Source organism: Nocardia blacklockiae, from assembly GCF_015477355.1.
Lineage (GTDB): Bacteria > Actinomycetota > Actinomycetes > Mycobacteriales > Mycobacteriaceae > Nocardia > Nocardia blacklockiae.
Genome location: NZ_JADLRJ010000003.1, coordinates 514,976 through 572,014, shown reverse-complemented (window position 1 = coordinate 572,014; position 57,039 = coordinate 514,976). Strand labels below are relative to the sequence as shown.

Sequence of the window (57,039 nt, the reverse complement as noted above, 5' to 3'; positions counted from 1 at the left end):
ACACGGCGGCGACCGCGCCGCGCGCACCCGCCACCGCGACCATTTCCGCGCCCTCGCCCTGCGGGGACAGCACGCCTACTGGACCGGCGACGACCTCGACTGGTTCCGGGAACTGCTCCGCGAGCACGCCAATCTCCGTGCGGCACTGCGGTTCTCGCTGGACGAAGCGCCCCGGCTGGCGCTGGAGACGGCGACGGCGCTGCGCCCGTTCTGGGAGCACTACCGGTTCCTCTCGGAGGGCTTCCGCTGGCTCACCGACGCCCTGGCGCGCGATCGCGCGCCGAGCCGGGAACGGATCCCGGCGCTGTCGTCGGCGGCCTCGCTGGCCGCGCTGCTGTCGGATCGCGCGGCCGCCACCCGCCTATGGGATGAATGTTGCGCCGCCGCAGGCGATCCCGTGCCCGCCGACCTGCGGGGCGAGATCCGGCTGGCACACGCCCTGATCGCGTTCACCGACGCCGACACCGCGACCGCGCTGACCTCGGCCGAACAGGCCGCCGCGCTGGCCCGCGACGCCGGGCAGCCATCGGTCGAAATGGACAGTCTGGCCTTCGCTTTCGTCTGCGCGACGCTGCTGGAGGACGAGCGCTCCACGGCGCTCGCGCGGCGCCTGCGAGCGGCGACCGAACGGCACGGACCGCACCTGCTGGGCGGACTCGCGCTGTGGGCCACCGGAATCGACCACTGGCGCCACGGCGACCAGGACGCGGCGACCACGCACCTGAGACAGGCGGTCGAGCGCTTCGCCCGCCTGGACCGGTGCGTCTGGCTGGCCTCGGCGTTCGACGGGCTGGCCTGGACCGCCGCCGCCCGCGCGGAGATGGAGCGGGCCGCGACGCTGCTGGGCGCGGCGGAGACGCGGCAGCGCAGCGCGGTGCGGCTGGCGGACACCCTCGTCGGCGCGGTCGGCGAGAAGACGAGCGCGCGGGTGCGAGAGTCGCTGGGCGAGAAGCGCTTCCGCGCCGCATTCGACCGAGGCGCCGCACTGCCGCTCGCGGCCGCGGTCGACTACGCGCTGGACCGGACGCCCGCGCCGCCGCCCACCGCACCGGCGCGCCGGGCGGTCCCCGACCCCGCGGCCGCCGACGTGCTGACCCGGCGGGAGAAGGATGTGGCCCGGCTGGTCGCCGACGGGCACAGCAACAAGAGCATCGCCGCCGAGCTGGTGATCTCGGTGCGCACGGCGGAGACGCACGTCGAACACATTCTCACCAAGCTCGGCTTCACCTCGCGCACCCAGATCGTGGGCTGGGCGCGCGATCACGGCGTGTAGGTGTCAGGCGCCGGTCACGCCGTCGATGCGTTCGCGCAGCAGGTCGGCGTGCCCGTTGTGGCGGGCGTACTCCTCGATGAGGTGCAGGTACACCCAGCGCAGGCTGGTCACCTCGCCCGAGCGCGGGTGCACGAAGGTGTGCTCGAGCGGGATGCCCGCGACCGCCTCGTCCACCGATGCCAGCTCGGCGCGGAAGCGTTCGAGGTCCGCGGCGGCGTCGGCGATGTCGACGTCGTCGAACTCGCCGTCGACGTTGTCGGCGGTGGAGTAGTGGTAGGCGAGGTCCTGACCGGCCGCGCGGATCCGGAACCACGACCGCTCCACGTCCGTCATGTGCCGGACCAGGCCGAGCAGCGACAGCGTCGACGGTTCGGCGCTGCGCAGCCGCAGCTGCGCGGCGGACAGGCCGGCGCACTTCGCCAGCAGCGTGTACCGGTGGTGATCCAGCCAGGATTGCAGCAGCGCCCGTTCGTCACCGGCGGTGCGCAGGCGGGGACGGTCAATCGGCGGCGCGGTCCACGACATGGGGCGACGCTAGCGCAGGCCGCGCGTCGACGCGCGCTGTTTTCCGGCGCGACAGGCCGCCGCGATCGCCGCCGTCCGCGCGAATCGCGACCACGCGGGGCGGGTCGCGTGTCAAAATCCCGATGGTGCACGAACTATGGCGGCTCGACCAAGGACGGACCCGCTCCATCAGCCCGGAGAACCCCACGGGCGCTCCGGGAGCGGGCGGGCGCGCGGCGGCCGGTACGGGGGCGCACGCGGCCGGTGATCTGGGCATCGGCTGGAAGGTGTCCCCGTCGATCCACCTGGCCCCGGGCACCACGGCCACCCTCGCCGACGTGACCGGGCCGGGTGTCATCCGGCACCTCTGGCTCACCACCGACCGCGACGTGCTCTCGGACCTGCGGCTGCGGATGTACTGGGACGGCGACGCCGAGCCCGCGATCGACGTGCCGCTGGGCGCGTTCTTCTGCAATGCCTGGGACGAGCTGGCGCTGGTGAATTCGGAGATGGTGGTGGTCGCGGCGGCCGGCGGGCTGAACAGCTTCTGGCCCATGCCCTTTCGCGCCCGCGCCCGCGTCACCCTGCACAACGCCGGCGACCGCCGGGTTCCGGTGTACTACCAGATCACCTATCTGGAGCAGGAGGTGCCGCGCTCGGCGGGCTACCTGCACGCGCGCTGGGTGCGCCGCAGTCCCCTCGGACACCCCGCGGTGCACACCATTCTCGAGGACGTGCCGGGGCCGGGCCGCTACGTCGGCACCTATCTGGCGATCGTGCCGAACTCGCCCGGCTGGTGGGGCGAGGGCGAGCTGAAGTTCTACCTAGACGGTGACACCGAGTTCCCGACGATCTGCGGCACCGGCACCGAGGACTACTTCGGCGGCGCCTGGAACTTCGACCTCGACGACTCCTACCGCACCTATTCCACCCCGTACCTGGGTTTCGTGCAGGCGCTGCCCGACGACCAGATCTACCAGCCGGGCCAGCGTTTCGGCATGTACCGCTGGCACGTGCGCGACCCGATCTGCTTCGATCGCAGCCTGCGCGTCACCGTCCAGGCGCTGGGCTGGCGCGACGACGACCGCTACCTGCCCCTCGACGGCGCCGACATCGCGACCACCGCGCTGTGGTACCAGCATCGATCGGTGACCGGCCGGCGGCATTCGGTACCGTCGCGGTGAACCGGCCGATATCGAAGGAGCGGTACTGATGTTGGTAGCCGGAGTCGACAGTTCGACCCAATCGTGCAAGGTCGTGGTCTGCGACGCGGACAGCGGGAAAATCCTGCGGCACAGCAAGGTTCCGCATCCCGACGGCACCGAGGTGCCCGCCGAGGCGTGGTGGCGGGCGCTGCGGGCGGCCCGCGACGGGTTGCTCGACGGGGTGTCGGCGATCTCGGTGGCGGGTCAGCAGCACGGCCTGGTCGCGCTCGACGCGGCGGGAGTTCCGGTGCGCAAGGCGCTGCTGTGGAACGACACCCGCTCCGCCGCGGCCGCGCGCGAGCTGACCGAGGAGTTCGGCGGGCCGCAGGCCTGGGCCGACGCGGTCGGCAGCGTGCCCCTGGCCGCGCACACGGTCGCCAAGCTGCGTTGGCTGGCCGATCACGAGCCGCAGCACGCCGATCGGGTGGCGCGCGTGCTGCTTCCGCACGACTACCTCACCTGGCGGCTGCGCGGCGGCACCCCCGATCTCGCGCCGACCACCGATCGCGGCGACGCCTCCGGCACCGGGTACTGGTCCCCGGCGACCGGCGCGTACCGGGAAGACATCGTCGCGCTGGCATTCCGCGGCCGGGTCCCCGAACTACCCCGAGTCCTGGACCCCGCGGCGACGGCCGGGCACACCGGTGACGGACTGCTGGTGGCGGCAGGCACCGGCGACAATGCCGCGGCCGCGCTGGGCCTGGGCATCGGCGACGGCGACGTGGTGGTCTCGCTGGGCACCAGCGGCACGGTCTTCACCCGCGCCGCGCGTCCCAGCGCCGACGCCGCGGGGGCGATCAACGGATTCGCCGACGCCACAGGCGCTTTCCTGCCGCTGGTGTGCACGCTGAACGCGGCGCGGGTGCTGGACCGGACGGCGGCACTGCTCGGTGTCGGCCTGCGCGAGCTGGAAACCCTCGGCAGGCAGTCTGTTCCGGGATCCGAGGGGCTGACGCTGCTGCCGTACCTCACCGGCGAACGCACCCCGAACCTCCCCGACGCCGCGGGCAGCCTGCACGGTCTGACCGTGTCCAACATGTCGCCGGAGCATGTGGCGCGCGCCGGGATCGAGGGGATGCTGTGCAATCTCGCCGACGCGCTCGACCGGTTGCGCGCCGACGGCATCGCGCCGCGCCGGGTGCTGCTCATTGGTGGAGCCGCGGCGAACCGCCTGGTCGCCGAGATCGCCGCGGAGATCTTCGAGGTCACCGTGGCCGTCCCCGAACCGCAGGAGTACGTCGCGCTCGGCGCCGCACGCCAGGCGGCCTGGGCACTCACCGGCACGACCGCGCCGCCGGACTGGGCCGCACCGCCCGCGCAGGAGTTCTCCGCTCCCGGCGAGGGTCGCGGCCGCGAGATCCGCGCGCGCTACGACGGCGTCCGCCGACTCGTCCACGGCCTGTGACGCGAAACCCGCTCGCGGTCAAGGCAACCCGGTGACGTAGGACGACATCGCCGTCGCCGAATACTTGGTCCGCGACCGCTTCCCCACCGCGCGTGCGGCCTGGCTGGGCGGCAGCACCGCCACCGGAACCGCAACGGCCACTTCGGATCTCGACATCACCGTCCTGCTCGCGGGACCACCGGCACCCTACCGGGAGTCCCTGCTGCACGACGGGCGGCCGGTCGAGCTGTTCGTGCAGACCGAGGCCTCGATGGCACACTTTCGCAGGGTCGAGGACAGTAGGCGGCGGCCCAGCACGCTACGGCTGGTCGGCCATTCGGTCGTCCTGGTCGACCGTGACGGCAGCGGGGCACGGCTGCGCGAGGATTCGCTGCGGCTGCTCGCCGCGGGCCCGAAGGCCTTGAGCGACAGTGAATTACGCGCTGGCCGCTACGTGCTGACCGACCTCCTCGACGACTTGGCGGGCGCCACCGACCCGGACGAACAGCTGGTGGTCGCCGCCGAACTGTGGCAGCGAAGCGCCGACCTGCTCCTCACCGGCCACCGCCGCTGGTCCGCCGGCGGCAAGCGCCTGCGCCGCGAACTCGCGGCCTTCGACCGCGACACCGGCAGCGACCACGCCCGGACACTGAGCGACGCCCTCCGTGCGGCGGCCACCGGCTCCCCCGCCCCCATGCTCACCGCGGTGACCGATGTGCTGAACCTGTTCGGTGGCCGCCTCTTCGACGGCTACCGCCTGGCCGGGCCGGGCTAGTTCTCAGCCGGTCACGACCTCGTGGCGGCCCGCGCGGTAGGTGCGGCGGTATTCGCTCGGGGCGATGCCCACCTCGCGGGCGAAGTGGACGCGGAGGTTGGCGGCGCTGCCCAGGCCGCAGCGTTCGGCGACGATGTCGATGGGAAGGTCGGTGGCCTCCAGCAGTTCTCGTGCGCGCAGGACGCGCTGGGTGAGGAGCCAGCGGAGCGGGGTGGCGCCGAGTTCGGCGTGGAAGCGGCGGCCCAGGGTGCGTTCGCTGGTCCCTGCCCGGCGTGCGAGATCGCCTACGGTGAGCGGTGTTTCGAGGTTTTCCAGAGCCCATTGCAGCGTCGCGGCCAGGCCGGGGTCGGCGGCCGACACCGGGACCGGGGACCGCAGATACTGCGCTTGGCCGCCGGAGCGGTGCGGCGGGACCACCATGCCCCGGGCCGCCGCGTTGGCCGTCTGCGAACCCAGATCCTGGCGAATCAGGTGCAGGCACAGGTCCATTCCCGCCATCGTGCCTGCGCTGGTGAGGATGCGGCCGTCATCGATGTACAGCACCGCCGGGTCCACCTCCAGGTGCGGGTAGCGATCCAGCAGGGCGCGCACGTGCTTCCAGTGCGTGGTGCTGCGCCGCCCGTCCAGCAGACCCGCGGCGGCGAGCACGAACGCCCCCGAGCACAGCGCCGCCACCCGGGCACCGGCCTCGTACGCGGTCCGCACGGCCTCGACCAGTTCGGCCGGCGGGTCGGCCCGCACGTCGGGGGTGGCGGGCACGATGACCGTGTCGGCGGCGATCAGGTCGTCGTAGTCGTAGTCGGTCAGCGTGACGAACGGGTCGCGCAGCGTCGCGTGCCGGGTGCCGCGCGGGCCGCACAGTCGCAGGTCGTACCAGCGTTCCGGGTCGACGCCGAGCGGCGGCTCGGCGAACACCTGGTAGGGAATGGCCACTTCGAACACGGGCTGCCCCGGGGCGACGGCCACCGCGATCGTGCCCGGACGTGCGTCGGTCATGTCGGAAATCTAGCGCATATTGGCAATTCCGCCACTCGCGGGCCGCCTTCCGTGACCGGATAGTGGCAGCCATGACCAGTTCCGTCAGCCTTCGGCCGCCGTCCGCTCCGGTCACCGCCTCCGCACGCCGCTGGCGCGTGCTGGCCGTGGCGGGCATCGCGCAGTTCCTCGCGATCCTCGACCTGTTCGCGCTCACCGTCGCCTTCCCGACGCTGCGGGACACGTTCGGCGACGCCTCGACCGGCACCGTGTCGTGGGTGCTCAACGCGTACACGATCGTGATGGCGGCGCTGCTGGTGCCCGCGGGGCGGCTCGCCGACGACACCAGCCGCAAGCGCGGATTCCTCACCGGCATAGCGCTTTTCGGTCTGGCCTCGATCGCCTGCGGACTGGCGCCGACCCTCGGGGTGCTGATCGCCGCGCGGGTCGTGCAGGCCGCCGCCGCGGCACTGCTGGTGCCGACCGGGCTGGGTCTGGTGCTGCCGGTCTTCGACGAGCGCGAGCACGCGACCGTGATGGGCATCTGGACCGCGATCGCCGCCGCCGGCGGTGCCGGCGGGCCGGTCATCGGCGGACTGCTGCTGCAAGCGGGCTGGCGGTGGATCTTCTTCCTCAACGTCCCGTTCACGCTGGTCGCCTTCGTACTCGGGCTGCGGGTGCTCCCGGAGATCCGCCGGCGCGCCGGGCGACGCCTGGATCTGCTGGGGGCGGCGCTGATCCTCGGTGCCACGGCCGCGCTGACCACGGCATTCGTCCAGGCCGCCGATTGGGGTTACACCTCCGCCGCCACACTGGGCAGTCTGGCCGCCGCGCTCGTGCTGGCGGCGTTGTTCGCGCGGCACGTGCGCCGCCATCCCGATCCGGTGGTGAGCCCGGAGGTGTTGCGGCACCGGATGTTCCGGGCCGCCACGCTCGGAGTGTTCTGCTACTACCTGGGTTTCGCGGCGCTGCTGCTCGCGGGCACGTTGTTTCTCACCGCGCAGTGGCACTATTCGGAACTGCGCGCCAGCTTCGGCATCGCGCCGATTCCGCTCAGCTGCCTGCTCGCCTCGCCACTGTCGGGCCGCCTCGTGGCGCTCGTCGGTGCCCGCGCCTCGGCCGCACTCGGCGGTGCCGCCCTGGCCGCGGGCGGGCTCTGGTGGACCGTCCTGGCCGGGATGTCCACCTCGTACGCTGCGGTGTTCCTGCCCGGCGCGATCCTCGCCGGGCTCAGCACCACACTGTTGCAGCCGCCGCTCTTCGGCGCGTCGGCGCTATTGCCTCCAGACCAACTGTCGCTGGGCTCCGGCACGCTGATGATGGCCCGCCAGACCAGTTCCGCACTGGGAGTGGCGATTCTGACCGCCATCCTGACCCGGACCGCAGCACCCGGTCTCGCCGACTTCCGCGCCGGATGGATCTACACGGCCGTAGCGGGCACGCTGGCAGCCTTCGCCGGACTCGCCTTCCGCCCCGAGAAGCGTTGCGAGGCAGTCAGAATTGAGCGTCGCGACAGCATTGCGAGACCACGCTCAGCCACCGTCACGACACGTTGCGAGGCACAGTGATCTTCCGTCACGAGAAGCATTGCGAGGCACAGTGATCTACCGTCATGACAGCATCACGAGGCACAGTGATCTACCGTCATGACAGCATCACGAGGCACAGTGATCTACCGTCACGAGAAGCATCGCGACGCACAGTGATCTACCGCCACGAGAAGCATTGCGAGATGCGCGGATCGACGGCCACGAGGAGCACTGCGCGACCGGGTTGGTGTGCGCCGTGCCGAGAAGCGGTGCAGGGCTGCGGGATTCAGCGTGTCTGGAGGCCCGGCCAGCCGTAGCGGGCGGGGCCGGACGCGAGGCCCGCGGCGCGCGGCGGGGTTGCGGGGCCCTGGGGTGTGACGCCCTGCGGCTGCTGCGCGGCCCGCTCGCGGCGCACCTCGTCCATGTCCATCCACTGGATGGACTGCACGACGTCCTCAAGTTCCGCGGAGGTCTGGAAGCCGGGCTTGGTGTAGACCAGCAGTCCCTCCCGGAAGCCCATCAGGGTGGGGAGGCTGGCGATCTGCGCGGCCGCCGTGAGCGCCTGCTCGGCCTCGGTGTCGACGGTGGCGTGCAGGATCTCCGGGTGCAGATTCGACGACTCCTCGTAGATCGGCGCGAACCGCGAGCACCAGCCACACCAGCCGGCCCAGAAGTCCACCAGCACGATGCCCCCGCGGGCGATGGTCTGGTCGAAGTTCTGCTGCGTCAAGGCGTGCGTAGGCATGCGGTCCTCCCGGTGACGCTCGGATTCGCCGACAGGCCCGGATTCTTCCACGAACGCCGGGCGTACGTCATCCACGGGCCGGGCGGCGTCAGTCCTGGAAGCGCAGGCGCGCGAGGTAGACCCCGCCCTGCTCCCAGCCCGCGTGCGTGACCCACAGCGACTCGCCGTCGTCGACGATCTCGGCCGCGTGCGCCGCCAGGTGGCCGACCTTGTCGCGGTGCCGGAAGTGCAGCGGGTCGTCGCTGCGGAACACGTCGGTGCCGACGTAGCGCGGGCGCGGCCCCACGAAGAGGTACCAGGAACCGTTGTGCCGCAACACGAACGGCGATTCGGTCGGCCCGGCCCCGGTGCCCGTGCTGGGGTCGGTGTAGGCGATGCCCCGCCCACTCCAGTGCACCAGGTCGGTGCTGGTGCGGTAGGCGACCACGTGGTGGCCGCCGCCGGGCGCGCTGGTCGCGCAGTAGTACACGACCCACCGCTCGCCGATGCGCAGCACCATCGGGTCGCGGGCGTCGTAGCCGTCGCGGAACAGCGGGCCGTGCGGGTGGCGGGTCCAGTGCCGCAGGTCGGTGGAGGTGGCGAGGTTCATCGCGGTGGCGGTGCGGTCGGTGCCGCCGCCGTCGTAGAACATGAGGTAGCGGTCCTCGGCCCGCACCACGTACGGCGCCCACAGGTGGGTTTCGCCGTAGTCCGGGTCGACGGTCAGGGCGGGCGGGAGCTCGGTCCACGGCCCCGCCAGCCGGTCGGCCGTGGCGTGCGCGAATTCGATCTCGCGCCACGGGTCGGCCGGTTCGGTGCCGGTGATGCCGAACAGATGCCAGCGGCCGTCCCCGTCGCGTATCACCGTGTGGTCGTTGATATATCGAGGCCGCGTCGCTTCCGCGCTCGGCTCGAAGATTCTCCGGAACGGCCCCGCACTCACCCGCATGCCCGTACACGGTGCCGCCCCGCCGCTCCCCGCACACGGCGACACGCCGTCACCACCGCGGCACGTGCGAGCGGCCCGAGATCGGGTAGCCGTCCGATATGAGACCTCGCCTGGGCCGGCACCCGAAGCGGACGCCGTTCTACGGAACGGTGCTGATGCTGACCGCCATGATCAGCGGGCTGTGGGTGCAGGACATCCCCTGGCTGGCGCTCCGGGTGGTCGTCTACATCGCGCTGTTCCTGATCGCCGCGGCCGGATTCCTCATGACCTTCCGCGATTACTCGTAGTCCCGAGCGCCGTCGCGACCACCCTGTTCCCGTACGAAGTCTCGCGAGCGCCCAAGTCTTACGTTCGAAAGCCGAGCGCCCAAGGCTTGCGTTCGAAAGCCGAGCGCCCAAGGCTTGCGTTCGAAAGCCGAGCTCCCAAGGCTTGCGTTCGAAAGCTCTGCGCGCCTGCATCCTCCCGTCCGAAACCATCGCACGCCCATGTCCCGCCGCCGTCCGAAGGCTTGCACGCCGCGTCGTTGCGTTCGGAAACCTTGCATACCCATAGTTTTCGAGGCTTCAGTAAGCTAATCCTGGTTCTAAATATTGAACCCGCTGGTTTTCCTGGCTAGCCTGTCGGCATGCTGGGATTCGCGCTTCCACAGTTCGGCCGGGCGGCGTACGACGACGTGGGCTACTTCGCGTCGACGGCGGAACGGTTGGGCGCGGACAGTCTGTGGGTCGGCGACCGACTGCTCGCCCCGGTGCACCCGACGGCGGGTTACGCCGGCTCGGACACCATTCCGCCGGAGTTCCGCACCTGCCTGGACCCGTTCGTCGCGCTCACCGTGGCCGCGACGGCCACCGGTACGACCCTGCTGGGCAGCAATGTGCTGGTCGCGCCGTGGTACCCGCCGGTCCAGCTGGCCAGGCAGCTGACCGGCATCGACGTGATCAGCGGCGGGCGGCTGCTGCCTGGCTTCGGGATCGGGTGGTCGCCGGACGAGTTCCGGGCGGCGGGCGCACCGTTCGCGGGCCGCGGCGCGCAACTCGACGAACTACTGGACGTCCTCGACGCGCTGTGGACCACCAACCCCGTGGAACACCGGGGCGAGCGGTGGTCCGTTCCCCCGTCGTGGATCGACCTGAAACCGGCGCAGCAACCCCGGCCGCCAATCTATTTGGGCGCCTTCACCTCTCGGGGCCTGCGCCGGGTCGGGCGGCGCGCCGACGGCTGGATGGCGGTGGTACAGGTGCCGCGAGGGCGGCACGATGTCGAGTCGCTCGCACGGCAGCGCTCGCTCATCGATGAGGCGGCGCGCGACGCGGGCCGGGATCCCGCCGACATCCACACGCATGTCCGGGTGAATGTCGCGGCGGGCAGCCGGGTCGAGCAGGTCGCCGACACGCTGGGGTTCCTGGCCGATCGCGGCTACCCCGACGCGTTCGTGGACCTGATGTTCGCCGTGTCGGGAATCGAGGAGCGGCTGGAGTGGGTGGAGCGGCTGCTGGCGCGGTGATCCGGTCCGGTGCGCCGCGCATGACGGCAGGTCGAAGGTAATTTTCGAGCGATCGCCGGTGCCGCGGGAAGCGGTGCGGGACGATGGCGGTGTGCTGCGGGAAGCGCCGCGGTGTCTTGTGATCGTGTCCGTGATCTACATCCGCTACCCAGGAGGACGAAGATTCATGGCGACAATCCGGAATTACCGACGTCCCGCCCTCGTCACCACGTCGCTCGCGGCGCTGGCCGCGGCCGCGGTGGCGACCGCCGCGCCCGCCCTGGCCGCCAACACCATCGAGATCACCGGTGTCGGCCCGGCCAATATCGGGGTGAACTACACGTGCGAGGCGTCGGCGGGCGTGACAGCCATCAAGGCCATGGCGGGTGACCCGAACGCCGACCGCCCCTCGGCGACCGGCACCGAAACCGCCGTCACCTGCGACGGCGCCCAGCAGACCGCGGTCGTCGTACTGACCGGTACCGACGGCTCCCAGGCCCCGCTGTCCGCCGGACAGCAGGTCCAGGTCCGCGTCGCCTTGGTCGACGCCAACGACATAGTCGTCAACGGGCAAGCGAACGTATTCGAGCTGCGGTAGCCCGCGGCCTTTCCGCCCGCCGACGCGCAGCGACGTTTCGCGCCCACCAACGCGCAGCGGCTCTTCCTGTCGCTGACGCGCCGCGGCGCTTTGCGCCCGCTAACCCGCTGCGGCTTTCCGCGCCCGCCGACGTGCGCGGCTTCCCTGCCCGCCGACGCGTGCGGCTTCCCTGCCTGCCGACGCGTGCGGCTTCCCTGCCTGCCGACGCGTTGCGGCCGAGAAATGCTCGGCCGCAACGCTTTGCGGATGGTCTAGCTGCGGGAGGCGGCGTCGAACTCCGGGAGCCAATGGACCGGGGTGGTCTCGCGGAAGTGGATCAGGACGTCGAAGGCGTCGCGGAGGGACGTCACTCGGATTCGGGCCTTGGCGTCCTGCGCGGGGTCGTAGACGCCGCTGATCACGCGGGCCTGGGCGGGTGCCTGCCGCCAGCGCTCGACCGCCGGGGGCGCCTCCCCGCGCAGGTCGATGTAGAAGGCCGGCAGGTCGACGGCGGACAAGGTCGCGTCGAGGAGGTCTGCCGCCGGGTCGGGCGCGGTGGCGACGCCGAGGTCACCGTGATGGAAGCCGATCGCGACCGACAGGTAGCGCGGACCGAAGTGCGCGCGCAGGTGACTGCCCCCGCCGACGAACCGTTCGGCCTCCGCGCCACCCATATCGATCGGCAGCCCGGCGGTGTGAGCTATGCCGTCCCAGTACACGATTCGCGCACCACTAGCCGCGTGCCGATCGATGATCGTCCGCGCCGCCCGATGCTCGTCCCGCCCGAACCCCCCGAGCCCGGCCACGCTGTGCTCATGGAAGTCCACGATCCGCCGCGCCCGCTCCAGAGCATCCTCGCGAGCGGTGGGCTCGGCGGTCGGGTGGGGTAGGGACTCGAGGAGGGACAGGGCGGCGCGGGCGTGTTCGGCGAACGGGCGGCCGGGGTGGATGCCCTGGTGGCGTTGGACGTGTTCGTCCACCTGGTGGGCGGTGCGGATGACCGACAGGTGGGCGTTCAGTTCGTCGAACGCGGCGGGGGCGGTGCGGCGGACGTGGTCGAGGACCGTGTCGTAGTCGGCGAGTTCCGCGGCGACCGGCTCGACGCCGAACACGCGGACCGGATCGTCGGGGTGGTCTCGGTTGAACGCGCGGATCCATTCGAGCGTCGCCACGGTCTCCGCCGTCCGCAACGGCCGCCACGCCTGGGCCAGCGCGGCTCGGACGTCCCCCGTACCAGTACGGACATAAGCGTCGATGCGCTCCCCCGAGGGCACCGAATCCTGGATAGCGAGTCCCCGAAAACCGTACTCGCGCACCAGGATCCGGAAGAGGCGGTCCCGCACACCGTAGGTCTGGGCGGAGAACCGGGTCGACTCGCCGAGTCCCACCACGGTCGCCGTGGCGAGTTCCGCGGCCAGCGCGTCCAGGTCCGCGCCGGTGTAACCGGCGTCGGTGTCCGCGACCGGCCGCGCGGCCGCCCGCAGCCAATCACCCACTGCCGCATCGGTAATCGTGGTGGTCATGCGTGCCTCCCAAGCTCTCGGTGTACCCCCACCCTCACGCCTCAACAAAGGTTGAGGTCAATCCACCGGAGAGTGAGCCGGGTCACCAGGGCCACTAGAGGCATCGGGGTTACCTTGCACGCCGCTCGTAGTGCGCGCGTGCACGCTCGTGAGCCGTGCGGAGCAGGTTCCGGAGCGGCTCGCGGGTCTTCGCGCCCGGGTTCACGACGGCCAGCCAGCCCGCGCTGCTGTAGACGGGATGCGCGAACACGGTGTCGGCGACACTGGGATCGGTCTCGTGGTCTCGAGTCTCGCGCGGGGTGTGGCCGGTCCACTCGATGAATGCCGCTCTACCCGCGTTGACGTTGACGCGGAAGGTGTCCGGCCGATCGAGACGCGATCCGTCGTCGCCGGGATAGTCCTTGGTCACGATGGTGGCGAAAGGCTGGGTGGCGGCCGGGGCCGCGCCGTCCGGGGCGTACCAGAAGAACGCGTCGCCCCAGGCGATCTCGGGGGTGCCGTCGCCGGGGCCGGGCCGCTGCGTCAGCACGCCGCCGAGCGATTCGATGTACTCGATGATCTCGTCGATACTCACGATTCCAGCGTTACATTGAAGTGCTTGTGGAGACTTACAGCGGAATGACGAGGTGAGACGGGTGGAAAGCCGCAACTCGGGGTCGCTGCGAACCGGCGACGTCGCGCGCCGGTCCGGCTATTCGGTGCAGCAGGTGCGCAACCTCGAACAGCGCGGCATCCTGCCGCCGGCGACCCGCACCGCGAGCGGTTACCGCGTCTACGACGACGCCCACGTACGGTCCGCGCTCGCCTACCGCGCCCTGGCCGCGGGCACCGGACCGGTCGAGGCCGGGGAGATCCTGCGCGCGGCCCGCGAACGGCCGCTCACCCGCATGCTCGCCCGGCTGGACGCCGCACACGCCCGGCTGGACCGCGAACGCCGCGACCTCGACCTGGCCACCGCCGCCGTCGACGCCATCACCACCGAGCCCCTCGCCGACCCCCTCCCCTCGGACGCGATGACCGTTTCCGAACTGGCGGACGCGCTCGGCCTCCGCCCCTCGACACTGCGACACTGGGAGGCGGCGGGACTGCTCACCCCCGCCCGGCACACCACCCGCGCCAGGCGCTACACCCCCGCCGATGTCCGCGATGCCCGCATCGTGCACCAACTCCGCCTCGCGGGCTACCGCATCCCCACCCTGCGCACCCTGCTGCCACACCTGCGAGACATGCGGCGCGGCAACGACATTCGCACCGCCCTGGCCGCCCGCGACGCGGACATCGAAGCCCGATCGCGGGCACTGCTCGAGGGCGCCGCCGCACTCGCCGCACTCGTGGCGCGAGAGCGTTGACGGCTCAGCGGCGCAGCACGGTCTCGCGATCCATGCGCGACAGCTTCTCCGGATTACGCACCGCGTAGAGGCCGGTGATGAGGCCGTCGTCGATGCGGACCGCCACCACCGTGTCGATCTCGCCGTCGAGCCGCAGGATCAGCGCCGGGTAGCCGTTGACCTGTGCCGGATGCAGTGCCGTCGTGTCGCGGATCCGCGCCAGGACGGCCGCCACCGTGTCGGCGCCGACCACGGGATGCAGTGCGGCCTGGCGGATTCCGCCACCGTCGCCCAGGAAGACGACGTCCGGCGCCAGCATGTCGAGCAGGCTCTGCAGATCACCCGTCGTGATCGCGCGCTGGAACGCCGCGAGGACCGCGCGGGTCTCGTCCGGGGAGACCGGCCCGCGCGGGCGGCGCGCGGCGACGTGGCCGCGCGCCCGGTGCGCTATCTGCCGCACCGCAGCCGGGGTCTTGTCGACGGCCGCCGCGATCTCGTCGTAGTCCAGATCGAACACCTCGCGCAGCACGAACACCGCGCGCTCGGTCGGCGCGAGCGTCTCCAGCACCAGCATCATCGCCATCGAGACGCTGTCGGCCAGCTCCACGTCCTCGGCCACGTCGGGCGCGGTGAGCAGCGGCTCGGGCAGCCACGGACCGACATAGGACTCCTTGCGGCGGCCGAGCGTGCGCAGCCGGCCGAGCGCCTGGCGGGTGACGATCCGGACCAGATAGGCCCGCCGGTCCCGCACCGTGCCGAGGTCGACGCCGACCCACCGCAGCCACGCCTCCTGCAGTACGTCCTCCGCGTCGGCCGCCGAGCCGAGCATCTCGTAGGCCACGGTGAACAGCAGGTTGCGGTGGGCGACGAAGGTTTCGGTAGCGGTGTCCGCGCGGTCGGCGCGTGCGGTTCCGTCGCGGTCCCCGGTGGCGGTCTCCGTCGTGCCGTCCATGGGCGACTCCTGTTCTCGCTCGACTGTGTCGCCCATCAGACGCCGGTCACCGTCGTTCTGTGACAGACCGGCCGCGAATCAGTGCGCCGGGGGCAGCATCGGCACGGGATCGAACACCGTGACGAGCACGATGACATCGCCGTAGGGCGCCGCGCCGCGAGCCAGGCGATGGGCGAAGCGAGCCAACGGAACTCGCCAGCGGTATTTCGCGTCCAGCTCCGACTGCACGAACGGCAGCAGCGTGCCGCCGGTCACCACCTGCGCCCGGCCCTGCGACTGATGGGATCCGAGCGCGGGACTGCCCCGCCAGTCGCCGGGTTGCACGACGACCCGACCGTCGGCGGCCAGCTGCTCGGCCTCGGGTGAATACGACGAGATGCGGAACGCGAGCTGATTCTGCCCGACCGGAACCACCAACCGCGGCACCGTCACCAGCTGCTGCGGACCGGCGACGCGCGTCACCAGTACCGTTTTCGCCTGCTGCCACAGGTTCGCCGCGGCCGAATCGCCGGGGCGGCCGCCGATCGGCCGCGCGACGGGTTCGGGCTGCGCCACCTGCGGGGTGTTCGGAACGTCGATCAAGGTCCCTGTCATCTCATTCGATCCTTTCCGGGTGCCGAAATCCCCCGTCGGCACGGTGGCCAACGGTATTACAGACCGTCCAGTCGGCTCGAGTGCGGTGCGCGACGCCCGCGAAGAAGGCCACGCCCGACACTTGCCCGAGCGTCCTTGGCGGGCCACCTCCGATGTTCCCCGTACCGCGCCGACCCGGCAACGACGCTGATCAGCGGCCGTTTTCGCGACGCCTCCCTCCCCTTAGGCCACAGGCCCGATCGACGAGCCGCCCTCATTCTGCCCGGCAGCACCGACAGAAAACCGGCGCGCGGCGAGGTCGTCAGCCGTTCGTCGACTCGGTCGACCGAGGGGCGGGGAGCGAGTTGTCCGACGGTTTGCCGAAGTCGATGCCGGCGGCGTCGTCGGGTGCGCCGCGCCGGGTGGCGAGCACATGTAGCACCGCGCCGAGCCCGGCACCGAACAGGGCGCAGGAGACCACGCCCACGAGGAAGGTCGGCACCCCCATCGCCGCCGCCGCGGGCGTCGCGAAACCGAGGACCAGCGCGAAAACCGGCACTGCGACGGCGAATCCGACGAAGAGGGCTAGTCGTCTCTTACTCATGAGGTAGGTATCCCCTCGCAGGACAAGAAGAATCGGCACGACCCGATTGCGGCCCGAGTGAGCGTCTCCCCCCGACCGGAAACGTCGTGCAAGACATCTTGACGCGACAAACGGACACAACGCCAGTGCCGCGAGCAACTTTTCGGCAGATTAGGGACTAAAGTCCCACAATTTCCCCGTCTCTCACCCCCGGCCGCGCCGAACCGCCTGCGGCGCGGGCGTTTCCGCCGCGCGGGCGCAGCGGCGGGCCAGGTCGGCGAACGCGGCCCGCAGGTCGGGCGGGCCCACCACCTCGATATCGGCGTCGAAGCGGCCGACCGACGCGGCGAGGGCAGGCCAGGACCAGGAGCCGAGCAGCAGGCGGCAGCGGCCGGAATCCAGTTCCTCGACGAGACCGTCCGAGACGTACGGGGCGATGTCGGCGGCCGGTCGACGCAGGATCACCTCGCCGCGGCACGGCCAGTCGCCCGTTCCGTCGGAGCCGCGGAATCTGCCGGTCACGAAGGCGGCCAGGTCACCGCCCGGCAGCGTGCGCGGGGTGAAGCGCGGTCCCGTCGGGATGCGCGGGGTGATGCGGTCGGCACGGAAGACGCGCCAGTCCTCGCGGTCGAGATCCCAGCCGACGAGGTACCAGCGCCCGGCCCGGGTCAGCAGGTGGTGCGGCTCCACCCGACGCGGGGGTGCGACGGAATCGCCGGTCGCCGAGCCGGTTTCGTAGTCGAAGCGCAGCACCTCGCAGGCGTGGACGGCCGCACCGAGCGCCGACAGCACCGCGTGGTCGACGGGTTCGCCCGGCCGTTCGACGGCGGTCACCCGCAGCGCGTCGACGCGGTGGCGCAACCGCGCGGGCATGACCTGCCGCACCGTGGTCAGCGCCCGCGCGGCGGCCTCGGCGAGGTCCGCGCCGGTGGCGGCGGCGGTTTGCAGCGCGAAAGCCAGTGCCACGGCCTGCTCGTCGTCGAACAGCAGCGGTGGCAGGTCCGCGCCCGCGCCGAGGCGGTAGCCGCCGTCCGGTCCCTTGCCGGACGCGATGGGATAGCCGAGTTCGCGCAGCCGGTCGACGTCGCGGCGAACGGTGCGCACGCTGACGTCGAGGCGTTCGGCCAGCAGTGCGCCCGGCCAGTCGCGCCGGGACTGGAGCAGGGAGAGCAGCGACAGCAGTCGGGCGGAGGTCTTCGGCACGAATTCATTCTGCGCCGGGAAGAGGACACATCCTGTCCTCTTCCCTTGCGACCGTGGTTTCAGCGGCGCGGCAGCGCCGCACACCGGAAATCGAGAGGAGCCTTCGATGGCTGTCGACGCTGTGACCCACCTGAACTTCCGAGGCGAGGCCCGCGCGGCTCTGGCCTTCTACCAGTCCGTCCTCGGCGGGGACACGGTCGTGGTCACCTACGGGGACGCGCAGCACGTGCCGGACGGTACCGACGCGGACCACGTGATGTGGGGTCAGGTGGTGGCGGGCAACGGCTTTCGCGTGATGGCCTACGACGTCCCGGCGGGACAACCGTGGAGCCGGGGCGAGAACTCCTTCTTCCTCTCGCTGCGCGGCGACGCGACCGCCGAGATCAGCGAGTACTGGGCAGGATTGAGCGCGGGCGCGACCGTGCGCCAGCCGCTGGCGCCGTCGGCGTGGGCACCGCTGTACGGCATGCTGACCGACAAGTTCGGGGTCACCTGGGTACTGGACGTGGCGGCGTCCTGAGCGGTCACGGGGCGGTCCCCGGGCACGCCGGAACCCTGGCAACGGCGCGACCGGGCCGCCCTCCGTTAGCATGCACGCCTGTGAGCGACGGACGACGTGTGGGTTTGCTGTATCCCACCCCGGATTCCGGAGAGGACGACTTTCTCGACCTCGCCGGGCGGCTCCGGCCCCCGCTCGACGTCGACGTGGTCTACATCCCGTGGCCCGACGACGTGGACGATCTCGCCGCGCTGACCCTCGAGCAGGTCGCGGACGCGCTGCGCCGGCTGGGTTCGGCCGCGCATCTGGAGCGCGTGCTGCCCGACGCGCTCGCCGGCCGTCAGGTCGACGTGCTGGCCTTCGCGGTGACCAGCGCCAGTTTCCTGGACGGCGCGGCGGGCGTGACCGAACAACTGCGCACCATCCGTCGCGTCACGGGACTACCGGCCACCAGCACGACGGACGCGTATCAGCGCGCGATCCGCCACTTGTCCTTGCGCACAGTCGCTTTGGCATCGGTGTACGACCCCGAGCTGTCGAACCATTTCGTCGAGCGGGTGCGGGAGTCCGGCGCCGAGATCGTGCGCCGGGTCGACGCCTCCGCGGGCTCCGATCGCGCGCTGGCGGCCTGGCCCGCGGAACGCATCGTGGACCTGGTCCGCCGCTCCGCACACCCCGACGCACAGGCCGTCCTGCTCCCCGAGACGGCCCTGCACGCCGCCGGCCTGACCGAGGAACTCGAACGCGTCGCCGGCTGCCCGGTGCTCACGGCCACCCAGGTCACCCTGTGGGCCGCCGCGCGACTACTCGACGTACCCGCCACTTCCCCGGCAGCGGGCCCGCTGTTCGCCGCGGAGTCGTAGCAGCCGGAAGATCCGTTCGGCGGCCTCGGTGTCGCGCCACCTGCGGCGCTCGAACGCCTATGCGTTGCCGATGATTCGGCAGTACCTATTCGGTGAAACTGACCACGGACTTCGTCGGTCTCCCGGAGATATCGGGACTCGCGTGAGTTCACCGAAGCAAGTGTTCACACCTCAGGAGGTTGCAGTGTCCGCATCGGTGCTCGACATGTCGATGTCGCTCGACGGGTACATCGCCGACCCCGATGATTTCCTCGGCGGCGAGGACGGCGAGCGGCTGCACCGATGGGCCGGTTCGGGCGGTGAGTCGGCGGTAGCCCGAGCATTCGAGGACGAGTGGAACGCCGCGGGCGCGGTGCTGTCGGGGCGGCGGACGGCCGAGCTCATGGATCACTGGGGCGGCTCCCATAACGGCCTGCCGATCTTCGTGCCCAGTCACCGCCCGCCGAGCCCGGCCGCGCGGTGGGGGTATCCGTTGGTGACGTACGTGAACGACGGGATCGAGAGCGCGATGGCGCAGGCGAAGGCCGCCGCCGGCGAGCGCGACGTCCAGGTTCGCGGCGCGTACACGGCGCAGCGCGCGATCGAGGCCGGCGTCCTGGACGAGGTGCAGATCCACCTGATCCCGGTGCTCCTCGGTCGCGGCCGCCGGATGTTCGACGTGCTACCGGCAGAGACCGAGTTGGAGATCGTGCGGGTGATCGACACACCGCAGGCAACCCACATCCGCTACCGCGTCCGGCGCTGAGGCGGTCGGCGCACTGCTCGGGCTGTTCACGAGCGGCACCGCGACGCGCGTGGCTGTCGGTGAGAAAATCGTTGCGGCACAAGCGCTTCCCGCGCGAGGCTCGGCGTCGACTACCGGTGCCCGGGGCCGCGCGCCCGGGCACCGGCGGGAACCGTCAGTTGTAGACGGCGCCGAACGACGGGACCGAGATGGTGCCGAGCTGGTACTGGAAGCCGTCGGGGTTGGCGTCGCTCACCGGCACCGGCCAGCGGTGCCACAGCGTCCCGTAGACGGCGGCCACGATCATGCCGGGACCGGGATCCAGGACACCGGTGCGGATCGTGGTGTCGACCGGAATGTCCTGGTGTTCGACGAGGGTGTTGGTGCCGCTGCGACCGTTGGACAGGTTGAGCCACACCACATCCAGGCGCGCGCCGCTCTGGTTGGGGGCGATGGTGCCGGGTCCGCCGAAGAACCCGAACCGGAAACCGTCCAGCCCGAGCGCGATTCCCGAGCCGTACACGCCGGGGCCGGCGCCGCGGCCGATGTCGGACTGCGCCGGGATCTGGAACGGCTGCGCGGGCAGCGCCGCCTCGAAGGTCGCGGGCAGGTGCGCGGCCAGGCGGTCCACGGCCTGTTCGGCGGCCGGGTTGCCGGCCGCGGCCGCGTGCAGGCGCTGCACGGCGTCGGTCCACTCCGGCGCCGGGTCGGCGGCGGCGGGCCCGGCCGCGAGCCCGGCGGTCGTCAGCACGGCCGCGACCGTGACGACCAAGCGGTGGGTGAAGCGGGGTCTACGCATAATCGGATCTCCTCGGATTGTGCTTTACCGCATGGGAATACCGGGTACGACGCCGGCACCTCCCGGCCCCGATGTACCCGATTCACGCATGAAATCACCTTTCCGCCCGGAAGGAACGGAAGCTCGCCGGGTCCGGCGGCGATTTCGGCACGGGAAGCGTGGTCGGTTCGCGATGTTTTCGTTACCCTCTGGGCGGAAGAAGTTATGCGCCGTTCTGGTACGGCGGCGCAGAGGAGGTGGCACGTCGGTGAGATCGATGCCGATGCGGCCGGGCGAGCACGGACTCGGGGACGGACGGATCAACTGTGGCTAGTGGGCCGAATCTGCCCAAAAAACGTTCGAGACCAGCAATTTTGGGGCGCCGCGGGGTACGCGGCAGGGTCAGCGTCAGGGTCCGCCTACTGGCCATCGTGCTCATCTCGAGCACGACGCTGCTGGTGATCGGCGTGGGCGCCGCGTCCTATCTCGTGAAATCCGGGCGGGAGGCGAAGGAATGGGCCGACCTGGCCTCGAGCACCACGACGCCCGCGATCCTGATGGTGCAGGCCTTCGAGGAGGAGCGCCGACTATCGGTGCTGCACCTGGCCGGTGACGCCGAGGCCGAACGCGAAATGCCCGCCGCGCGAAAGAAGTCGGACGAGGCACTGGCCGCGGTCATCGCCAAGGGCGACGCGGCCCGCAAGCTGAACCCCGACGGCTCGGCGTCCGACATCGAGGGCTACAACAAGCTTTTCGCGCTGGTGCCGCAGCTGCGCAACGGCGTGGACGCCCGCCTGGCCCCGCCGGAGCAGGTGTTCGCGACGTTCACCAGCATCATCGAGACCATCGTCGGGGCCTCGCTGCTGGCCGCCCGGGTGGCGCCCGACGCCGACGTCGCCATCGAACTCGCCTACGGCGTGGAACCGCTGCGGGCCGCCGAGGCGCTGTCCAAGGCCGACACACTGGGCGCGCTGGCGCTCATCGTGGGCGAACTGTCCCCGGCGCAGCTCACCGAATTCGACCGCTACGTCGGCGAATTCCGCGGCGCGGTCACCTATTCGGGCGGCGTGCTGAAGGGCGCGCGGCTGGCCCAGCTGAAGTCGATCACCGACAGCCCCGCCTGGCAGCAGGTCACCGCCATGCAGGACGCCATCATGCAGCGCGGCCCGGTCTCGGCCGAGGACTCCACGCGCGCCCGGCCCGGCACGCGCGCCCCCGAACTGCCGATCGGCGTCGCGGACTGGCAGAACGCGTCCGGTCAGGTCAATTCGGCGCTGCTGCGGTTGTGGGAGGACCAGAGCCGCGACGCCCACGTCATCGCCCGCGAACAGGGTGACGACACGGCCGCCCGGTCGTTGGCCGGCGGCGCGGCGGTGCTGCTGATCGCCGTGCTGGCCTTCGTGGCGGCCCTGGTGCTGGCCAACCGGTTCATCGGCCGCATGCGCCGATTGCGCAGCGACACACTGTCTCTCGCCGACGAGCAGCTGCCCGACATCATGCGGCGGCTGGAGGCGGGCGAGGCGGTCGACACCACCGCGGAGGTGCCGCGGCTGGACTTCGGCACCGACGAACTGGGCCAGGTGGCCGAGGCGTTCAACCGGGCCCACGTCGCCGCGGTGTCCGCCGCGGTCGCCGAGGCGACCACCCGCGCGGGCGTCAACACCGTGTTCCTCAACATCGCCCACCGCAGCCAGGTCGCGGTGCACCGCCAACTGGCCCTGCTCGACCAGGCCGAACGCCGCGAGGAGAACCCCGACCAGCTCGAGCTGCTGTTCCAGCTCGACCACCTGGCCACCCGCGCGCGGCGCAACGCCGAGAACCTGATCATCCTCGGCGGCGAGCAGCCGGGCCGCCGCTGGCGCAAGCCGGTGCCGCTGCTCGAGATGATCCGCAGCGCGGTCGGAGAAAGCCTGGACTACACCAGGATTCAGACCGGGCGGGTCCCCGAGGTGCATATCGCCGGCAAGGCCGTGGCCGACCTCATCCACCTGATGGCCGAGCTGATGGACAACGCCACCGCCTTCTCGCCACCGCAGGCGCGGGTCGAGGTCACCGCGACGACCGTCGGGCGCGGCGTGGCCGTGGAGATCGTCGACCAGGGCCTGGGCATGTCCGCCGAGGAGATCGCCGAGCGCAACCGGATGCTCGCCGAGCCGCCCGACTTCAGTGTCGCGGCACTGACCGGCGACACCCGCCTGGGCCTGTTCGTGGTCGCCAAACTCGCTACGCGCCACGGGATCTCGATCCGCCTGGGCGAATCGGTCTACGGCGGCATCCGGGCGGTCGTGCTGATCCCCACCGCGCTCACCGAATCCGCCGGACCCGATGCCGTCGAGGCCGCCGAGCCGGCCACGGGCGAGTACGCCGCGCTCGCGGGCACCCGGTATTCCACGGCGGAACCCGCCACGGCGAACGGCGGCGGAGCGGAGAGCGCGGCGGCCACGCAGTCGTCGTGGTTCGAGCCGGCCGGGCGCACGGGCGTGGCCGTCGCGCCACCGGAGCAGCCCCGCGCCGCCATGACCGGGCCTCCGCCCACGCGTCCCGCCCAGCCGACCACGCGATCCCAGCCGCCCGCGCCGACCCGGCCGCCGCTGCCGCGCCGCCGCCGCCAGGCCACCGCGGTCGAGGACGAGCAGGCGATGCCCGTGGTCGAGCCGCCGCGGCAGCGCACCGCCACCGAGGCGCGAAACCTGATGTCCGCCATCGAGGGCGGCACCCGCCGGGGACGTCACACGCGCCCCGACACCGACACCACCGAACAATCCCGAGGAGACGGCAACGATGACCACTTCCCAGCGCACTGACCTCGGCTGGCTGCTCGACGAGTTGATCGACGGCCTGGTCGGCGCCCGATCGGTGGTGCTGCTGTCCACCGACGGCCTGCTGCTGGGCCATTCGGCCCAGCTCGACCGGGCCGACGCGGAACGGTTCTGCGCGATGGCGTCGGCCTTCCACAGCCTGGCCCGCACCGCCGGCGGCCACTTCGACGCCGGCGGGGTCTGCCAGACCGTGGTGGAACTCGACCGCGCCGTGCTGTTCATCACCGCGGCCGGCGAGAACGCCTGCCTGGCGCTGCTGGCGTCGGAGACCGCCGACATGGGCATGGTGGCCTACGAGATGAATCAGACCGTGCAGCGGGTGGGCGCCCACCTCGCCGTCGACACCCGCCGACAGCCGAATTTCCCGAGACAGCAATGAATTACCCGCGCGAATCCTGGTACGAGGAGGACGCCGGCCCCCTCGTTCGTCTCTATGCCGTCACGCGCGGCCGGGGCCGCGCGGCACGACCGGAACTGAGCGCGACGACCTTGGTGATCGACGGGGCGGTCGGGCTCCCGGTGCGGCGCACCGAACCCGAGTACACCGCCATCGTGCGGCTGTGCCGGGTGCAGCAGTCCGTGGCCGAGGTGTCGGCGCAGCTGGGCCTGCCGCTGACCCTCACCAAGGTGCTGATCGGCGACCTGATCGACGACGGCCGGCTGATCCACCGGTCGCCGGACACCACGACGGACGCGAGCAGGGACGTCGACCTGCTCCGAGCGGTCCTGAGTCGCCTGGAGACGCTCTGACCGCTCGGAGCCCGTCGTCAGATCAGTTGGGCGGCCAGGCGTTTCGCGTTCATGTACGCGATCGCCTCGATCGACACCATCGGGTTCACCCCGGAGGCGGTCGGGAAGCAGGAACCGTCGGCGACGACGATGTTCCCGACATCCCAGGTGGCACCGTCAGGGTTGGTGGCCGAGGTGTCCGCCGAGCCGCCCATGCGCGCGGAGCCCATGATGTGCAGCGCGCCCATCGAGCACTGCCCGGGGCCGTATCCGGCGGCCCGGCAGGCGGCCGCGAACTCCGCGTGCGACCCGCGTTTGCCCGGCTCGTAGGAGACCCCGGCCTGGTGGCCCGAGAAGATGCGCCGCGCCCCGGCGGCCTCGAGGATCTTCGCCGAGCCCTCCAGCCCGGTGTGTAGGTGACCGGCGTCGTGCTCGGAGAGCCGGTACTTCACCACCGCCTCGCCGTCGCCGTCCACCGAGACGGTGCCGTGGTCGCGGTCGCGGGTGATCACGCCGACGGCGTTGGAGTGCGCGAAATCGAGCATGGTGGAACGGAATTCGGCCGATCCACGCCAGCTCATGAAGCCGGTCGCGAGGGCGGGATTGATCGGTCCGGTCTCGTAGATGACGCCGTAGCCGCGGCCGTCGAGGTCGGCGTGCTCGCGGCAGATCCGCGCCTGCATGCCGCCCTCCCACGGGCGGATCTCCTCGTCGAACACGCCGAAGACCACCGCGGCGGGGTGCAGCCGCAGATAACGGCCGATGTTCTTGTTGCGCAACCCCGATCGGCGCAGCAGCGCCGGGGTATGGATCGCGCCCGCGGCCACCACCACCGCCCGGGCCCGCACCCGGAACTCGACACCGTCGGAGGTGCGGGCCGAAACACCCTCGGCCTTACCGTTTTTCACCGTGATGCTGCGCACGTCGGCGTCGATCACCAGGCGGGCGCCGCGGGCGGCGGCGTCGGACAGCCAGGTCTTGGTCACCGACTGCTTGGCGCCGAGCCGACATCCGTAACCGCAGCGGCCGCACTCGACTCCGGCGTCGCAGGCGTCGGTCACGTTGCGCGGCAAGGTATCCACCGCCCAGCCCAGCGCCTGCGCGCCGCGCTCGAGGACGGCGTCGCGCGCCGAGAGCGGAGATCGGCGGTCGTTGACGCCGAGGCGGCGCTGCACGGTCTCCAGGGCACGGGTGAACTCCGCCTCGGCGAACTGCGGCACCCCGAGTTCGGCCCATTCGGCACGGACGCTGTCGGGAGTCGGCAGCGAGGTGCTCCAGTTCACGACGGTCCCGCCGCCGAGGCACGTGCCCGCGACCAATGTCATCTGGCCCTCGGCCGAGGCGGAGGGGCCGGGCGCGTAGAGATGTCGCAGCGCGTCGAGTTCGCCGCGGCCGAAATCCCGGTCGTCGTAGTAGTTTCCGCGTTCCAGCACCACGACGTCGAGGCCGGCCTCGGCGAGCACGGCGGCCGCGGTGCCGCCGCCGGCGCCCGACCCGACCACCACGACGTCACAGGTCAGCGTGTCGGGTTCGGTGATCCGCTGCGGCGTCAGCGCGGGCGCGGGGGCATTCTGCACCGCGCCGGGGGGCGCCGCGTAGCCGATCTCCTTCCACAGCGGGTTGACTCCCGTGGGGCCCGGGGTGGCGTTGTAGGCCAGCAGCGAGGCCTGCTTGAGCGCCTGGAAGACCGCGCGCACCGCGGGCAGGCGGGAATCGCCGAGCCGCAGCAGGGCCCGCTCCCGCTCCGCCTGCGACAGCGTGGAGAAGCGGCGCAGGCCGCTGCCGGTGAACGCGCCGACCAGTCGCGAGTCCCAGAGATCGAGCAGTGTGGCCAGTTGCCGCTGCTCCGCCTCGCGCGGATTGCGGCTCAGCAACTGGAAGACGGTGTCCACCGCACCGAGTTCCGAGGCCGACGGCAGCGTCAAGCCGTCGCCGGGAACGAACGTATCGCAAATCATGCCGAGCGCCGCACGCTGCTTGGCAGTAGGTTCCATCGAGCTCCACCCTTCGTACTGCCTGGATTTCTACCACGGAGGGAGAACCTTCGCTCACAAAGATGGGAAGTACCGGGCGGTATCTGTTAATCACAGTACGAATGTCGAATCACATATCCGGGTGGCATGCTGAGCCGCATGGCCGATATTCGCCTGGACGTCTCCGACGCCGTAGCAACCATCACCCTGAACCGTCCCGACCACCTCAACGCCTTCACCTTCGCGATGCGCGACGAGCTGATCGAGGCCTTCGACGCCTGCGACCGCGACGACCGGGTCCGGGCCGTGGTCGTCACGGGAGCCGGGCGCGCGTTCTGCGCGGGCGCGGATCTGTCGGCGGGCGCGCGGACCTTCGACGCGACGGGGCAGGACGGGGACGAACCGTTCCGCGACAGCGGCGGCGAGGTCACCCTGCGCATGTTCGACTGCCACAAGCCGGTCATCGCCGCGATCAACGGGCCGGCCGTCGGTGTCGGCATCACCCTGACGCTCGCCGCGGATTTCCGCCTGGCCGCCGAGCACACCCGCATCGGTTTCGTCTTCAACCGGCGCGGGATCGTGCCCGAATCCTGCTCGAGCTGGTTCCTGCCGCGCCTGGTGCCGTTGCAGACCGCGCTGGACTGGGTGTACTCGGGCCGGCTCGTCGAGGTGCGCGAGGCGTACGAGGCGGGCCTGTTCCACTCCCTGCACCCCGCCGAGACACTGCTCGACGAGGCCTACGCGCTGGCCGCCCGCCTCACCGAGCACTCCGCGCCGGTCTCCGTGGCGCTGGCGCGAAAGATGCTGTGGCGCAACCTCGGCGCCGAACACCCCATGATCGCGCACCGCGTCGAATCCCGCGCGCTGCGGCAGCGCGGCGCGAGCGCCGACGCCCGCGAGGGCGTCACCGCGTTCCTCGAGAAACGCCCCGCCCACTTCCCCGACAGCGTCGCCCACGACGTCCCGGAAATCTTCGCCGACGACCTCACACCCCCGCCGTTCTCACCCTAGCGGCTACCGCGTCACGCATCTCGGCTACGAATTACGCTGTGCGGCAACCATTTCCGCCGTCTCCCCACCGCTCTCGCGAATTATTCGGGTGCACGGCACCGCGGTCGCGACCTACCGTGGAGTGCTCACCACCTGGAGAGGATCGAGACGATGTTTCCCGTCGAGCTGCGCGGTACCCGGGCGCGGACGCTGATGTGGGCCCACGAGCACGAGGTCGAGCAGGCCGCGCTGCGGCAGCTGCGCAATATCGCGGAGCTGGAGTGGGTGCACGGCGTGCGCGTGATGCCGGACGTGCACCTCGGCAAGGGCGCCACCGTCGGGTCGGTCATCGCCATGCGCGAGGCGGTCGCCCCGGCGGCGGTCGGGGTCGACATCGGCTGTGGCATGGAGGCGGTGCGGACCTCGTTGACCGCCGCCGAGCTGCCCGACTCGCTGCGCGCGCTGCGGTCGCGGATCGAGGCCGCGGTGCCGGTCGGGTTCGCCGCGCACGACGATCCGGTGAACGTCACGCGCTTGCAGGGCGAGATCACCGGCCGCCGAGCCACGACCGCCACGCTGCGCGCGGGCTGGGACCGGTTCTGGGCCGCGTTCGCCGATCTGGATTCGGGCGTGCATTCGCGAGAGTCCAAGGCGCACAAGCAGATGGGCACGCTGGGCGGGGGCAACCACTTCGTGGAAGTCTGCCTGGACACCGACGACCACGTGTGGATCCTGCTGCATTCCGGCAGCCGCAACATCGGCAAGGAACTGGCCGAGCGGCACATGGCGGCGGCCCGCAAGCTGCCGCACAACCAGGATCTGCCCGACCGCGATCTGGCCGTATTCCTCTCCGGCACACCGGAGATGGAGGCCTACCGGCGCGACCTGACCTGGGCGCAGGAGTACGCGGCCCGCAATCGCGCGGTCATGCTGGCGCTGGTGTGCAAGGCGGTGCGCGACGAATTCGCCGGGCTCCCGGTGACTTTCGAGGAGCCGATCTCCTGCCATCACAACTACGTGGCGGAGGAGATCATCGACGGTGTGCCGATGCTGGTCACCCGCAAGGGCGCCGTCCGTGCCGGTGCGGGCGAGCTGGCGCTGATCCCCGGTTCCATGGGCACGCGCTCGTACGTGGTGCGCGGCAAGGGAAATGCGGATTCGTTCTGCTCCGCCTCGCACGGCGCGGGCCGCCGGATGAGCCGCAACGCGGCCAAGCGGCAGTTCACGGTGGCGGACCTGGCGGCCCAGACGCAGGGCGTCGAGTCCCGCAAGGACGCCGGGGTGATCGACGAGATCCCCGCCGCCTACAAGGACATCGACGAGGTCATCGCCGCCCAGCAGGACCTGGTGGAGGTGGTGGCCACGCTGCGGCAGGTGCTGTGCGTCAAGGGCTGACGCGGCGCTCAGCGTTTGCGCAGGGCGCCGACTATGCCCGCGCCCAGGAGGAGGAAACCGGAGATGAGGGCGAAACCGTAAGTGACCCAGGCGTGTAGGGCGACCTGTAGCGAGGGATCGATGAAGGTCAGGTCGGCGATCAGGCCGAAGGTCTCGTCGGGGAACAGCAGGTGCAGGATGCCGGGCAGGATGCCCCACACCAGCGCGGCGACGGTGGTGCCGAGCGGGGAGAAGGCCGCGAGCACGACCACGAGCAGCAACAGCAGTGAGCCGCCGATGATCTCGAGCGCCGCCGTCCACCGGTCGATGACGGCGCCGACGATCACCCAGTAGCGGATGTCCGCGCCGCCCTTGGCGGCGAGGGCGATGCCGATCGGGGTCACCACGAGGCCGAACAGCACACCGCCCACGGTGCGGCCGGCGAGGCCGCGGTCCTGGAACTGCGACCCGGGCGGGGCCCAGCCCGCCGGTGACTCGAACTTGTTCGGCATCGCCCCGTCCTCCCTGCAATCCGCGGCGCGCCGCGTGATCTCACCGTCTCCGCCGAGTCCATTGTCCTGCCCTGGTAGGAAATTTGCCCGGCCACGGACGGAAATCGTTCGCGGCGTGGACTTTCCTCGGTCGCCGCTGGCTAGCATCGGGTATGCGCTCCACCGCGATCCACTCCGACCCGCCGGCGCTCCCGGGTGTGCGCCGCTCCTTCGTCACCGCCCGCGCCGTGCGGTTCCACGTCACCGAGGCGGGCCCGGCCGACGGGCGGCCGGTGGTCGTGCTGCACGGGTGGCCGCAACATCACTACACCTATCGGCATCTGCTCGCCGATCCGCCGCCGGGGCTGCGCATCATCGCGCCGGACCTGCCGGGGTACGGCTGGTCGGGGCCGCCGCCGCACCGCTGGGCCAAGGAGGACGTCGCCCGGGATGTGCTCGCGCTCCTGGACGAACTCGGCGTCGCGCGGGCGCTGCTGGTCGGGCACGACTGGGGCGGCTACGTCGGATTCCTCATGGTGCTGGCCGATCCGGACCGGTTCGACGGGTACCTGCCGCTGAACATCGCCCACCCGTGGCAGACGGCGCGCACGATGGCGCCGCACTTCTGGCGGTTCCTGCTCTATCAGCCGCTGGTGGCCGGGCCCGGGGTGCCCTTGCAGCGGCACACCCGGTTCCTCGAGCGGGTCTTCCGGCTCGGCGTCACCCGCACCGGCGAATTCACGCCCGAGGTGGTCCGCACCTACACCGACCGCTTCCGCGACCCGGTCACCGCGCGCGCCGCGACCGACACCTACCGCACCTTCCTGCTGCGCGAGATCCCGGCCAACCGCCGCCCCGAACGCCGCCGGGCCACCGTGCCGATCCGCGCCCTGTTCGGCACCGACGACGGCGCCATCCACCCCGCGCTGGCCGCCGCGGAGACCGCGCGCGCCGACGACTACACGGTCGAATACGTCTCGGGCTGCGGGCATTTCATTCCGGAGGAGCGACCGGAACTGGTCCGCGCCCGGCTGCTCGAGCTGGCGTCGGACACCGCGGGCGGTGACCGGTCCGGACGGGAATCCGGGACCGGCGGGCGCTGACCGGTCCGCGTTCTCCGACGGTGACCACGCGCGCGCCTGCGACGGATCGGGGTGCGCGAACACGCAAAGGGTGCGGGAACGGACGCGTCGTGGCTCGGTGTCGGTCGCGTGCGGCACGATGGACCGCGTGACGACGACCGACCTGCGGGATTCCGCCGAGACGCTGCTGCGCGAGCTGGCCGGGCCGCGCGCGCGGCTGCGGGAGGATCAGTGGACGGCGATCGAGGCTCTGGTGGTCCAGCGCCGCCGCGCGCTGGTGGTGCAGCGCACCGGCTGGGGCAAGTCGGCGGTGTATTTCATCGCCGCCAAGCTGCTGCGCCGCGACGGGCGCGGCCCCACGGTGATCGTGTCGCCGCTGCTGGCGTTGATGCGCAACCAGGTGGCGGCGGCCCGGCGCGCGGGCGTCGTCGCGGCGACCATCAACTCGGGCAACGTCACCGAGTGGGACGAGATCCACGCCCAGGTGGCGGCGGGCGAGGTCGACGTGCTGCTGGTCAGCCCGGAGCGCTTGAACAATCCCGACTTCCGCGACGCGGTGCTGCCGAAGCTGGCCGCCGACGCGGGCCTGGTGGTCATCGACGAGGCGCACTGCGTCTCCGACTGGGGGCACGACTTCCGGCCCGACTATCGCCGCATCCGCACCCTGATCGCCGACCTCGGCAGCGACGTGCCGGTGCTGGCCACCACCGCGACCGCCAACGACCGAGTGGTCACCGACGTGTCCACCCAGATCGGCACCGACACGCTGGTGCTGCGCGGCACACTGGACCGCGAGTCGCTGCACCTGTCGGTGGTGCGCATCGACGACGCGGTGCAGCGCACCGCCTGGCTGGGCACGCGCCTGCACGAGCTGCCCGGCTCCGGCATCATCTACACGCTGACGGTCGCCGCCGCGCACGACCTCGCCGATCTGCTCGCCGCCCAGGGCCATCGGGTCGCGACCTACACCGGCCGCACCGAACCGGCCGAACGCGAGACGCTCGAACAGGCCTTGCTGGACAACGAGGTCAAGGCGTTGATCGCGACGTCCGCGCTCGGCATGGGATTCGACAAGCCGGATCTCGGTTTCGTCGTGCACCTCGGCGCGCCCTCCTCCCCCATCGCCTACTACCAGCAGGTGGGCCGCGCGGGCCGCGGCACCGAGCGCGCCGAGGTGGTGCTGCTGCCGGGCCCGGAGGACCGCCGGATCTGGAGTTACTTCACGTCCGTGGCCTTTCCCCGCGAGCATGTGGTGCACGCCGTGCTGGAGGTGCTGGACCGCGAGCGCGCGCAGTCGACGGCCGCGCTGGAGCCGCTGGTGGAACTCAACCGCTCGCGGCTGGAGATGGTGCTGAAGGTGCTCGATGTGGACGGCGCGGTCCGCCGGGTGCGTGGCGGCTGGCTGGCCACCGGCGTCCCCTGGGTCTACGACGCCGAACGCTACGAGCGCCTGGCGGTGGCGCGCGAGGCCGAGCAGCAGGCCATGATCGACTACCAGACCACCACCGAGTGCCGGATGAACTTCCTGCGCCGCCAACTCGACGATCCGGCCCTCGGCGCGGCGGGCTGCGGCCGCTGCGACAACTGCACGGGAGTGCACGCCGACATAACCGTCGGCACGGCGGAGCTGACGGCCACCCGCGCCCGCCTGGACCGTCCCGGCATCGACCTGGCGCCGCGCAAGCAGTGGCCGACGGGGATGGCGAAGCTGGGAATTCCGTTGTCCGGCAAGATCTCCGAGGGCGCGGAGACCGGCCGGGTGCTCGGCCGGCTCAGCGATCTCGCGTGGGGCAAACGCCTGCGCGCGCTGCTCGACGGCCCGGACGAGCCCGTGCCCGGCCACATCGTGGACGCCTGCATCACGGTGCTGCGGGAGTGGGACTGGGCGGAGCGGCCCACCGCCGTCATGGCCCTGGAGTCGCCCACCCATCCCCGGCTGACCGCCGACCTGGCCGCGCGGCTCGCCGAGATCGGTCGGCTGCGCGATCTCGGCACGCTGCGCACCCGGCCCGACCGTCCGCCGGTCTCGGCCGCCAACTCCGCGCATCGCGTCGCCGCCCTGTTCGATTCGTGGGAGCCGCCCGATTTGTCCGCCGCCGACGGGCCGATCCTGCTGGTCGACGCCCTCACCGAGACGGGCTGGACCTTCACGCTGGCCGCTCGCACCCTGCGCTTGGCGGGCGCTCCGGCCGTCCTCCCGTTCGCGTTGGCGACACCCGCCTGATCCGCGCTGCCCGCGCGGGTGATCACCGGCTATCGTCGGACGGGTGGCCGGCAAGTCTGGCTCGCCGGCGGTCGAACTGACCGTCGGGGAGCATACGGTGCGGGTGTCGAATCCGGATCGGGTGTATTTCCCCGAGTCCGGGGCGACCAAGCTCGACCTGGTGCAGTACTACCTGAGCGTGGGCGACGGGATCGTGAACGCGCTGCGGGACCGGCCGTGCATGCTGCACCGGTTCCCGAAGGGGTTGGCGGGCGACAAGGTTCACCAGAAGCGGGTGCCCGCGGGCGCGCCGGACTGGGTGCCGACCGTGCGGGTCTACTTCCCTCGCTACGGCCGCACCGCCGACGAACTGTGCGTGCGTGAACTCGCGGACGTCATCTGGGCGGTGCAGATGTCGACGGTGGAGTTCCATCCCTGGAATTCGCGGCGCTTCGACACCGAGAAGCCCGACGAGTGGCGCATCGATCTGGACCCGATGCCCGACTGCCCGTTCTCGCGAGTGCAGCGGGTGGCGGGCGTGGTGCGCGAGGTGCTGGACGAGTTGGGCGCGGTCGGCTGGCCGAAGACCTCCGGCGGCAAGGGGTTGCACGTGTACGTGCGGATCGCGCCCGAGCACGGCTTCCAGGAGGTGCGCCGCGCCGCCCTCGCCTTCGCCCGCGAGGTCGAGCGCCGCGCCCCCGACGACGTGACCACCACGTGGTGGCGCCGCGACCGCGATCCGAAGATGCTGTTCGTCGACTACAACCAGAACGCCCGCGACCACACCATCGCCGCCGCGTACTCGGTCCGCGGCGTCCCCGCCGCCACCGTCTCCACCCCGGTCCGCTGGGACGAGATTCCCGACCTGGATCCGCGCGACTTCACCCTCGGCACGGTCCCCGACCGCTACGCGAAACTCGGCGACCTGCACGCCGGCATCGACGAGTCCCCCTTCGACCTGAATCACCTCTTGGAATGGGCCGACCGCGACAAGATCGAGGTCGATCTGGACGAAGACTCCCAATCCTGACTTCTCGAACCACTACGTGAGGAGGGCGTGCGCATGTCCACGGCCGCTGTTCCGATTGCCCTCGGGCCGAAGCCGACCGATCTCTTGGAGCGGGCGGTGGTCGCGGGCGGGGCGGTGGTGGCCCCGCTGGCGGAGGCGCGCGGGCTGGTGTGGGACGGGGGTCCGGCCGGGTTCCCGGAGCGATTGCCCGACGGGATCGAGTGGGTGCAGCTGTTCTCGGCCGGGGTCGAGGAGTGGTTCGACGCCGATGTCTTCCGGCGGCATCCGGACGTCGTGTTCACCTCGGCCGCCGGGGCATTCGCGCGCAGCGTCGCCGAGCACGCGCTGATGCTGCTGCTGGCGGGCGTGCGTCACCTGCCCGAGCACGTGCGCGCCCGCAGCTGGCGGCAGACCGAGTTCTTCCCGCGCATCGGGACCCTGCGCGGTGCCACGGTGACGATCGTCGGCGCGGGCGGGATCGGGCGCGAGCTGATCACGCTGCTGCACCCGTTCGGCGCGCGCGTAATCGCCGTGAATCGTTCCGGCACACCCGTTTCGGCCCCGGGCGTGGTGGAAACCGTTGCCGCGCATCGGTTGCCCGAAGTGTGGCCGCGCACCGATCACGTGGTCGTCGCCGCCCCGGCCACCCCGCAGACCCACCATCTGGTCGGCAAAGCCGAACTGGCACAGTTGAAACCGACCTCCTGGGTGATCAATATCGCCCGCGGCAGCCTCATCGACACCGACGCCGTCGTCCAGGCGCTGCGCGACGGCGCCCTCGGCGGCGTGGGCCTCGACGTCACCGACCCCGAACCACTGCCCGACGGCCACCCGCTCTGGGAGCTGCCGAACGCGATCATCACCCCGCACGATTCGAATCCCCCGCACCTGCGCACCGTCGCGTTCGCCGAGCGCGTCCGCGACAATGTCGGCCGTTTCGTCACCGGCCACGACCTGATCGCCCGCGTCGACGTAGTCGCCGGATACTGAATCATTCGACCGGCGGAGAACCAGCACACCACAGGCGATTTCGCCCTTGGAACCGCTGTCCCGGCCGACTCACACCGCGCCCGAGGCATGCAGCGCCTTGACCGTCGGCGACGCGACGGTGGTTCCCGGGTCCGGGTGGGTGCCCAGGACGCGGTCCGCGGTGCCGGAGGTGGTGACGGTGAACCAGTAATGCTCGTTCTTGAAGTGGTGCAGCCGGTGGTTGCGGCGGACGGCCTTGAACAGGCGGGTGCGCGGCTGGTAGTCGGTGTGGATCAGGTAGTGGGTCCACTCGTAGTTCACCCCGAGCGCACCGACCGCCACCAGGAACGTGAGCCCCAGACCGATCCGCGGAAAGGCCAGTACCGCAACGAGAACCAATGTGGGCAGCAGCCAGAGGAAGGTCTGCCACGGGATGAACACCAGCGGCACGTCACGCGGATCGGCATGGTGCTCACGGTGTTTGCGGGCCAGCAGGGAGTCGACGGTGATCGGCCCCAGCCGGCGCGGCCGCCAGTGCAGCACACAGACGTGAATCACCCACTCCACGAAGGGAAATACGGCGAGCGTCACGACCGGCACCAGCGCGTCGGTCGGCTGCCAGTCCCCGACCGCGACCCGCGCCGCCAGCGCCCCGGCCAGCATGGCAGCGATGATCCACGGCGACGGCCTGCGCGCGAACACCCGGAAGGCGCTGCCCAGCGTGACCTGCGGACGACGGTTCGGCTCACGGACCTCCGCGGCCGCGCGGCCGCGGCGCTCCCGCAACCGGTCGACGACGCTCATCTTTCCTCCTCGAGTCGACGCAGCAGCACGTCGAATTCCGTTGCGGCCGAGGACAGCAGCGCGTACGCGGCGGCCTCGGCGGCGGCCCGGTCACCGGCGGTGATCGCCTCGGTCAGCGCGCGATAGCTGTCGATGCCGTTCACCTCGGCCGCCATCACCATTGCCAGCGCCGGGAGCGCGGGCTCGTAGACCGCCCGCAGGTTGTTGAACAGCAACCGGAACACGATCGACTCGGCCCCGTCGACCACCAGGTCCCAGAAATCCAGCGCGACCAGCTGACGGCCTACCGGATCCTGCTCCGCGGCAAGGGCTTCCAGCCGCTCGCCCAGGGCGGCGGCGAGCGTGTGACCGGTGCGCTCGGCCGCGAGCCCGGCGACCTCCCGGCCCATCGCCCGCCGCGCCTCCAGAATGCTGCGGATGACCGCGTGGTCGAGTTGCCCCTTGCGCAGGATCAGCCGCGGCAGCATGTCGACACCGGCGGACCGACGGAAGTCGCGGATCGTCGTCGCGCCGCCCTGCCGGACCTCCACCAAACCGGTGTGCGCGAGCCGCTGCAACGCCTCCCGCACGGTCGGCCGCGAGACGCCGAGCACCTCGGCCAGCTGCCGCTCGGCGGGCAGGGTCGCGCCCGGCGCCAGCTCACCGTCCAGCACCTCGTCGACGAGCTGGTCGAACACGGTGTCGGGGACGGTGCGCCGATCTATGCGCTGCAAGGCCATGTACCCGACGGTAGAACCGAACCGGTAAGAGGTCAAGTGGTCAGACCAGCTTGGCCACCGCCCGCTGATAGCGCTCGATCAAGCCGCGGATCGCCGCCGCCAACTCCGGCGAATCCGTCACCTCGAAGTCGGCGTCGAGCATTCCGAGGTAGAGCGCGAGCAACTCGGGGCTGTCCGAACCCGGCTCGAACACACAGCGCTCGGCATCGAGCGGAGTGATGTCGGCCGGGATAGGCAGTCGTTCGCGCACACGGTCCGCGGGCGCGTGCACGACCACCCGCGCCCGGAATCGCCAAGTAGCCTCTCCCACCCCGCGTTCCACGCGCGCCGTGATCTCGTCGTCGGGCGGCAGCGGGCGCGGGGTGAACCGCGGACCGGCCGGGGTGCGTGGTCGGAGGCGATCGACCCGGAAGGTGCGCCAATCGGATCGTTCCAGGTCCCAGGCCATCAGATACCACCGCTGCCGGTGATTCACCAGGCGATACGGCTCCACCAGCCGCCGGGTCTCCGCACCCGGATGGCTCCGGTAGTCGAAGCGCAATTGCTCGTGATCGCGGCACGCGGCGGCGATCACCGTCAGCGTGGCGGCGTCGACCCGCGGACCGCGGAACGGCACGGGCAGGGTGTGCTGAAAGGCATCGGCCCGACGCCGCAACCGGGGCGGCAACAGCTGTTGCAGCTTGAGCAGCGCGCGCACCGAACTCTCCGCCACGCCCGCCACGGAACCGCCTGCCGCGGTGCGCAATCCGAGTACGACCGCGATCGCTTCCTCGTCGTCGAGCAGCAGCGGCGGCAGCGCGCCGCCGACACCGAGCCGGTACCCGCCGTCCACCCCCGGGCGCGCCTCGACCGGATAACCCAGCTCGCGCAGCCGTTCGACATCCTTGCGCACCGTGCGGGTGGTGACCTGCAACCGCTGCGCCAGCTCCGCGCCGGGCCAGTCCCGGCGCGACTGCAGCAAGGACAGTAGACGAAGCAGGCGGGCCGACGTTTCCAACATTTCTCGATGCTATCCGCTATCGAGGAACGAACCGTTCCGCAATGGCCGCTAGCTTCGTCCCTGTGACCACGACGAGGTTCGTGGTGGAATGCCTTCGCAGAACGGAGTTACCTGATGAACACCGATATCAGCCCCTTCCGGATCGACATCCCGCAGTCCGATCTCGACTACCTGCACGACCGCCTCACCCACGCCCGCTGGGCCGCGGCCCTGCCCGGCGCCGGCTGGGAGCGCGGCATCCCGCCGGCCGACCTGCGCGAGCTCGCGGAGTACTGGCGCACCGAATTCGACTGGCGCGCACAGGAAGCCGAGCTCAACGCGGCACCGCAGTTCACCACCGAGATCGACGGTCAGCGCATCCACTTCCTGCACGTGCGCTCCGAGCACGCCGACGCGCGGCCGCTGCTGCTCACTCACGGGTTCCCGAGTTCGGTCGCGGAGTTCACGAAACTCGTTCGGCTGCTGGTGGATCCGGCCGAGGGCCCGGCCTTCCACGTGGTGGCGCCGTCCCTGCCCGGCTACGCGCTGTCGACCCCGCTGAGCGGCCCCGGGTGGACGATGACCCGCACCGCCCGCGCCTGGGTGGAGCTGATGCGACGGCTTGGTTACGACCGCTACGGCGTGCACGGCGGCGACGTCGGCGCGGGCGTGTCGGGCAGCGTCGCCGGGCTCGACGGCGAGCACGTGCTGGGCGTCCACGTGGTGACCGACCCGATGACCGCCGCGAACACGGCCACCTTCCTGCCCGGAATGGCCGACCGCCTGGATGCGAACGACCCGGTCGACAAGCTGATCCTGAGCCGGATGGACGCCTTCCGCCGGGACGGCTCGGGCTACCTCGCGATCCAGAACAGCCGGCCGCAGATCATCGGTTACGGCCTCGTCGACTCCCCGCTGCTCCAATTGGCCTGGATCGCCGAGAAGTTCACGGAGTGGACCGACCTGCCCATCGACCGGGACCAGCTGCTGACCACGGTGAGCCTGTACTGGTTCACCGGTTCCGGGGTCGGCGCCGCGCACACCCTGTACGAGCAGGCGCACTCGTCGGACTGGGGCGCGCCGCCCACGGTGCCGCAGGGCTTCGCGGTCTTCGGCGCGGACGAGACGGTGCGCCGCCTGGTGCCGGTGCCCGCGGACGCGCACTGGACGGAATTCGAACGGGGACTGCACTTCCCGGCCATGGAAGCGCCGGAAGAGCTGGCCGGTGATCTGCGCGCCTTCTTCGGTCCTCTGAAGTAGGCGGTCCCCCGAAACAGGCCCGGTCACCGCCTCTCGAAAAGGGCAGCCGCACAGACGAACCCGACGGCGGCGAGCGCCAGGCACCACGCCACCGCCGCCACCGGGCTCGTGCCCGCGCCGGTACCGGCGAGCAGACCGCGGATCGTCGCGACGATCGGCGTCGCCGGTTGATGCTCCGCGAAGCCGCGCAGCCACGACGGCATGGTGGCGGTCGGCACGAAGGCGCTACTGACGTACGGGACGAACATGATGGCATAGGTGAAACCCCCTGCCGCCTCGGGGTTTCGGGCCAGCAGACCGAGCGCGATCGCGATCCAGGCGACGGCGTGCACGAACAACACGATCACGCCGACGACCGCCAGCCACGCGAAAAACCCGGCGCCGGACCGGAATCCGAGCGCGGCGGCCACCGCGAACACCACGGCGATCACGCCCAGATTGCGCAGCACCCCCTCCCCCACGTGCCCCGCCAGCAGCGCCTGCCGGAACGCGGGCAGCGTCCGGAACCGATCGATCGCGCCGCCCTGCACGTCCCGCGCCACCGCCGTCGCCGTGATCGAGGCCCCGAAACCCGTGCACAGCAAGATGATTCCCGGCACGACGTACACCACGTACGGCATATCGACCTGAATGGCCCCGCCGAACACGTAGACGAACAACAACATGATCAGAATCGGCAACAACACCGAGATGGCCAGGGTGTCCCGGCTGCGCACCGTCCGCCGCAGACAGCGCCGCACCATCACCGCCGAATCCCCCACCACACTCGTCACCCGCAACTCCCGCGTCACCCGCCTACCGGCACCACCGCGCCGCGAGGCCGCCGCGACCTCACCGCGCCGCCGCTTCCACGATGTCGGCCGTGCGGGTCGTCGCGTCGGAATGCGATTGCAGCCGTACCGCGAACTCCTTCGCGCGCTCGGTGACCTCGGGGCGCAGGATGCGGCGCAGGCCGTCGGTGAGGCGTTCGCGGTCCAGCCGCCGGAAGCTCACGTGCGTGCCGACGCCGAGGCGCTCGACCTGCGCGCCCCACAGGGGCTGGTCGAACGACACCGAACACACCATGGTCGGCAGGCCGGCGCGCAGGGTCTCGAAGGTGGTGCCGATGCCGCCGTGGTGCACGGCGGCGGCGCACAGCGGGAACACCAGGTCGTGGGCGAGCGGGCCGACCACCCTGATGTGCGAACCGGTTTCGGCGTTCGCTGCGTCGAGATCGCTCCAGCCCGCGCTGACCAGTCCGCGCAGCCCGAGCCGCGCGCACACCTCGGTCACGGTCGCCAGCACCGCGTGGGTGTCGCGGATCGGCATGCTGCCGAAGCCGAAGTACACCGGCGGCGCGTCCTGCCGCAGCCACGACACCACGTCGGTGTGGTCGGCGGCCAGTTCGCCGACCGCCTCGCGCGCGGCCCGCTCCAGCGGCAGGAAGCCGACGAACGGCCGCCGCGCGCCCCACTGTTCGGGCAGGCCCGGCACCAGGGCGGGGTCGTAGATCTGGACCTCGGGCACGCCGTCGCGGTCGAGTTCGGCGGCGGTGCTCGCGATGCTGCGCGGCAGTCCCAGCTCGCGCCGCAGCCGGTTCAGGTAGCGCATGAACACGACGCGGCGCAGGTTCTCCGCCAGCGCCCAGGTGGCGCGGTTGACCACGGCCGGCGGCCGCCAGCCCGGCGGCAGCGCGCCGGGGAACGGATAGGCCGTGTTGGCGCGGGACGGAAAGCCGTGCAGCGACACCATCGGCACCCGCGCGGCCTCGGCGACCGCGTGCGCGCGATCCTCGGTGAGCAGGGTCGACACGATCACGTCGGCGTCGGCGCACACCTCGACGACCTCGCGGTTCATCCGGTCGGCATAGTCGGCCATCTGCTTGCCGACCAGCTGCATGAGCCGGAAGCTGCTGCCCGCGGCGAGCGCCCGCTGCCCCTCCTCGGAGGAGTACAGCTGTTGCACGTCGGGGCCGCAGCTCTGCGCGGAAAGGCCCGCGCGCGTGGCGAAGTCGACGAGATTGGGCGGGGCGCCCAGCCGCACCTCGTGCCCCCGCCGCTGGAGCTCCAGGCCCAGCGCGACGGCCGGCTGCACGTCACCGCGCGTGCCCGTCAACGGAATCGCCACCCTCATACCCGTCTCCTTCCCGGTCCGCGCCCGATTCGCCGGGCGCGTCCGCCTTGCCTCGCTGCCGAAAAACGTCCTGCCCAACCGCCGGCGCCACCCGTAGGGTGAGGGCGTGCACATCGCGATGTTCACCGATTTTCACCCCGCCACGGTCGGCGGAATCCAGACTTCGGTGAATTCCCAACGCCGCGCCCTCCAGCGCCTCGGGCACCGCGTCACGCTGTTCACCACCCCCGGGCCGGAACTCACCGACACCGGCGTGCGATTCACCGCCGCCCGGCCCGACGGCGACGCGGAGGTGCGGGTGCTGTCGGGCCTCGCGGGCGTGCGCGTGAACGGTTACCCGATGGTCATACCGTCCGAGATCAACAATCGGTTCATCGATGCCGTCTTCGCCGCGGGCGATCCGGTGGACGTGGTGCACGTGCACACCACCTACGGCGTCGGAATCCTGGGGGTGCGGGCGGCGCGTCGCCACGGCCTGCCGCTGGTGCAGTCGGTGCACAGCCGCGACGACGCGTTCCTCGAGCACACCTCGCCCGTGCCGTACCTGAGCGCGGTCGCCCTGCGCGGCTTGCACGCGTTGTTCCTGCGCGACCCGGGGCGGCTGCCGCGCAACGCGGAGTCCCGAGCGGCCCGGCACGCCTGGAGCGCGCTCATCGGCCACGCCCGGGCCGCGGACGCGGTCGTGGTCCCCAGCCACCACTTCGCCGAGCGGGTCCGCGCCCACGGCCTGAACCGGCCGATCCACGTGGTATCCAACGGTGTCGACGACGAACTCCTCGAAAACCTGCTCGGACCAGAGAGTTCCGACAGCGACCGCGTCCGGGCCAGGGATTCCGAAGCGAATGGAGCTCCGGCTCAGGATGTTCCGCCTCTGCGCGTCCTCTGGTGTGGTCGTCTCTCGGCCGAGAAACGGCCTGTCGCGGCCGTCGAGGCCGTCGTCCGAGCACCCGGCTGCACACTCGACATCTACGGCGGCGGAGACGAATACGAGAAGGTCCGGGCCGCCGCGGCGGCGACGGACCGCATCAGGTTGCACGGCGAGGTCTCCCAGGCCGACTGCCTCGCCGCCATGCGCGACCACGACGTGCTGCTGTTCCCGTCGAGCGGCTTCGACACCCAGGGCATGGCCCTGCTCGAGGCGATCGCGGTCGGATTGCCCGTGGTGTACTGCGATCACGATCTGACGGAGACGATTCCGGACGGCGGCGGCGTCCGCACCCGCGACGCCTCCCCCGCCGCGATCGCCGAGACCCTGCGGGAGCTGGCCGCCGACCGTCCCCGGCTGGCCGCCCTGCGCGAGAAGATCGCCACCGGAGCCGACGCCGTGCGCCAGTCGCGCCAGACCGGACACCTCCTCGCCGTGTACGACGCCGTCACCGACCCGTCCGTCAGGGCGACGCCCGTAGCGAAAGGCGTTGCGCCGCTGAACGTCCCCACCGCACCCGGCGCGCTTCCCCTGCTCGGCCACAGCCTGCACGCGCTGCGTGACGCGCTCGGCTTCGTCACCTCGCTGTCCGGGCGCGGCCCCGTGGTGCGCATCCGGCTCGGTCCGCGGCCGGCCTACGTACTCACCACGCCCGAGCTGATCCGCCAGGTCGCCTTCGGCGAGGCCGGGGAGTTCCACCGCGAGGAACTGCGCGACGCGGTCCGCGACATCATCCACGAGGCCTCCAACGTGCTCAGCGGCAAGCCGCACGAGTTGCGCCGCCGGCTTGTTGCCCCGGCGCTGCGCCAGCGCCGCCTGCTCGAATACGCCCGGGTGGCAACGGATATCGCCGAGGACTGGGCGCGCAGCCACCGTCCGGGTCCGGTGGATCTGATGGACGAGGCCCACCGCCTGGTGCTGGACACCGTGTCGGCCACCCTGTTCACCGCGGACTTCGGCGCCGACGCCAAAGACGAGATCCGCGAACACATTCCGTGGCTGCTCGGCCAGGTGATCCAGCGCGCCGCCCTACCCGCGCCGGTGCGCCGGATGCGACTGATCGCCGACCGCCGCTTCCGCACCCGCGCCGCCCGGCTGCGGGCGGAGATCGGCGCGGTCGTCACCGAGTACCGCCGCCGCGACCACGATTTCCACGACGTGCTGTCGGCGCTCGTGCGGCACGTCGACCCGGAGACCGGCGTGCGGCTGTCCGACGAGCAGATCATCGACGAACTGCTGCTGATGCTCGCCGCGGGCGTCGGCTCGACCGCGTCGATGCTGGGCTGGCTGTGGCACGAACTGATGCGGCATCCGGACGTGGCGGCCCGCGTGCGCGAGGAGCTGGACACCGTCGTCGGTACCGGTCCGGTCCGCCCGGAACATGCGGCCGAGCTGCCCTTCCTGCGGCTGACACTGCAGGAGACGCTGCGCCTGTGGGCGCCGTGGGTCAGCACGCACACCGCGGCGAGTGAGGTCCGGCTCGGCGCGGTCACCCTGCCGCCGGGTTCGATGGTGGTGTTCAGCCCGTACATGATCCACCACGACCCGCGCTGGTTCCCGGACCCGGAGACCTTCGACCCCGATCGCTGGGCGCCCGGGCGCGTCGAGTCCATCGACCGGTCGGCGGTGCTGCCCTTCGCCGTCGGCCCCCGGCACTGTCCGGGAAGCAACTTCGCGATGCTGACCATCACGCTCCAGACCGCGGCGCTGCTGACGCGCTGGGAGACGATTCCCGACCCCGACTACCGGGTGCGGCCGTCCAATCGCGATTTCGTCGTCGCGCCGACGCGGCTACCAGTGACGTTGCGCCCCCGCGGCGCTCAGGACAGCTCCTGATCCTCCGGGTCGACGAATTCCACGCCGGTGATGATGTCAGGCTCGATGCGGACGATGTGGTCGCGGGGACCGGGCAGCCACGGCCGCAGCAGCGTGCGATACCGCTCGATCTCGTCCGGGTCGGTGACCACCTCGGCGGTCCCGGTGACGATGACACACCAGCCGCGCCGGGTGTGCTCGTCGATGGTGTCGGCCTCGTAGGCGACCACCTGCCGGTCCGGGCTCATGGCGGCACCGCGGTTGGCGTGGATGACGACCGCCTCGTCGTCGACGATGTGGTTGACCGGGCGGATGGTCGGCAGCGCGTACCGCGCGAACACGATGCGGCCGAACCGCACCCCCGCCAGCAGCCGTAGCGACTCGGCGGTGGTCAGATCGCGCGGCACCTGCTGCGCGGTGGCGCCCATACCGTCGATTATCCGTCCGTGTTCGCCGTCGCGCAGAGGCGGTGCGTAAGGCCTCGCCGTCCGCTGCTGCCGTGGTTGATCCTCGGCTCGGCTGGTCATTCGCTGCTTGCCCCACTCATCGTGAACCGTGTGCCCTCAGGGTCCTAACGGCGTTCCCGCAATCGCACCCGGTCAAACTGCGCAGTGCCGAAAAGTAAGTGGATTCACTGCCCGATGTCTCGGCACCGTACCACCTCGGTGCACGGCAATCACGCTGCGCCGCAACGCCGGCGCGCGGACGGCGGCGGGTACGCGCGGCGGGCGGGCGACGGGAAGCTCTATGCCGCAACGGTATTGCGGCACTTCAACCACGGTGGCCGGGTGCGACCGGCGTGGCGCGAGACCCGACGGTCACGATTCCTTGACGACACAGCAGCCTCCGCCGCCGCGCGCGGCGGTTACACTGACTGGCAGAACTCTTTCCCGAGTCCAGTAGCGCGGCTGGGAACCTCGCTCTTACCCCAGAAGGTTGCCATGCCCGCTGTCGCGCATAACGGATCCCAGCCCGCCCGCGCGGCCACCGCATCCGAGGACTCCCACACCACCGGCGTCACACCGCTACACGCGGTCACGAACCCCGACGAGTCCGTCGGACCGGCCCGTGTGGCCTTCGACGCCGAGGTCGCGATGCCCGAAGCGCCGCACACCATTCCGGATTCCAACGACCGGCTGGTACGCCACCTGTTCGATATCGGACTGCAATTACATACGGTCCGAGCGGTTTTCGAACAAGAGTGCAGCACGCCGGAGGAGTTGCGCACGGCCCGTGCCGCAGTGATCAGCGTGCTCGACGATCTCGACTCCCTGATCCGCGACGCCGGAACCGCCATGCTGGACCTGGCCCTCCAACAGGAGCCACCCGCCCCCACAAGCCGCGCCCGCCGACGGCGGCGGCGCTGAGCTACCGTGCGTCGCCCGCCGCGCTGCGGTCGGGTTGCGGCCACTGCGGGCCGCTCAGCCGGTGGACCAGCTCGGTCCAGCCGTCGGCCAGCGACGCGAGCAGGAACCAGGCCGCGTATACCCGTTCCTCGCGCACGTCGTCTGCGTTGCGGAGCAGATGGGCGGCGCGGACCTGAGCCGCGGCCATGGTGTCGATGGCCGCGCCGAGCGAGCGGGTGCGGGGGCGCGCCTCGGTGTGCGCGGCCACCCACCGGTCGATGCGTGCCACGAGTTCGCCACGGCGGCCGTCGATCTCGGCCGACCGCAGCGGGTCGCCGCGGCGTTGCAGGTGCAGTTCGGCGAGGGTGCGCGCCCAGCGGGTCACCGGATGGTCGCCGGGCTGATCGCCGACGTGTCCGAGAAAGGCGGCCAGCAGTTCGTGCCAGTCCGGCAGGATCGGCGCGGGCCCGTCCGCCGGCCACCGGTCGGCGCGGGCGCGCCAGGCAACAGGGCGAGTGATTCCGGTCCCGGCGGACGGTCGGTCGACACCGTCCGGTTGCGGTACGAACATCGCGGTGCACCTCCAAGCGGGAGCGGCGCACCCGGCGCCGCACGCGAGCGCCGGACCGCGAGCCCGGCGCGGCAAGGGCGGACCGCGCCGGATCCGGCGCGCCGCACTTGTGCGAAGGGACACCTTCTGCGGCGCCGGGTGCACAATCCAGGATGCGCGCTTCGCGCCGTCCGCCCACTGCCCTTTCGGTGGCCCTCCGGTGACACTCGGGTCGGCTCAGGGCAGGACGAGCGCCTGCGCGATCAGCGCTATATACAGCGCGAACACGAACAGCACAGCCGGGACCAGCGGATACGTCCGTGTGCCCGAGGTCGAGGCGGCGAACCGGGCCGCGCCCCACAGCGGCAGCGCCAGGAGCACCGCAGGCAGCCATCCCACGAGCGCTGCCGGTGCGCCGAAGTCCCAGGGGCGCACCAGCATCAGATCGCAGACCACGGCGGCGGCCGCGCACCCCACCGCGACCGCGGCACTGCCGTACGCGCCCAGCGCATTCGAATAGAACCATTCCCCCGGCCGCGGTGCGGACGCCGTCTTGCGGGCGAACTCGAAATGCAGGAACGCCCCGGCGAAGATCACCGCGACCAGCGCGGTGGTCCCGTCGGAGCGCACCTGACCGGTATCGATGGCCGAGACGACGACATAGCCAATGATGAACAGCTGCACCGGATAGGTGACGGCCAGATTCACCATGATCGCGTCGCGCACGGTCGCCGACCACCGTTCCAGCCCCCACAGCGCCAGCCCGTACCCCAGCGCGGCGGCGATCAGCAGCGCCGAACGCACCGACAGCGCCAGCGAACCCGCGATCGTCGCGGCCGCGATCAGCACCATCGCCGCACGCAGATCCGCCGCCCGCACCGCGCCGGTGACCAGCGGCCGATCCGGATGGTGCACGCGGTCGTAGTCGAGATCCTTCTGCTCGTCGACCATGCGCAGATACAGCAGCACCACCGCCACCACCGCGATCCGCACCACCGTCGCGCCCCCGGGCCGCCACACCACCCCCGACACCACCGCCGCCGTCCCCTCCACCGCCAGCGTGAACAACACCGCGTACACCAGATAATGCGGTTCGTACCGCACCCGCGTGAACCGCGCGACCCGCACCACCACAGCCCTCACCCCCGCCTCACCTCCCACTCGCAACCTCGAAATGTCCACGCCCGGTTCACCTCCCACTCACCACGCGTAATGCCCACGCCCCAGGTCACCTGCCCCCCACCTCGAAGCACTCACACGCACCTCGCCACCCGCTTGCCACCACGGAGCACCACGTTCGGCTCACCTCCCGCTCGCCACTGTCAAACACGCACGTGTTGCTCATCTCCCGTTCACCATCTCGAAACACGCACGCCCTCAGAGCTTTTCCTCTGTAGTCGCGAATTCCAGTTCGAGGCGGGCGGCTGCGGCGCCGCACTGGAGGATGTCGCAACGGATGCGGGGCGGGGCGGACTCGACGAGTTCGGCTCGGCATTCGGCGGTGTGATCCAACTCCACGAAGCGGTCGAAACTGCTTGCGACGCGGAGTAATCGGGGTGTGGCGGGCAGCAGCATGGCCACGGCGGTCTGCCGGGCGGCCTCGATGAGCAGGCTGCCGGGCACGTGGTCCAGGGGGTGGTCGAACAGGAACGGGTGCGCGGTGTCCGCGACGAGTTCGGCGGTGGCTGTGGCCCCCGCGCGCCGAATGGGAGCGATCACCACGTTGCGCCGGTTCTCCCGGCCCACCGTCGCGGCGGGCGCGCGCTCGGCGTGCGGTGGGACGTCGTGAAAAGTCCCGAGCCCCAAGCTTTCCCGGAATTCGGTGCGTAGCCGCCCCCACTGCCGCCCGGTGATCCAGAAGAAGGACCCGTCGACGGTCATCATCGGCGTACCAGCGCACTCGATGTCGAGCACCATGTCCAGCCCGCACACGGCGTTCTGCCGGAGATGGCGGCGCGGGATGGTGACGGTCATGACCAGATCGGCTGGGGCGCGGCCGATCTCCCAAGCCGCGGTGTCGGCGGCGGTGCCGTTGAATTCGCGCACCACGAAGGCCATGTCCTTCGGCACCCCGAAGTACTCGTGGGTGAGCGCGATCGCCGCCTGCCGCGCCGCCTCCATCACCAGCAGCGGATCGTGCCGCCCGGCAAGGGGTTCGAGGTGGTCGCCGTAGTAGGCGTGCATGCGCGGCAGCTGCGCCCCGACCACGAATTCCTCCGGTGAGCGCGCGTGCAGCGAGGTGACGAAGACCTCCGAGACCGCGCAGCGGTGCGCCAGCAGGCGGGAGATGGTGCGTACGTGACTCGCGGTCTGCACCACCGCGGTGTCCGTCGTCATGGTCGAGCCTCCAACCAGTCGTGTGCGCCGACCGGGCGCAGCGCCTGCGGTCCGGATCCGGTGCGCATGGGAAGTACCTGGGACCCGAGGACGATCACCGACCACGGATCCATCGCCCGATCCGCCGCCCACGCGGCGCGCAGCAACCCCGCGCACGCCTCGTCGGAATCCGGATCGACGCCGTCGGGCGGGCGGCCGAGATCGGCCAGGATGCGCGCGACGGCGGCCCCGCGATCGAAATCGCGTGCGGGAGTGCGGTGATAGAGGTCGCCGGCCAGTTCCGCGGCGTGCGCGGAGCAGTCGGCACCGGTGCCGACCTGGGCCAGCACCCGGGAGCGCGTGCGCTCGTCGAAGTAGATCGCGAACTCGCGCAGCACATCTGCCGGATCGTCCGGCGAATGCACGAGATTGAGCAGGTAACTGTCCCGGCCGAGCAGGTGGCGCAGCTCGCCGGGACGCCGCTTGCGGGGATCGGTCGCACCCTTCGCCGCGGTCAGGCGCACCGGCGTCGGCAGATCTGCGACGGGCCCGGAAACCACCAGTACCAACGCATCCGAGATGCCGACCAGCAGATCGGCGAGGCGGCGGCGTTCGGGCGAGGCGATGTTCCAGGCGAAGTACCACAGGGCCCGCACCAGATGCCGGTTCACCGGCAGAGTCTGGGCGCTGACCACCCGGAAGTCGTTGTCCCGCAACCACTCCAGGCTCGGCCGCACCGCGCGGGCGACGATGGCGTCCGGCTTGAGCAGCAGCATGGAGTGCTCACGGGCGAATCGCGCCGCGTCCGTGCCGATCTCGTCCAGCTGCGCGACGCATTCCTGCACGTAGGTGTCGGCGGCGTAACGGTCGGCCTTGTCCGGCAGCGGAGTCAGCGTCGTCAGCAGGTCGCGGAGCGCGGTCGTCATCGGTGACCTCCCCGGATGTCCGCCCCGTCGGCCGCGAGCACGTCCTCGATCGAGGGGAGTGGCGTCCCGAGATAGCCGGATTCCAAGCAGTGGTCCAGCAGCAGACGCAGGTACTCCTTGCCGGTCTCGGGGCCCGGGCGGCCCAGCAGCGCTTCGGCATTCGCCGTGTCGAACCGCACGCGGCGGGCGAAGTAGCTGGTGTAGAGCGCGCCGACCCGCAGGTAGTACTCGCGCTCGATCGGGTCCAGGTCCTCGGGCGCGAAGGACGACGGGGGCACGAACGTCGCCACGTGGAACGACGGATATTCGGCCAATACGTCGGAGACCTCGCGCAGCGACAAGGTGTCGCGTCCGACGGCGTGGAAGGTTGTGCCGCAATGCGTTTCGATACTGTCGACAACCGCGGCGATGACCTCGGCGACGTGGTCGACCGGCGCGAGCGCGAGGGTGGCGTCGTAGCGGCCCGGCAGCGACCGCAGTTTGCCCTCGACGATCAGCTTCACCACCGTGTACATGTTCTTGTAGTCGCGGATCACGCCGCTGCCGACCGCGCCGGTGACGATGCCCGGCCGCACCACGGCCCAGCGCAGTCCCGACGTGCCGCGCACCAGTTCCTCGGCGCGAAACTTGCTGTCCTCGTAACCGTTTCCGAATTCCTGGCCCGCCGCGAGTTCGTCCTCGCCGATGGTCCCGCCGCGCAGGCCGCACACGTAGGCCGTGCTCACGTACACCAGCGGCACGTCCCAGCGCAGGGCCAGTTCCACGGCGTGCGCGGTGCCGCGCACGTTCAGCCGCTCGTATTCCTCGGCGGTGGCGTCGAAGGCGGTGGTGGCCGCGGCGTGCACGATCACGCCGACGCGATCCGACAGCGCGTCCGGTTCCGCGAGGGCGAAGCCGGGCTCGCGGACGTCGCCGGTCACCGTCGCCACGCCCTCGAGGGGTGCACCGTCGTTGCGTATGAGTCGTGAATTGCTATGCAGGACAGCTATTGTCGGTCTCCCGGCGGCGACTCGCCGGGCCGCCACCTCGGACCCGACCAAGCCGCTGGCACCGGTGATCAGCACCCCGCTCCGCGCCGTCACGGCAACGTCCGTTCGATCAGGGCGATCACGTCTCCGACCCGCAGCACACCCACCAGCTGCTCGGGCCGGTAGCGCGGCAGCCCGAAGGCCCGCTCGAGCACGACCGTCAACTCCAGCAGCCGCAGCGAATCGAACCCGAGGTCCTCCACCAGCCGCCGCTCGTCACCCCCCGCCACATCCGGCGCGGGCGCCATCCCCACCACGAGCCGCCGAACCCGCTCCGCCACAGCACTATCCACCGCAGTCATCGGTCCCCTCTTCCCCGCCCCGGCAATGCCGGGCCGCTCACTACCGTCCTCAGTCCTCCGCGCCTCACCGACATGCGGTCGCGCAGTGTCGTTCCGCAATACCGAGACAATGGCCGCTCGGTGCCCCGTGGCGCGCCCGAGCCGCCCGGCCACTCACTGGCGTCATCGGCGATCTCCTTCATGCCCCCGCGATACCCGTCGGTCCCCGTCGTCATCGATGATCACCTCGCAGCCCTGCAATACCCCGGTGCCCCGTCGTCATCGGTGGTCTCCTTCGCGCAGGTGGGGTTGGCGGCCGCCGGAGGTGAGCAGGTCGCGGGCCTCGTCCAAGGGGAGGTCGGTGTCGAGGTAGCCGGCGAGGCGGAGCCAGTCGTAGCTGATGTCGAGGGTGCGCCGCCATTGCTCGCGGGAGTCGAAGGAGGCCGGGAAGTCGCCGCCGGTGCGGAGGCGCACCCGGGCGACCAGGTCGTCGAGGCGGGCCAGTTCCGCTAGGGCGTCGGCACCGTCTGCGAGGGCCCGGGAGAAACTCGTCCGGCTCGCTTCGTCGACCGCGCGGCGTAGCTCTTCGCGTTCACCCGCGCTGCCGGGCAGCGACCTTGCCAGCGTCCGGCCGGGTGCCACATCGGCGGGCAAGGGATGGATGCCGTAGGCGGACAGCAGCATTCGCACCGCCATGGCGATCATGCGGTGCGCCGCGATGTCCGCCACCGCGCCCTGACCACTCTTCACCGCCCCCACCAGGTCCTCGCGCACGTTCTCCAGCACCACGTTCGACCACACCAAGTCCAGCGCGCACGCGGTGAACCGGTCGGCGGGCAGCGGGGCGAGCGTCGCGACCGCCTCGCCCTCGCGACCCGCGCCGGACAGGCCCAGCACCGGCGAGACCTGGCCCGGTGCGGGGGTGTACGGGCGCAGCGGCTTGCACATCGCCAGCGCCGGCGCGATCGGCTCGCCCCCGCGCCACTGCAACCCGACCAGCCCGAGCCGCACGAATTCGGCCAACTCGGCCCCGATGTCGGCCCGCCCCAACACTTCCCGCAGCGACCGCCGCAACACCACCGACCGCCAGGCGCGCCCACCCGCCTCCGACAGCACGAACACGTCCCGATCCCCCCGAATCACATGCACCCGACCACCGATCGGCCACGTCGTCACACCAGGCACACGAGCCAACATCACCTGCTCAGCGTCCTGCGCCACACCATCCACACCGAATTCCGCCGCCAAATCCAGCATCTCGCTAACCGACGCCGACCCGGACAGCGCCCGAAAGCGGCCGATCAACTCGCTCGCCCGCACCCCGCCCGCTCCCGGCCCCGCACCCCCGCCCGCTCGCGGTCCGGCCCCCGCGCCCGCTCGCGGTCCGCCTACCTCCGGCCCGGCCCCCGCACCCGCTTTCAGCCCAGTCCCCCCGCCTACCTCCGGTCCAGTCCTATCGCTCGCTCTTGGGTCCGCCCCCACGTCTGCTTCCGGCCCGGCACCCACGCCTGCTTTCAGCTCAGTTCCCACGCCCGCTTCCGGTCCAGTCCCCCCGCGTGCTTCTGATTCAGTCCCCCTGCTCGCATCCTGTCCTGCCTCCACGCCGACTTCCGGCCCGGCCCCCGCACCCGCTTGTCTTGTCGCCCGGCCCGCCTCCCGACCGATGTCGCCGTCCGCGGCCAGCCCGGACTGTGCGACGATCCGCCCCAATTGCTCAGGTAGCCATTTGGTTTCGACGTAGGTCTCCCCCCGGCTCGCCGCCCATGCCTTGACGCCCTGGAGTAGACCGTCGCGGGCCCAGTCCGCGGCCTCCTCGCGTTCGCCCAGTGCGTCGAGCGCGACGGCGTAGCGCAGCGCTTGGCGGGCGCGGGCGTACCACCAGTCGGCGAGCTTGCGGGTGAACTCGGGGTACGGGAGCAGGGAGCGCAATTCGTCGATGTCCGGGGACCCGGCGGGTGCGCGGAGCACTGTGGCGCGGAGGAATCGCTGGCATCGGTTGAGCAGGTCCTCGTCCGGGTCGGCGGCCTCGGCCACCCGCGTCAACTGGGCTCGCAGCTGCGCTGCCGAACGAGTCCGCACCTCCACTCGACGGCCGTCGAGGAACAGCACCGTGGGCAGGGTGGGCAATTCCTCGTCGCCGGGCGCGACCGCCAGGAAGTCGACATCGGAGCCGTCGTTGCCGAAGCCCTCGGCCAGCGAGCCCTCGAACAGGACGGCCGAATTCGGCGGCACGGAAACGAGTTCCAGAGCACGGTCGAGCAGCCGCCGCGCATCGGCCGCCCAGTGCGGAGCCGAGGCCACCCTGCCGGTCGCGGCCGCGGGCACCGTCTCGGGTCCTACAGCGTCACCGTCGATTTCGTGCGACTCCGCCGGGGCGGCCTCGTGCACCACCGCACCCTCCAGCGCGCCGTCGCCGAACAGCTGCCACATGTGCCGACGACGCGGTTTCCCACTGGATGTCCGCCGGATGAAGCCGCGCGGGCCGGTGACGACCGTGGCGGTCTGCGCCGGACCGAGCGCGGCGCGCAATACGCTGCGCGCCTGCTCGATCCACGCTCCGGGCGCGGTCTCGGCGAACAACACCACACCCTGACCACCGGCCTCGCCACAGGCCACCGCGGCGAGTTTGCCCTTGGTGAGGCCGGTCTCGCGGGCGACGCGGGATTCGATGTCCTCCATGAATACCGAGCGCCCACGCACCTTCAGGCTCGTCCCCATCCGGCCGAGCACGAAAACCTCGCCGCGGTAACGGAATCCGGCGTCCCCGGTATAGAGCCGCCCGTTGTCGATCCGCGTGCCGCCCGCGGCGGGCACCGTGTAGCCCAGTGCCACCGAGTCACCGGTCACCACCATCTCACCGAGCGTGCCGTCCGGGAGTTCGCGCCCGTCCTCGTCGACGACCAGCACCTGCGACTCCGCCGTCGGGAATCCGAGCCCGGTGATCCACCCCGCCCCCGTCACCCAGCGGCCGTCACCGAGCGCGGCCTCGCTCACCGGCAGCACCGGGTGACCGAAACGCAGGCTCGCGTTGTCCAGGCGCAGAGCCGTCACCGGGCGTTCCCGCGCCGACGAGGTCACCATCAGGGTCGCCTCCGCCAGACCGTAGGCCAAGGTGTAGGCGTCGGCCGAAAAACCTTGGGGCCCGGCGAGTTCCGCGAACGCCCGCAGGTCCGCCACTTCCACGGGCTCGGAGCCCACGGCCAGCGTCCGCCACCCGGACAGGTCCAGCTTCGCCACCTCCTCGGGCGAAACCCGGTGCGCCACATAGCCGAGCGCGAACGACGGCGACGGCGAGTGCTGCGCGTGCGTCATCGCCCGCAACCACCGCGCGGGGTCCCGGACGAACTGGTCCGGCCGCATCAGATACAGGTCACCTTGATTGGTGACGGTGGTGAAGAACGCGCCCACCAGACCCATGTCGTGATACAGCGGCAGCCAGGAGGCCATCGCCTCGCCGGGCCGCCAGTCCACCAACCGGCTGATCATGGCGATGTTGTTCGCCAGATTGCGCCACGACACCCGCACGCCGCGCGGTGTCCCGGTGGAACCGGAGGTGAACTGGAGCAGCGCGCAGTCGGCGGGCTCGCCGAATTCCCGCTCCCCCACCAGTTCCGCGTCCTCCACGAGTACCGGGTCGTCGGTGCGTCCGGCCTCGGCCATCGCCTGGACCACCAGCGTCCGCAGGTCCGCCGAGGTCACCACCAGCCGCGGCCGCGCCTGGCGCAGGATCGCCGCGACGTGCGAGATGTACTGGGCGAGATCACCGAACGTCGGCGGCGCGACGGGAGTGAACACGCCCCCGCACGCCCACACCGCGTAAAAGGCTGCCACACAGGGGAACCCGGTGGGCATGATGACGCAGGCGCCCTCACCGCCCGTGAGCCCGGCGGCCCGCAGCCGCGCCGCGACCCCCCAGGCCAGATCGGCCAGCTCCCGATAGGACCGGTACTCCCATCCGTCGGCCTCGTCGGCCAGATGGATGCCGGCGTCGTCGGCCGGCCGCGCCAGCCAGCCCCGCACCGCCGCGATATCGTCGTCAACCTGCATGGGGACCGTCTCCTTCGGCCAGCACAGTAACGGTTCCGCCGGTGCCGTCGACCCGAATCGGCATCCCGGTGCGGAGCATGGTGGTGGCGTCGCGCACCTGCACGACGGTGGGCACGCCGAGTTCGCGGGCGACGATCGCGACGTGGGTGAGCGGGCTGCCGCGTTCGATCACCAGCGCCGCGGCCGACGGCAGCGCCGCCACCCAGCCCGGGTCGGTCCGGTAAGTCACCAGGACCCCGCCCGCTACGTCGCGCGGCTGGTCGACCACCACCGCCGGGCCGGTGCCCGTGCCCGGCCCGGACGGGGTCCCGGTCAGCACCGCGCCGGCGGTCGCGGCGGGCATGTCGGTGATCGGCACCCAGCCCTGCGCCGCCAGCTCCGCCCGCCCGAACGCCGGGCCGCGGGTGGTGAAACGCGACGGCGCGACCAGCCGGGAATCGTTGGCGCGCTGCTGTTTCCGGGCCGCGACCAGTGTCCGCAGTCCGCTGGTGTCCGCGCCTTCGTAACACCCGCGCAGCTCATCCACCGTCAGGTGGAACACGTCGGCGAAGTCGTCGACGACACCGCGGGCGGCCAGATCGCGGCCCATCACCCGGATCATCCGCTTCACCATGCCGAAGGCGCGGGTGCGGCAGAACCGCAGCCGCTCGCGATGCGCCGCGCAGCGACCGACCTTGCGGCGCAGCCGCTCGTACAGCGCCCGGCGCACGCCGTGCAGATGTTCGTCGAGGTAGGCGTCCGCCTCGCCGCCGCGCCGGGTCTGCTCCTGCGGCAGCGCGGCGCGCAGCAGCACGAACAGGCTCGCGGGATCCTCCCGCAGATCCGGCGTCTCGAGTTTGAGTTCGTCGATGCTGCGATAGCCGTAGCGGCTGACGTACTCGTCCACACGTTCGAGGAAGTCGGTCCGTCCCGCCTGTTCCAATTCGCCCCGGATGCTCTCCGGCGCAACGGTTTCGACGATCCGGCGCAGCTGCGCATCGGCGCGCACGACCTCCGCCAGCGCCGCCATGGCGCGAGCGGGCTCGGCCGACTCCACCTCCTCCCCGGGCCCGGCGACCGCGTACAGGAACCATTCCGGCGCCTTGGGCAGCAGCAGCTTGGTGAGCAGGTAGAGCAGGCCCGTCAAGGTCAGCAGCATGGCGTCGAGGACCATCATCGGACCCCAGCGATCGACCAGCTCGCGATCCAGCCGCCGATAGCGGGCGTAGGCCTGCTCGCCGGTCAGCGCGGCGTCGTCGAGCGCGTCGAACTCGTCGTAGACGCGATAGAACTCCGTGAGGAACCGCTGCATCATGTCGTCGATGCCGACGATACGCCGCAGGTAGGTGGCGGTCGTGACGGCCCGCGACCGGAGTCGTTCGATCGGATTGCGGAAAGTGAAGGGCCGCAATGTCTTCGCGATGTCGTCGGGCAGCGGCTCGGCGACGCCGAGGGCGGCCTCCAGCACCCGCCGGTTGAGCGGATAGCCGGGCGCGATGCCCACCATCCGGTACCAGTGCAGCAGGTTGTAGTAGACACGGCCGTGGAAGCTGCCCAGCAGTACGCCGGTCCAGGCGTCGGTCTGGCGCAGTTGTCGCGGCGGCACCCGCAGCGACCGCGCGTAGCCGCGGTAGACCCGGCCGTAGATGTCGGCGGCGGTGGTGAACGTCAGCGGCGAGGTGAGGCCGTTGAAGCTCTCCAGGATGTTGGAGTTGTCCCAGATCCGCAGGTCGTCGGGGCCGAGGTCCTCGCCCGCGCCGCGCAGCGGTGCGCCGAGCGGAGTGGTGATCGGGCGGGCCTGCAGCAGCCACAGCCCGTCGGCGTCGGCGGCCCATTCGATGTCCTGCGGCGCGCCCAGCGCCGACTCCACACGGCGGCCCAGCTCGACCAGCTCCGCCAGTTCGGCATCCGACAGCACCGCGGCCGCGCGCTCGGATTCGGGGACCGGCACCGCGACACACCCACCGTCGTCGTCGGGGCGATACGCGGTCGCCTTCTCGCCGCGCACCGACTCCAGAACGGTGCCCGAAGCCTTCTCCACCACAAGGGAATCCGCGTCCACCGCGCCCGAGACCAGCCCCTCGCCGAGTCCGTAGACCGCGCCGACGACCATCTCGTCCGGCACGCCGCTCATCGGGTTCGCGGTGAACAGCACCCCGCTCGCCCGCGCCACGACCAGGCGTTGCACCAGCACCGTGGGTACCTGCGGCAGCGGCAGGTCGTGCGCGAAGGCGTAGCGGATCACCCGCTCGCCGAACGCCGACGCCCAGCAGGCCCGCACCGCCGCCGCCACTTCGTCCTCGCCCCGGCGATTCAGAAATGAATCGAACTGTCCCGCAAAGGAAAACGCGGCACCGTCCTCCGCCGCGGCCGACGACCGCACCGCGACGGGCACGTCTCCCAGCCGTTCGCACGCCGCGCGGATCCGCTCCGCGACCACCGGCGGCAGCGGCGCGGCGAGGATCCGTTCACGCACGGCCGCGCCGCGGCGCAATGCCTCCGCCATCTCCGTCGACTCGGCGAATTCCGCTGCCGCCGCTACCGATCCGGCATCCAGCGCGTCGAACAGCCCGGACTCCAGCACCTCCCACTCCGGTACCCGGAACCCGGCCTCCCGCAACCGCCGCAGCCCACGCCCCTTTCCACCTGTCGCCGGCCCCTCGGTGTCCGGACTCGTCACGTGCACACACCCTCCCGTCCTCGACGCGGTTGCCGCCTGCGCGCCGGTTGCGCGGCCGAGTTCGCCACGGTATATCTGAAACATTCAACCGTCGGACGGCCCTCACACAGAGCAATCCGAAATTTCCTGGTGCGCAGGCGGTCACCACGGTGTTGATGGGATATATCCTTGGTATCCAGAGGCGTTAACGGCCGTAATCGCGGATCGGCGATCGGTGAAGGGTGTTTGTCGGCGTGAGTTGGACTTTCACACCGGACGAGTTCGCACACATCTGGCGCGAGACCGACCTGGATCGCCACCCGTTCCCACTCCGGATCCTGGAGAGCCCGCGCACCGAGGACGAGGCCGCGACACTGCGCCGGGCCCTGGAGGCGCGGCTGCCGCTGCGCGCCGACCCGGATCTGTCCGCCTGCCTGCGCATTCTCGCCCAGCCGCACACCCGGATCGTGGCCATCGGCGGGGGTCACGCGCCCGACAGCGAGATCCGGGTGCTCGGCGCGGTCGTCTACGACCACGCCGTCCTGGCCGTGCAGGACCCGGGCGGTTTTCCGGGCTACGGCGGCGTCGTCCGCCTCTCCATCGGGCACAGCGCCAAACTGGGCGCGCGGATCGCGGGGCTGTTGCCGCAGGCGCCGCCCGGCCGCGAGCCCGCGCGTTCGGCCCGCGCCGCGGCGGTGCGCGACGAGGAGACCGTGGTCGCCACCCAGCCGCCCGTTCCGCGCATCCGGCGGCTGCTGCTGCGACCGCACACCGCCGAAGGCCACATCCGCATCGAGGCCGCGCTGGACCGCGACAACCCGCCCGCGCCGATCTACTACACCTGGATCGATGTCGCCGACGACGGCCGCTACCTCATTCGCGCCGGCGAGGAGGTGCACGTGGTGCCGACCTCCACCCAGCAGCTCGCGACCCATCTGCAGAAGCGGATCGCGAGGTGAACGGCCCGCACGGCTGACCGGGCCCCGATGCACCGATTAGGCTGAATCACGACGACCGATCCGGAGGGGGTGCGCATGACGATCGAGACGAGTCAGGCCGACATCACCAGATTCCTGCAGGAAGCGCGGAGCGGCACCGTACGGTTCGACCCCGCGGCGGCCCGCCGCTGCGCCGAACTGTACGACCAGCAGATCGAACGCCTGCGCTATTTGCAGCAGCGCCTGGAGAGCGTGTCCGACCTGCACGGTTTCGGCGGATTCTTCTCCGCGCAGCAGTTGCAGGCCGGGTTC

53 protein-coding genes (2 of these 53 only partly in view) are annotated in these 57,039 nt (G+C 71.3%); 26 read left to right on the top strand and 27 right to left on the bottom strand.

Annotation, left to right across the window (positions count from 1 at the left end; genetic code table 11):
* Positions 1-1,273 carry the 3' portion of a LuxR C-terminal-related transcriptional regulator gene (locus IU476_RS37030; protein ID WP_195099561.1) on the top strand. Its footprint begins 1,004 nt before the window's first position, so 1,273 of the gene's 2,277 nt are visible here — the last part of the coding sequence; the start codon falls outside the window, past its left edge; it ends in the stop codon at positions 1,271-1,273.
* A 3-nt stretch (positions 1,274-1,276) separates the two neighbouring features.
* On the opposite strand, the gene IU476_RS12115 is transcribed toward IU476_RS37030, so the two are convergent.
* Positions 1,277-1,798, bottom strand: a complete 522-nt coding sequence (locus IU476_RS12115; RefSeq protein WP_195099559.1) for a DinB family protein — start codon at positions 1,796-1,798, stop codon at positions 1,277-1,279.
* A gap of 122 nt (positions 1,799-1,920) precedes the next feature.
* Here IU476_RS12115 and IU476_RS12110 point away from each other — a divergent pair, with 122 nt between their 5' ends.
* The 3 genes from IU476_RS12110 (at position 1,921) to IU476_RS12100 (ending at position 5,141) form a co-directional block, all read left to right on the top strand.
* Positions 1,921-2,961, top strand: a complete 1,041-nt coding sequence (locus IU476_RS12110) for a glycoside hydrolase family 172 protein (protein WP_195099557.1) — start codon at positions 1,921-1,923, stop codon at positions 2,959-2,961.
* A gap of 25 nt (positions 2,962-2,986) precedes the next feature.
* Positions 2,987-4,387, top strand: a complete 1,401-nt coding sequence (xylB, locus tag IU476_RS12105; protein ID WP_228823596.1) for a xylulokinase — start codon at positions 2,987-2,989, stop codon at positions 4,385-4,387.
* Between the two features lie 64 nt (positions 4,388-4,451).
* On the top strand, positions 4,452-5,141 hold the full coding sequence (locus tag IU476_RS12100) for a nucleotidyltransferase domain-containing protein (RefSeq protein WP_195099555.1): 690 nt from the start codon (positions 4,452-4,454) through the stop codon (positions 5,139-5,141).
* A 3-nt stretch (positions 5,142-5,144) separates the two neighbouring features.
* Here the strand turns inward: IU476_RS12100 and IU476_RS12095 are convergent, their stop codons facing one another.
* The gene (locus IU476_RS12095) at positions 5,145-6,137 is read right to left on the bottom strand and encodes a GlxA family transcriptional regulator (RefSeq protein WP_195099554.1); all 993 of its coding nucleotides are present in this window, start codon (positions 6,135-6,137) and stop codon (positions 5,145-5,147) included.
* 71 nt (positions 6,138-6,208) lie between these two features.
* On the opposite strand from IU476_RS12095, the gene IU476_RS12090 reads away from it, so the two are divergent.
* A complete protein-coding gene (locus tag IU476_RS12090; protein WP_195099553.1) occupies positions 6,209-7,684 on the top strand; it encodes an MFS transporter in 1,476 nt (491 codons plus the stop codon).
* Between the two features lie 247 nt (positions 7,685-7,931).
* On the opposite strand, the gene IU476_RS12085 is transcribed toward IU476_RS12090, so the two are convergent.
* Together IU476_RS12085 and IU476_RS12080 are read right to left on the bottom strand one after the other, a co-directional pair.
* A complete protein-coding gene (locus IU476_RS12085; RefSeq protein ID WP_195099552.1) occupies positions 7,932-8,390 on the bottom strand; it encodes a thioredoxin family protein in 459 nt (152 codons plus the stop codon).
* A gap of 88 nt (positions 8,391-8,478) precedes the next feature.
* Positions 8,479-9,318 carry a glycoside hydrolase family 32 protein gene (locus IU476_RS12080; RefSeq protein ID WP_195099551.1) on the bottom strand — a complete coding sequence of 280 codons (840 nt, stop codon included), beginning with the start codon at positions 9,316-9,318 and terminating at the stop codon, positions 8,479-8,481.
* Positions 9,319-9,416: 98 nt separating this feature from the next.
* Here IU476_RS12080 and IU476_RS12075 point away from each other — a divergent pair, with 98 nt between their 5' ends.
* The 3 genes from IU476_RS12075 (at position 9,417) to IU476_RS12065 (ending at position 11,399) form a co-directional block, all read left to right on the top strand.
* Positions 9,417-9,605: a hypothetical protein gene (locus IU476_RS12075; RefSeq protein WP_195099550.1), complete on the top strand. Its 189-nt coding sequence runs from the start codon at positions 9,417-9,419 to the stop codon at positions 9,603-9,605.
* A gap of 338 nt (positions 9,606-9,943) precedes the next feature.
* Positions 9,944-10,822, top strand: coding sequence for a TIGR03619 family F420-dependent LLM class oxidoreductase (locus IU476_RS12070; RefSeq protein ID WP_195099548.1), 879 nt, complete (start codon positions 9,944-9,946; stop codon positions 10,820-10,822).
* A gap of 166 nt (positions 10,823-10,988) precedes the next feature.
* A complete protein-coding gene (locus IU476_RS12065; protein WP_195099546.1) occupies positions 10,989-11,399 on the top strand; it encodes a hypothetical protein in 411 nt (136 codons plus the stop codon).
* 251 nt (positions 11,400-11,650) lie between these two features.
* Here the strand turns inward: IU476_RS12065 and IU476_RS12060 are convergent, their stop codons facing one another.
* Positions 11,651-12,901, bottom strand: coding sequence for an erythromycin esterase family protein (locus IU476_RS12060; RefSeq protein WP_195099545.1), 1,251 nt, complete (start codon positions 12,899-12,901; stop codon positions 11,651-11,653).
* Positions 12,902-13,010: 109 nt separating this feature from the next.
* Complete coding sequence (locus IU476_RS12055; RefSeq protein ID WP_195099544.1) at positions 13,011-13,475, bottom strand: DUF6194 family protein; 465 nt, start codon at positions 13,473-13,475, stop codon at positions 13,011-13,013.
* 61 nt (positions 13,476-13,536) lie between these two features.
* Between IU476_RS12055 and IU476_RS12050 the strand changes: the two genes are divergently transcribed.
* On the top strand, positions 13,537-14,250 hold the full coding sequence (locus tag IU476_RS12050; protein WP_195099543.1) for a MerR family transcriptional regulator: 714 nt from the start codon (positions 13,537-13,539) through the stop codon (positions 14,248-14,250).
* A gap of 4 nt (positions 14,251-14,254) precedes the next feature.
* Here the strand turns inward: IU476_RS12050 and IU476_RS12045 are convergent, their stop codons facing one another.
* The 4 genes from IU476_RS12045 to IU476_RS12030 all read right to left on the bottom strand — a co-directional run bounded on the left by IU476_RS12045 (position 14,255) and on the right by IU476_RS12030 (position 17,540).
* Entirely contained in the window at positions 14,255-15,181 is a 927-nt protein-coding gene (locus tag IU476_RS12045; RefSeq protein ID WP_195099542.1) for an RNA polymerase sigma-70 factor, read from the bottom strand.
* Positions 15,182-15,259: 78 nt separating this feature from the next.
* The gene (locus tag IU476_RS12040) at positions 15,260-15,775 is read right to left on the bottom strand and encodes a hypothetical protein (RefSeq protein WP_195099541.1); all 516 of its coding nucleotides are present in this window, start codon (positions 15,773-15,775) and stop codon (positions 15,260-15,262) included.
* Positions 15,776-16,076: 301 nt separating this feature from the next.
* Entirely contained in the window at positions 16,077-16,358 is a 282-nt protein-coding gene (locus tag IU476_RS12035) for a hypothetical protein (protein ID WP_195099540.1), read from the bottom strand.
* Between the two features lie 183 nt (positions 16,359-16,541).
* A complete protein-coding gene (locus IU476_RS12030; protein ID WP_195099538.1) occupies positions 16,542-17,540 on the bottom strand; it encodes a helix-turn-helix transcriptional regulator in 999 nt (332 codons plus the stop codon).
* A gap of 106 nt (positions 17,541-17,646) precedes the next feature.
* On the opposite strand from IU476_RS12030, the gene IU476_RS12025 reads away from it, so the two are divergent.
* The 3 genes from IU476_RS12025 to IU476_RS12015 all read left to right on the top strand — a co-directional run bounded on the left by IU476_RS12025 (position 17,647) and on the right by IU476_RS12015 (position 19,647).
* Positions 17,647-18,060, top strand: coding sequence for a VOC family protein (locus tag IU476_RS12025; protein WP_195099536.1), 414 nt, complete (start codon positions 17,647-17,649; stop codon positions 18,058-18,060).
* Positions 18,061-18,140: 80 nt separating this feature from the next.
* A complete protein-coding gene (locus tag IU476_RS12020) occupies positions 18,141-18,902 on the top strand; it encodes a maleate cis-trans isomerase family protein (protein ID WP_195099534.1) in 762 nt (253 codons plus the stop codon).
* A gap of 184 nt (positions 18,903-19,086) precedes the next feature.
* Positions 19,087-19,647: a dihydrofolate reductase family protein gene (locus IU476_RS12015; RefSeq protein WP_324194025.1), complete on the top strand. Its 561-nt coding sequence runs from the start codon at positions 19,087-19,089 to the stop codon at positions 19,645-19,647.
* Positions 19,648-19,801: 154 nt separating this feature from the next.
* Here IU476_RS12015 and IU476_RS12010 read toward each other — a convergent pair whose 3' ends face one another.
* Entirely contained in the window at positions 19,802-20,425 is a 624-nt protein-coding gene (locus IU476_RS12010; RefSeq protein ID WP_195099532.1) for a hypothetical protein, read from the bottom strand.
* Between the two features lie 410 nt (positions 20,426-20,835).
* On the opposite strand from IU476_RS12010, the gene IU476_RS12005 reads away from it, so the two are divergent.
* The 3 genes from IU476_RS12005 to IU476_RS11995 are packed head-to-tail and all read left to right on the top strand — an operon-like array spanning position 20,836 to position 23,973.
* Positions 20,836-23,208, top strand: coding sequence for a sensor histidine kinase (locus IU476_RS12005; RefSeq protein WP_324194024.1), 2,373 nt, complete (start codon positions 20,836-20,838; stop codon positions 23,206-23,208).
* On the top strand, positions 23,186-23,602 hold the full coding sequence (locus tag IU476_RS12000) for a roadblock/LC7 domain-containing protein (protein ID WP_195099530.1): 417 nt from the start codon (positions 23,186-23,188) through the stop codon (positions 23,600-23,602). Before IU476_RS12005 ends, IU476_RS12000 begins: the two co-directional genes overlap by 23 nt.
* Complete coding sequence (locus IU476_RS11995; protein WP_195099528.1) at positions 23,599-23,973, top strand: DUF742 domain-containing protein; 375 nt, start codon at positions 23,599-23,601, stop codon at positions 23,971-23,973. Before IU476_RS12000 ends, IU476_RS11995 begins: the two co-directional genes overlap by 4 nt.
* Before the next feature lie 17 nt (positions 23,974-23,990).
* Here the strand turns inward: IU476_RS11995 and IU476_RS11990 are convergent, their stop codons facing one another.
* Complete coding sequence (locus IU476_RS11990; RefSeq protein ID WP_195099526.1) at positions 23,991-25,946, bottom strand: GMC family oxidoreductase N-terminal domain-containing protein; 1,956 nt, start codon at positions 25,944-25,946, stop codon at positions 23,991-23,993.
* Between the two features lie 138 nt (positions 25,947-26,084).
* On the opposite strand from IU476_RS11990, the gene IU476_RS11985 reads away from it, so the two are divergent.
* Both IU476_RS11985 and IU476_RS11980 read left to right on the top strand, forming a co-directional pair.
* Positions 26,085-26,936, top strand: a complete 852-nt coding sequence (locus IU476_RS11985; protein ID WP_195099524.1) for a crotonase/enoyl-CoA hydratase family protein — start codon at positions 26,085-26,087, stop codon at positions 26,934-26,936.
* Between the two features lie 150 nt (positions 26,937-27,086).
* Complete coding sequence (locus IU476_RS11980; protein ID WP_195099522.1) at positions 27,087-28,310, top strand: RtcB family protein; 1,224 nt, start codon at positions 27,087-27,089, stop codon at positions 28,308-28,310.
* 8 nt (positions 28,311-28,318) lie between these two features.
* Here IU476_RS11980 and IU476_RS11975 read toward each other — a convergent pair whose 3' ends face one another.
* On the bottom strand, positions 28,319-28,801 hold the full coding sequence (locus tag IU476_RS11975; RefSeq protein ID WP_195099520.1) for a hypothetical protein: 483 nt from the start codon (positions 28,799-28,801) through the stop codon (positions 28,319-28,321).
* A 152-nt stretch (positions 28,802-28,953) separates the two neighbouring features.
* On the opposite strand from IU476_RS11975, the gene IU476_RS11970 reads away from it, so the two are divergent.
* From IU476_RS11970 to IU476_RS11955, 4 genes are all read left to right on the top strand, one after another.
* Positions 28,954-29,883 carry an alpha/beta fold hydrolase gene (locus IU476_RS11970; protein ID WP_228823481.1) on the top strand — a complete coding sequence of 310 codons (930 nt, stop codon included), beginning with the start codon at positions 28,954-28,956 and terminating at the stop codon, positions 29,881-29,883.
* A 127-nt stretch (positions 29,884-30,010) separates the two neighbouring features.
* The gene (locus IU476_RS11965; RefSeq protein ID WP_438944001.1) at positions 30,011-32,086 is read left to right on the top strand and encodes a RecQ family ATP-dependent DNA helicase; all 2,076 of its coding nucleotides are present in this window, start codon (positions 30,011-30,013) and stop codon (positions 32,084-32,086) included.
* A 43-nt stretch (positions 32,087-32,129) separates the two neighbouring features.
* Positions 32,130-33,095 (top strand): non-homologous end-joining DNA ligase, encoded by a 966-nt coding sequence (gene ligD, locus IU476_RS11960; RefSeq protein ID WP_195099516.1) that lies wholly within the window; start codon positions 32,130-32,132, stop codon positions 33,093-33,095.
* A 33-nt stretch (positions 33,096-33,128) separates the two neighbouring features.
* Positions 33,129-34,064, top strand: a complete 936-nt coding sequence (locus IU476_RS11955; RefSeq protein ID WP_195099514.1) for a D-isomer specific 2-hydroxyacid dehydrogenase family protein — start codon at positions 33,129-33,131, stop codon at positions 34,062-34,064.
* A gap of 69 nt (positions 34,065-34,133) precedes the next feature.
* Here the strand turns inward: IU476_RS11955 and IU476_RS11950 are convergent, their stop codons facing one another.
* From IU476_RS11950 to IU476_RS11940, 3 genes are read right to left on the bottom strand one after another with little or no spacing between them, the layout of a single operon-like run.
* The gene (locus IU476_RS11950) at positions 34,134-34,847 is read right to left on the bottom strand and encodes a sterol desaturase family protein (protein WP_195099512.1); all 714 of its coding nucleotides are present in this window, start codon (positions 34,845-34,847) and stop codon (positions 34,134-34,136) included.
* Positions 34,844-35,566 carry a FadR/GntR family transcriptional regulator gene (locus IU476_RS11945; protein ID WP_195099510.1) on the bottom strand — a complete coding sequence of 241 codons (723 nt, stop codon included), beginning with the start codon at positions 35,564-35,566 and terminating at the stop codon, positions 34,844-34,846. Before IU476_RS11945 ends, IU476_RS11950 begins: the two co-directional genes overlap by 4 nt.
* A gap of 40 nt (positions 35,567-35,606) precedes the next feature.
* Positions 35,607-36,566: a helix-turn-helix transcriptional regulator gene (locus tag IU476_RS11940; protein WP_195099509.1), complete on the bottom strand. Its 960-nt coding sequence runs from the start codon at positions 36,564-36,566 to the stop codon at positions 35,607-35,609.
* A 114-nt stretch (positions 36,567-36,680) separates the two neighbouring features.
* Here IU476_RS11940 and IU476_RS11935 point away from each other — a divergent pair, with 114 nt between their 5' ends.
* Positions 36,681-37,805: an epoxide hydrolase family protein gene (locus IU476_RS11935; protein ID WP_195099508.1), complete on the top strand. Its 1,125-nt coding sequence runs from the start codon at positions 36,681-36,683 to the stop codon at positions 37,803-37,805.
* Positions 37,806-37,828: 23 nt separating this feature from the next.
* Here IU476_RS11935 and IU476_RS11930 read toward each other — a convergent pair whose 3' ends face one another.
* Positions 37,829-38,578: an ABC transporter permease gene (locus IU476_RS11930; RefSeq protein WP_324194022.1), complete on the bottom strand. Its 750-nt coding sequence runs from the start codon at positions 38,576-38,578 to the stop codon at positions 37,829-37,831.
* Positions 38,579-38,636: 58 nt separating this feature from the next.
* Positions 38,637-39,917 carry a glycosyltransferase gene (locus tag IU476_RS11925; RefSeq protein WP_195099507.1) on the bottom strand — a complete coding sequence of 427 codons (1,281 nt, stop codon included), beginning with the start codon at positions 39,915-39,917 and terminating at the stop codon, positions 38,637-38,639.
* A gap of 106 nt (positions 39,918-40,023) precedes the next feature.
* Here IU476_RS11925 and IU476_RS11920 point away from each other — a divergent pair, with 106 nt between their 5' ends.
* Positions 40,024-42,678, top strand: a complete 2,655-nt coding sequence (locus IU476_RS11920; protein ID WP_195099506.1) for a cytochrome P450 — start codon at positions 40,024-40,026, stop codon at positions 42,676-42,678.
* Here the strand turns inward: IU476_RS11920 and IU476_RS11915 are convergent.
* Positions 42,663-43,085, bottom strand: a complete 423-nt coding sequence (locus IU476_RS11915) for a pyridoxamine 5'-phosphate oxidase family protein (protein ID WP_195099504.1) — start codon at positions 43,083-43,085, stop codon at positions 42,663-42,665. The two genes, IU476_RS11920 and IU476_RS11915, sit on opposite strands and share 16 nt — an antisense overlap.
* Positions 43,086-43,322: 237 nt before the next feature.
* Here IU476_RS11915 and IU476_RS11910 point away from each other — a divergent pair, with 237 nt between their 5' ends.
* On the top strand, positions 43,323-44,024 hold the full coding sequence (locus IU476_RS11910; protein ID WP_195099503.1) for a hypothetical protein: 702 nt from the start codon (positions 43,323-43,325) through the stop codon (positions 44,022-44,024).
* Position 44,025: 1 nt separating this feature from the next.
* Here IU476_RS11910 and IU476_RS11905 read toward each other — a convergent pair whose 3' ends face one another.
* From IU476_RS11905 to IU476_RS11870, 8 genes are all read right to left on the bottom strand, one after another.
* Positions 44,026-44,574, bottom strand: coding sequence for a hypothetical protein (locus IU476_RS11905; RefSeq protein WP_195099502.1), 549 nt, complete (start codon positions 44,572-44,574; stop codon positions 44,026-44,028).
* Between the two features lie 216 nt (positions 44,575-44,790).
* Positions 44,791-45,696 carry a UbiA prenyltransferase family protein gene (locus tag IU476_RS11900; protein WP_324194021.1) on the bottom strand — a complete coding sequence of 302 codons (906 nt, stop codon included), beginning with the start codon at positions 45,694-45,696 and terminating at the stop codon, positions 44,791-44,793.
* Between the two features lie 234 nt (positions 45,697-45,930).
* On the bottom strand, positions 45,931-46,890 hold the full coding sequence (locus tag IU476_RS11895) for a ScbA/BarX family gamma-butyrolactone biosynthesis protein (RefSeq protein ID WP_195099500.1): 960 nt from the start codon (positions 46,888-46,890) through the stop codon (positions 45,931-45,933).
* Complete coding sequence (locus IU476_RS11890; protein ID WP_195099498.1) at positions 46,887-47,795, bottom strand: nucleoside-diphosphate kinase; 909 nt, start codon at positions 47,793-47,795, stop codon at positions 46,887-46,889. Before IU476_RS11890 ends, IU476_RS11895 begins: the two co-directional genes overlap by 4 nt.
* On the bottom strand, positions 47,792-48,859 hold the full coding sequence (locus IU476_RS11885) for an SDR family oxidoreductase (protein ID WP_324194045.1): 1,068 nt from the start codon (positions 48,857-48,859) through the stop codon (positions 47,792-47,794). Before IU476_RS11885 ends, IU476_RS11890 begins: the two co-directional genes overlap by 4 nt.
* Before the next feature lie 14 nt (positions 48,860-48,873).
* Positions 48,874-49,125: an acyl carrier protein gene (locus IU476_RS11880; protein WP_195099495.1), complete on the bottom strand. Its 252-nt coding sequence runs from the start codon at positions 49,123-49,125 to the stop codon at positions 48,874-48,876.
* A gap of 258 nt (positions 49,126-49,383) precedes the next feature.
* Positions 49,384-53,151: an AMP-binding protein gene (locus IU476_RS36765; RefSeq protein ID WP_267466423.1), complete on the bottom strand. Its 3,768-nt coding sequence runs from the start codon at positions 53,149-53,151 to the stop codon at positions 49,384-49,386.
* Positions 53,141-55,810: a phosphoenolpyruvate synthase gene (locus IU476_RS11870; protein ID WP_324194020.1), complete on the bottom strand. Its 2,670-nt coding sequence runs from the start codon at positions 55,808-55,810 to the stop codon at positions 53,141-53,143. Before IU476_RS11870 ends, IU476_RS36765 begins: the two co-directional genes overlap by 11 nt.
* Positions 55,811-56,043: 233 nt before the next feature.
* Here IU476_RS11870 and IU476_RS11865 point away from each other — a divergent pair, with 233 nt between their 5' ends.
* Positions 56,044-56,748, top strand: a complete 705-nt coding sequence (locus tag IU476_RS11865) for an ESX secretion-associated protein EspG (RefSeq protein ID WP_195099491.1) — start codon at positions 56,044-56,046, stop codon at positions 56,746-56,748.
* Between the two features lie 75 nt (positions 56,749-56,823).
* Positions 56,824-57,039: the 5' portion of a hypothetical protein gene (locus IU476_RS11860; RefSeq protein ID WP_195099489.1), read on the top strand. It continues 159 nt past the right edge of the window; only the first 216 of its 375 coding nucleotides appear in the window; its start codon is at positions 56,824-56,826; the stop codon falls past the right edge of the window.

Coding starts and splice junctions, on each gene's coding strand:
- IU476_RS12115 (WP_195099559.1), bottom strand. CDS start 1,798: ATGTCGTGGACCGCGCCGCCGATTGACCGTCCCCGCCTGCGCACCGCC.
- IU476_RS12110 (WP_195099557.1), top strand. CDS start 1,921: ATGGTGCACGAACTATGGCGGCTCGACCAAGGACGGACCCGCTCCATC.
- IU476_RS12095 (WP_195099554.1), bottom strand. CDS start 6,137: ATGACCGACGCACGTCCGGGCACGATCGCGGTGGCCGTCGCCCCGGGG.
- IU476_RS12090 (WP_195099553.1), top strand. CDS start 6,209: ATGACCAGTTCCGTCAGCCTTCGGCCGCCGTCCGCTCCGGTCACCGCC.
- IU476_RS12085 (WP_195099552.1), bottom strand. CDS start 8,390: ATGCCTACGCACGCCTTGACGCAGCAGAACTTCGACCAGACCATCGCC.
- IU476_RS12080 (WP_195099551.1), bottom strand. CDS start 9,318: ATGCGGGTGAGTGCGGGGCCGTTCCGGAGAATCTTCGAGCCGAGCGCG.
- IU476_RS12075 (WP_195099550.1), top strand. CDS start 9,417: ATGAGACCTCGCCTGGGCCGGCACCCGAAGCGGACGCCGTTCTACGGA.
- IU476_RS12070 (WP_195099548.1), top strand. CDS start 9,944: ATGCTGGGATTCGCGCTTCCACAGTTCGGCCGGGCGGCGTACGACGAC.
- IU476_RS12065 (WP_195099546.1), top strand. CDS start 10,989: ATGGCGACAATCCGGAATTACCGACGTCCCGCCCTCGTCACCACGTCG.
- IU476_RS12060 (WP_195099545.1), bottom strand. CDS start 12,901: ATGACCACCACGATTACCGATGCGGCAGTGGGTGATTGGCTGCGGGCG.
- IU476_RS12045 (WP_195099542.1), bottom strand. CDS start 15,181: ATGGACGGCACGACGGAGACCGCCACCGGGGACCGCGACGGAACCGCA.
- IU476_RS12040 (WP_195099541.1), bottom strand. CDS start 15,775: ATGACAGGGACCTTGATCGACGTTCCGAACACCCCGCAGGTGGCGCAG.
- IU476_RS12035 (WP_195099540.1), bottom strand. CDS start 16,358: ATGAGTAAGAGACGACTAGCCCTCTTCGTCGGATTCGCCGTCGCAGTG.
- IU476_RS12025 (WP_195099536.1), top strand. CDS start 17,647: ATGGCTGTCGACGCTGTGACCCACCTGAACTTCCGAGGCGAGGCCCGC.
- IU476_RS12010 (WP_195099532.1), bottom strand. CDS start 20,425: ATGCGTAGACCCCGCTTCACCCACCGCTTGGTCGTCACGGTCGCGGCC.
- IU476_RS12000 (WP_195099530.1), top strand. CDS start 23,186: ATGACCACTTCCCAGCGCACTGACCTCGGCTGGCTGCTCGACGAGTTG.
- IU476_RS11995 (WP_195099528.1), top strand. CDS start 23,599: ATGAATTACCCGCGCGAATCCTGGTACGAGGAGGACGCCGGCCCCCTC.
- IU476_RS11990 (WP_195099526.1), bottom strand. CDS start 25,946: ATGGAACCTACTGCCAAGCAGCGTGCGGCGCTCGGCATGATTTGCGAT.
- IU476_RS11985 (WP_195099524.1), top strand. CDS start 26,085: ATGGCCGATATTCGCCTGGACGTCTCCGACGCCGTAGCAACCATCACC.
- IU476_RS11980 (WP_195099522.1), top strand. CDS start 27,087: ATGTTTCCCGTCGAGCTGCGCGGTACCCGGGCGCGGACGCTGATGTGG.
- IU476_RS11975 (WP_195099520.1), bottom strand. CDS start 28,801: ATGCCGAACAAGTTCGAGTCACCGGCGGGCTGGGCCCCGCCCGGGTCG.
- IU476_RS11970 (WP_228823481.1), top strand. CDS start 28,954: ATGCGCTCCACCGCGATCCACTCCGACCCGCCGGCGCTCCCGGGTGTG.
- IU476_RS11955 (WP_195099514.1), top strand. CDS start 33,129: ATGTCCACGGCCGCTGTTCCGATTGCCCTCGGGCCGAAGCCGACCGAT.
- IU476_RS11950 (WP_195099512.1), bottom strand. CDS start 34,847: ATGAGCGTCGTCGACCGGTTGCGGGAGCGCCGCGGCCGCGCGGCCGCG.
- IU476_RS11945 (WP_195099510.1), bottom strand. CDS start 35,566: ATGGCCTTGCAGCGCATAGATCGGCGCACCGTCCCCGACACCGTGTTC.
- IU476_RS11940 (WP_195099509.1), bottom strand. CDS start 36,566: ATGTTGGAAACGTCGGCCCGCCTGCTTCGTCTACTGTCCTTGCTGCAG.
- IU476_RS11935 (WP_195099508.1), top strand. CDS start 36,681: ATGAACACCGATATCAGCCCCTTCCGGATCGACATCCCGCAGTCCGAT.
- IU476_RS11925 (WP_195099507.1), bottom strand. CDS start 39,917: ATGAGGGTGGCGATTCCGTTGACGGGCACGCGCGGTGACGTGCAGCCG.
- IU476_RS11915 (WP_195099504.1), bottom strand. CDS start 43,085: ATGGGCGCCACCGCGCAGCAGGTGCCGCGCGATCTGACCACCGCCGAG.
- IU476_RS11905 (WP_195099502.1), bottom strand. CDS start 44,574: ATGTTCGTACCGCAACCGGACGGTGTCGACCGACCGTCCGCCGGGACC.
- IU476_RS11895 (WP_195099500.1), bottom strand. CDS start 46,890: ATGACGACGGACACCGCGGTGGTGCAGACCGCGAGTCACGTACGCACC.
- IU476_RS11890 (WP_195099498.1), bottom strand. CDS start 47,795: ATGACGACCGCGCTCCGCGACCTGCTGACGACGCTGACTCCGCTGCCG.
- IU476_RS11880 (WP_195099495.1), bottom strand. CDS start 49,125: ATGACTGCGGTGGATAGTGCTGTGGCGGAGCGGGTTCGGCGGCTCGTG.
- IU476_RS36765 (WP_267466423.1), bottom strand. CDS start 53,151: ATGCAGGTTGACGACGATATCGCGGCGGTGCGGGGCTGGCTGGCGCGG.